This window comes from Paenibacillus sp. FSL H8-0457, from assembly GCF_038051935.1.
GTDB lineage: Bacteria > Bacillota > Bacilli > Paenibacillales > Paenibacillaceae > Paenibacillus_AQ > Paenibacillus_AQ lautus_A.
On sequence record NZ_CP150293.1, the window covers coordinates 6,304,946 to 6,362,616 of the forward strand.

A 57,671-nucleotide genomic window follows, 5' to 3' on the forward strand; every position below is an offset into this window, starting at 1 on the left:
GCTGCTTGAGGAACGCGTTCAGCTCGCTCACGATGGCGTGGTGATCGTCGCGATTACCATCAACCGGGAAACGCGCAAGCTGCTCTCCGGACCGGAGCTGATTACCCGCGGGTTCGTGTATATGCAGGACTCCAAGCCGCTTCTGCGCCGGGCCGAAGCGATGCTCCGCAAACAGCTGAACAAAGCCGGCGAACAGCGGGAATACAATCGTGCTGCCTGGGAGCAGATGACCAACAACACGCTCAACCGCTATTTCAAGCGGGAGCTTGGCAGAAGCCCGTACATTATGCCTTCCATCATGGAGGTATAATGCTTCGATCTCGCTGACGCTTGACGCTGTACACTAAAATAAGGGTGGACCCAAAGTCATTGAACCTTGGGATCCACCCTTTTTTAGTCATATTAGAAAGCATGAATTTCGAAGCCTATCGCCCTTCCTGTAAATCAAGCCATAAAGCACGGGCCTGCTTTAGTCTGCAAGCTCCAGGCCTTTCGTTTCCTTGCCAAGCACCAGTACCCCCAGCGCCCCGATCAGGATGGTTACGAAAAACATCACGAAAATGATTTCGATGCGGGTACCATTCTGCTTCAGCACGCCGACGAGCAGCGGCGCGATCACGCCGCCGATCCGACCGAACGATGTGGCAAGCCCGACCCCCGTTGAACGAACCTTCGTCGGATAAAGCTCCGGACTGTACGCATACAAGCCTCCCCATGCTCCCAGATTGAAGAAGGACAAGGATATGCCTGCGGCGAGCAGCGAGCCTTCCGTATTGGCGTAGCCAAACCAAATTGCGCTCAGCGCCGTAAGCACCAAATAAGTAACCAACACGAACTTACGTCCGAACTTCTCGATAAAATACGCCGCCGTGAAATACCCCGGCAATTGGGCAAGCGTCATAATCAGCACGTACTGGAAGCTTCGAACCAAGCTGAATCCTTTATCGACCATGACGGTGGGAAGCCACAGGAACATCCCGTAATATGAAAATACGACCGTAAACCACAATATCCACAGCATAATGCTCGTACGCCGATGTTCGACCGACCAGACCGAGGCCACACGCTGCCCGAAGGTCAGCTTCCGGACGGCCTTGGCCTTCTGCTCGATATACCTTGGCGAATCCTCGATGGCTCGCCGCAGGTAGAGAGCATAGAACGCGGGCAAAGCCCCGATGACAAAGGCTGTCCGCCAGCCGTAATCCGGAATGACGAAGTAAGCAATAAGCGCGGATAGTATCCAGCCTGCCGCCCAAAAGCTTTCCAGCAGCACCACCGCTCTTCCCCGTTCATGAACGGGCATGCTTTCGGATACCAGCGTTGAAGCTACCGGAAGCTCTCCGCCAAGTCCGAATCCGGCGATAAAGCGCATCAAGCACAGCATGACAAAACCGGTAGCCAGAGCGGAAAGCCCGCTCGCTATCGAGAATATGAGCAGTGTCCACAGCAGAATATTTTTCCGTCCATATTTATCCGCCAGAAATCCGGCCATGGCCGCGCCGAATACCATTCCGATCGATGTGGTGCTTGTCAGAATGCCGACCTGCTGCGAGCTTAGCGACCATTCTGCTGCCAACGCCGCAACAACAAACGAAATCATGCCGACATCCATCGCATCGAACATCCAGCTGGCACCCGCGCTGAACAGCAGCTTGCGCCGTTTGGGCTCTTTTAACAATTGCATGTTGCCCATTTTAACCGCCCCCTCTCCTATATCTTTCTATAATGTAGAGCGAACCATACGTCCGGTCAAGCTAGATTATGCTTAGCGGTAACATGACCGTTATGGTCGTTCCCTCCTGAAGCTTGCTGGTCACATACACCTGCCCTCTGTGATCCTCGATCATTTTTTTGCTGATCATGAACCCTAAGCCGTTGCCCTTCTCCTTCGTTGTGAAGAACGGTTCCCCGAGACGGGATAGGATCGATTCCGGGATTCCGCATCCGTTATCCGTGAAATGGATGGCCACGGTCTCGTCGCTACCTCTCTCCAGTCGTATGGTCAACTCGCCGCCGTCCGGCATCGATTCCACCGCATTTTTTATAAAGTTGATGAAGACCTGCTTCAGATGGTTCACGTCACCGTCCACATTGGCCTCTTGCTCTCCAAAATCGGTTATGATCTCTACGTTATGTATAATCGCCTGCGTATTTAATAACGTAATCACTTGTTCCAGCAGCTGCCGGATATCGGCACGCTCGAATTTCACGCTTTGCGGCTTCGCCAAGAACAGAAGCTCACTGACGATCAGTTCGATCCTTTCAATCTCCGAAGAGATAATATCGAAATATTCATCCTTCCGTCCGGCGCCGGAGCGAATCAGCTGCACGAACCCTTTGATGGACGTCATCGGGTTTCGGATTTCATGGGCGATTCCTGCGGCAAGCTGCCCGGCCATGGACAGCTTGTCGGACTGGATCAGCCGCTTCTCTTCCTGATCGGCCGCTCTCTTCATGTCGGTGATATCCGTCAAATGCGCTACATAGCCCAGCGCCCTTCCCTCTCTGCTGCGGGCTGTGCTAAGCCTGCACGATACCCACCTGATATCTCCCTGTTTATGTATCAATCTCTTTTCCATTTGCAAGGAAGAGATCCGGCCCGTTTTAAATTTTTCCATCATTTCCCTGTCCTTATTTACGTCCTCCGGATAAACCCAATCGTTATAGGGATGATGCAGACATTCGTCCTCCTCATATCCGAGCATCGTGCAAGCGGCCGGATTGATTCGGATAATGCTCCCCTCTGAATCGATGAATACCGTTCCTATCGGCGCAACTTCTATCGCCTGAACCATAAAATCATAGCTGAGACATTCACTATTCATCATCGTTTGGAGATCCTCCTGTCTTTCATTGTTCAAATCGGTTTTACCTAATTTCTAGATATGGGATTGCTTCTCCTTTAGCCTATATGGAATATAAATAAAACAATCCAAAGGATAATTCGGACATGAAGCGAATATATTGGATATGAGGTTTCTAATATTTGGTGTCTATCCCAGCGCTATTCTAGTGAAATTGAGAGAAAATGGTTTTTTTTGACTTGAACGCCATGGCTTTTTCGTTTATTGTGAAAGAAAGCAAGTCATTTACAATTGCTAGTCGTTAGGATCGTTAACAAAGGAGTTTGCGAGTATGTACACGGAACAAGATATTTGGATTGTGCTTACAGGCACGGGCACCTGGTTCAGCAGAATGATCCAATATTTCACGAAGGCCCCACTTAACCATGCATCCATAGCGTTTGATTCCGAGTTACGCGAAGTGTACAGCTTTGGGCGAAAGAAGGCGAACAATCCGTTTGACGGCGGTTTGGTTCGCGAGAACCTGCGTGACCCTTTCTTCTACACTTCGGAGTGCGCGGTATATCGCTTCCGCGTCAGTAATGAAGACTATCAGCGCATGCACAATCTTGTCAAAGAGATGATGCGTGATCAGGACCGCTACAAATATAATCTGCTAGGGCTGCTGGGTATATTGTTTCGGATTCATATCGATCGTGATGATGCTTTTTTCTGCTCCCACTTTGTCGCGACGGTGCTGGAGCAAGCAGGCCTGCGGCCTGTGAACAAGCCTTGTCATCTTGTAACGCCGGAAGATTTCTCCCACTCCCCCCAGTTGAATGAAGTCTATCGCGGGCCTCTCCACGGTTATCTTGCTCAAGATATGCCAGCCCCGTTGTCCCCGTCGCCGACGTTTGTTCCTGTGACCACGAAAGGCCGAGGCAAGTTCTTCAGAATCGGAAAAACGGGTTAATACCGAGAATATGTAGCTATGATATAAATATGTTTCTCTGATACCTTGGAAAAAAGCAGCCGGGCTCGCACCCGGCTGCTTTTTTTAAATAAGTTTTTTGGGGTCCCCGCAAAGTATTTGGAATAAGCATCGAAGCATAGGCTCCACTTTGTGGGGTTATTTTATATGTTCCTCGCGGGGGTTAACCCCCGGCGTCATTCTCTAGCGTTAGGCCGATGGAGTCTGATCCGACGCCTGCTCCAGAACCGCCTTCTCCACCACGACAGGACCGGATTCAGCCAGCTTTTGCTGCTCCATTTTCTTGCGCTTGCGTTTGCGGTTGAAGTACACGCCGATCAACAGAAGCGGAACGGCGATCAGCGCAATATATAACGATACATCCTTAACCATGCCCTCCGCGGCGTTACCGTACAGATAGAACAGGGTACCCACCACATAAAACTTGGTAGCCCGGCCAAGCGCGGCATATGCCAACAGTCTCCATAGCGGGAATTTCAAACATCCCGACAGAATCGTAAACACTTTAAAGGGAACCGGCGTAAAGGAGCCGATCAGTATGGCGGCTTCGCCGTTTTTTTGAAACATGTTCGTTGCAGCGTCAATCCACTCTTTTTTCAGTATCTTGTATAATACCGACTTCCCAAGCAGCTTTCCGATCAAATAGCCCAGCGGCGTCCCCAGCAAGCATCCGATAAAACCATACGTTGCCAGCCACAGTGCATTCTGCGGGTGCATGATGCTAAGCGAAACCTGCAGAAAAAAGGCGGGAACCGGAAAAATGACAGCATCCGCAAACGAATGAATAAACAATCCCCATGGACCAAACTTCATCAAAAAATCCAAAATGTCCTGAAACATGTCTCAACCCCTAAACATTTTCTTCCTGTTTCTATCAGACCCTTTATAAAGTATAGCACATAATTATACTGGAAAGGACCTAGGCCGCTTGATCCCTGCCGAAAAAACGCGCAGAACGAAGCATGCCTTTGCACCTATATACTATATGCAGCAGGTTCGACTAACAACAAAAAAACCTTTCTTCCAGGAAGAAAGGTTTTCGGTCGCTCCTCGCAAGCCGAATTTCAAACATGAATAAGCTTGCAAAGAAATGCATCTTGTTTAATTTGCAGATAAACTGCGGTGTGCGGAATGCCTTGTCGGACCTACGAATTCATTCAGCGGGAAGCCGTTCGAAATCGCCTGGGTAATGAAGGCTTTCGCTTGCTGTACCGACTCGCGAACGCTCAAGCCCTTGGCAAGATTGGCCGTGATGGAAGCGGATGACGTGCAGCCCGCACCGTGGGTGTACTTGGTAATGATGGCGTCGGCCTCGAACCATTCGAAGCTGTTTCCGTCATAGAGCAGATCCATGGCTTTACCTTCGCGGATTTTGCCTCTGTCTTTAATCAGCACGTTCTTTGCGCCGCGCTCGTGAATGATGGCGGCAGCCTCCTGCATTTGATCCAGGGACGTGATCGGACCGGATTTGGCCAGCTGAGACGCCTCGAACAGATTTGGCGTTACCAAATCGGCGCGCGGGAGAAGGAATTCCAGCATCGCTTCCGTATTTTCGGGCTGCAGCACTTCATCCGTGCCTTTGCAGACCATCACCGGATCGATGACGATCCGTTTCAGATCATAGCGGTCGATATACTGGGAAACGAGCTCGATGATCTCTACGGATCCAAGCATGCCGGTCTTCATGGCATCGATGCCGATGCCCTCGAGCACGGTTTTCAGCTGCGTTTCAACGATATCCAAAGCTACCGGGAAAACCTGGTGATCCCATGTTTTTGGTTCCATGCAGACAATCGTGGTCAGTGCGGTCATTCCGTATACGTCAAATTCCTGAAAGGTTTTCAGATCGGCCTGGATGCCAGCGCCGCCGCTTGTATCCGAGCCGGCTACGGTTAATGCTTTTCGTATCGTCATGTTCCATGTTCCCTTCGCTTGTAAAATGATTACTCTATTATAAGAAAAACTGGGATTGACGTCTATTCGCAGATGTCGAATCCTTCTTTAGCGGTTGTTTTTCTTGCGAGATCAAGTCGATTGAGCTTCGATGCCTTCTCTTCCTGATCTCTAAAGAAAAACTGGGATTGACGTCTATTCGTAGATGTCGAAATTTGCTTGATCACGCATCACTCCGCCTGCGGATTGTTCTTCCGATCGCTGTTGCCCCCAAATTTCCTTTGAACCACGATATCTATCGTTGGAATTCGGGGGCAAAGGCGACCACTCCGTTTCTACAGAACAATTCCGCCTGCTTCGTTGGAGTTTATCTTTAAAACCCTTTAAAACAAAATCAATTTAACGTGATTCGTAGATGTCGAATCCTTCATGGTAACGCATCACTTCGCCTGCGGATTGTTACTCTGATCGCTGTTGCCCCAGATTCCTTTGAACCACGATATCAATCGTTGGAATTCGGGGGCAAAGGCGACCACTCCGTTTCTACAGAACAATTCCGCCTGCTTCGTTGGAGTTTATCTTTACAACCCTTTAAGACAAATTCAATTTAGCGTGATTCGTTGATGTTGAATTTTGCATGGTAACGCATCACTCCGCCTGCGGATTATTCTTCCGATCGCTGTTGCCCCCAAATTTCCTTTGAACCACGATATCTATCGTTGGAATTCGGGGGCAAAGGCGACCACTACCGTTTCTACAGAACAATTCCGCCTGCTTCGTTGGAGTTTATCTTTATAATCCTTAAAGACAAATTCAATTTAGCATGATTCGCTGATGTTGAATTTTGCATGGTCACGCATCACTCGCCTGCGGATTATTCTTCCGATCGCTGTTGCCCCCAGATTCCTTTGAACCACGATATCTATCGTTGGAATTCGGGGCAAAGGCGAACGCTTCTCTTCTACAGAACAATTTCGCCTGCTTCGTTGGAGTTTATCTTTTATATACCTTAAAGACAAATTCAATTTAACGTGATTCGCTGATGTTGAACTCTGCTTGATAACGCATCACTCCGCCTGCGGATTGTTACTCTGATCGCTGTTGCCCCCAGATTCCTTTGAACCACGATATCTATCGTTGGAATTCGGGGCAAAGGCGAACGCTTCTCTTCTACAGAACAATTTCGCCTGCTTCGTTGGAGTTTATCTTTTATATACCTTAAAGACAAATTCAGTTTAGCGTGATTCGCTGATGTTGAATTTTGCTTGATATAGCATCACTCCGCCTGCGGATTATTCTTCCGATCGCTGTTGCCCCCAGATTCCTTTGAACCACGATATCTATCGTTGGAATTCGGGGGCAAAGGCGACCACTCCGTTTCTACAGAACAATTCCGCCTGCTTCGTTGGAGTTTATCTTTATAACCCTTAAAGACAAATTCAATTTAGCGTGATTCGTTGATGTTGAATTTTGCATGGTCACGCATCACTTCGCCTGCGGATTGTTCTTCCGATCGCTGTTGCCCCCAGATTCCTTTGAACGACAATATCAATCATTGGAATCCGGGGGCAAAGGCGAACGCTTCGCTTCTACAGAATAATTCCGCCTGCTTCGTCGGAGTCCTTTGTCTAGGCTCACACTATGGAGTCACCACTTATTGTTCCGTCAGGATCACCGGGCCATCCTTCGTGATGGCGAGCGTGTGCTCATACTGCGCGGACCATTTCCCGTCCACGGTTCTGGCGGTCCATCCGTCCGAATCGATCTTGCATTGATATGTTCCCAGGTTCAGCATCGGTTCGATGGTGATGACCATGCCCTCTTTAAGCCGAGTCCCGCGGTTGGGTGGCCCGTAATGCGGAACCTGCGGCTCCTCATGCATATTTTCGCCGATGGCGTGCCCCACGAAGTGACGGACAACCGATAAATTCTGCGCTTCCGCATAGGATTGAATCGCATGGGAAATATCGCCGATCCGGTTGCCGATCACCGCTTGCTCAATTCCGAGGTACAGAGCTTTCTTCGTCACGTCCAGCAGATGCTGCGCTTCCTCGGAGACGTTTCCGACCGGATAGGACCAAGCCGAGTCGGCGAGCCAGCCATCATACTTCACCACCATATCAATGGTAACGATATCCCCGTCCTTCAGCGGCTCATGGCTCGGGAAACCATGGCAGATCACGTCGTTGACCGACGCGCAGGTCGCAAAAGGATAACCATGATATCCCTTCTGCTCCGGCGTCGCGCCGCGCTCCGCCAGGAACCGTTCGACAAACTGATCAATCTCCAGCGTCGTTACGCCCGGCTTGATCATGTTGGCGATCTGACGATGGCATTCGGCGAGAATATCGCCGGCTTTATTCATCTTGGCGATTTGTTCTTGTGTTTTGAGGATTATCAATCCTGCTCACTCCTTTTCATGGCTGTTATCTCCTACTCAAATCAAAAAGCCTTAGCTGACCGAAGGAGCTTCAGGACAGGCATCTGCGTCCTCCTCACTCCCCGGCCAATAAGGCTGATTCACAATCACAAGGTGTATCTGTTTTCTTGTCTTGGTTCCAAAAAAAGAAAAGCTGATAGCGCCCCACATGATCTTATTCTACTCTTAAGCCAAGGTAACCTCAATGATTTCCGTTAGGAATTTCTGCCTTTCGGTCAAATGCGGACAGGTACGGATGCCGCGGCATAACCGTTTTGCATTCTCGGAGGCATCTTTAACTCGGCGGTAACCCAGAAAGTCATATGACTCTCAATGACCATGAACAAAATCAGGGCGGGCAGCATTTTATCCAATTTTAAGCTTCATTTATCCAATGACAATCGTTTCTCCTCATATCTATATATTAAAGGTTGCGCAGAAACGATAATTTTACACGCGAGATCACGATTCCTTTCTTTTTCCTATGTTCATTATATCAAAAGGGGCCGTTGCTTTAGCTTTCCACTTGTTTCCGTTCCTTCTGGGTCATATCGCTCTTCTCCTTGGATAAGAACCAGCCGAGGACCGCGATCAGGATCAATACGCCCCAGAATATGAGCTTCCAGCCGGCGCTCTTGGGAAACGTCTTCTCTAATACAGCGATATCCGGGTGCGCGAGCGTATAGACGGCCAGCTTGATTCCTACCCATCCCACGATCAGGAATGCAGCCGTTTCCAAGCCGGGCCTTCTTACGAGCAGCCTGCCGAAATACGATGCCGCGAACCGCATGATCACCAAGCCGATAATTCCGCCTGCCAGGATAACCAGGAATTGTCCGCCGTCCATGCCTCCGATATTCGGAAGGCCGGTTTCGGGCAGCGTCAAGGCGAGGGCTACGGCAGCCAAAATCGCATCGACCGCAAACGCAATATCCGCAAGCTCTACCTTTAACACGGTAACCCAGAATTTTTCTTGCTTCATTTCCGCTTCCTTCAGATGTTTCTTCTTCTTCACAAAGAACTGCTTCACCATATGATTGATACTGATATACAGCAGGTAGAAGGCTCCAATCGCCTGTACGTACCAGACATCCGCCAGAAAAGAGATAATGAAGAGGGATGCGAAACGGAACACAAACGCACCGGCCAATCCGTAAAATAACGCCTTCTTCCTCTTGTCCTCCGGCAAATGTTTAACCATGATGGACATCACCAGGGCATTATCGGCTGCGAGAATCCCCTCGAGTCCAATCAACACCAGCAGCACCCACCCATATTCGAGCAACAGTCCCATTTCCAAACGCATCTCTCCTTCATGTATAGGATGATCCGATTTACGTTTCAAAGGCGTATAAAACAAAAAACCTTTATCCCGAAAATCGGCGATAAAGGTATCTACCCAGAAATAGGCTGTAGGAATAAGCACCTTTACCGAATCGGCAAAGGTCTCGCAAACAACTTTCGTTGCCAACAAAGCCGGAGACACGTACGTGTCACGAATTGACGACTTTGCTGCGACTGCTACTCCCCTTTACTTGAATACATGAATTATAGCATGGCCGTTTACCCACCGCCAATAGACTTTCAAAAATTTTACATTCACTTTACATTTCTTTTTTTCTTCCTCCAAAAATAGAGCCATAGTCCAGCTGCCATCAGCACTGCGACAACCCCCCACAGGAAAGGCCACTGCATAAATGTCTGATCTGCAGCCTCACCTTCACTTGGAAGCATTCCCTCAGCAAGCGTATCAGACCCCGTTTCGCCCGGTGGAGGCGCAGCTTTCGGAGGATATCCGGCCCCTAGCTCGGATAGCTCCTTGCCGGCGGCGGTGAGCGGCTTCGTTCCGTCACAAAGCCCTGTTGTCAGCCGGCCCGACTCTGCGGACGCGAACACCAGATATTCGCTGCCTACGGCAAACTGGTCATAACCGCAGCTGGCCGATGACATGGCCGTGGTAAGCTCCGTTACGGGGTTCAGCTCGCCTTTCCATATTTCCGTTACCTCTAACGTAACATGAACCGGATCAGCCGAGGACATGACCTGCTTCCGCGGCGGGCCCGCGATCTGAGTCACCTTGCCTGCGAATATCGCTGCGCTCCGTTCCAGGCTTTCCGCAACCTCAGGCGGTCCGGCACATGAGCAAGCAAATACGTCGGATGGTTGTATCGTATACAGGCTGACGAGCAAGAGCAAACAGCTAAGCATGATCATAACCTTGGATTTTCTCATCATGGGTCACCTCAATCCTTAGACGGCCCTTCCCCCTAAAATGTTCCAACTCTATCCATAAATGCGCCGATCCACTCCAAAAATGAGGGAGGGATAACGGCGCATTTCGGCTGCCGATCTAAGGAAGCACCCCCGCAAGAAGCTGCCAACGTCATGAACTACTTGCTGGCGATGATCAGGTAGTGACGATTCGTGGGATACCGGATTCCGTCAACCTGCAGCCCTGCTTGCTCCAACATAGCCTTTAGCACCTGCGGGTCAACCCGGTTCGGCCTCGGAACCCGCTTCTCGGACGGGTCTTCCTGCCATTCCAGACACAAGCAGCGCCCGCCTGGCCGTAACACTCTTGCGATTTGGGAGATCGACTCCTCCAGCTGGTCGGTGATGTGAAGGATCAAGGACGCGATGACTCGATCAACGGTTTCATCCTGGAAAGGAAGCTGTTCCAACACGCCTTCCATCACCTTCACATTCGTGATTCCTTGTTCCTGTGCACGCCCGCGCATCATGTCGAGCATGGCTGGCTCGGTATCCAGCGCGTAAACGGTGCCTGTCGTTAATGAGGCTGCCGGTATGGAAAAATAGCCGGTGCCCGCCCCGATATCCAGCACATCCACCTCGCCATTCACCTGAAGCATCTTAAGCAGCGAAGAAGCCGGCAGCTCTTTTTTCCTTTCCGGACTTTCCAATCGCTCGATGAGTGACGGATCAAAACTCTCTTTCATGTTATCGCTCTCCTCCTCGATGAATCGCATTTCATGGCATGTTGCAATATGTATTTGTATCAAATGTGAAAAGGAATTCTCCCTGTGGGTCTACCATACCTTTGATTGGGAACGATGTAAACCGGTTCGTTGGTCTATAACGATTACCGCCGATCCCCTTCCGCTTGGCATGCCTTAGACAGCCTCTTGATTCTACGCGAACTGTACGAAAGAACCATGCAAGAGATTGGAATAGGATCTGCGGCCATAATAAGGAGATGAACCAGAAAAGGGCATTTCCCTGATCATGATGACCATGGAAATGCCCCGATTGTTCGTTACTCGCCCTTATCCTCAATCCATACCTGCCCTGCCAGAAAATCGGCAAGATGAACGGCCTCGATGCCGCGTTGTTTCCCGGCACGCTCGATGCCCCACTTCATCTGCAGCAGGCAGCCCGGATTCGAGGTCACGATTACCTCGGCCTCTGTTGCCTCCACATGCTCCATCTTATGATCGAGCAGCGTTGTCGACATTTCCGTCTGGGTCAGATTGTAAATGCCTGCAGACCCGCAGCATACCTCTGCCCCCTGAAGCTCGCACATGTCTACGCCCGGAAGCTGCTGCATCAGCTGGCGAGGCTCTCCTTGCACCCGCATGACGTTGCGCAGATGGCAAGAATCCTGGTAGGTGACCTTGACGGTCTTATTCGCGCTTTCCGCTTGAATCGGCGTAAGCGGCCGTCCCGGGCTGCTCAGCAGCTCCGAGATGTCCTTTACCTGTTCTGCGAAACGAACGGCCGATTGCTGAAGCCGCTCATCCTGTTCGGCATGCATCAGATGATCGTATTCCTTCAGCAGGGCGCCGCAGCCCCCCGCATTGCTTGCAATGTAATCCACGTTCGCTTCCCCAAAAGCCCATATATTCTGGCCGGCCAGCTGTTTGGCATCGTCCATTTCACCGGCATGGGCATGCAGCGCACCGCAGCATACCTGCTCCTCCGGAATGACAATCTCGAACCCGGCCTGACGCAGCAGCCGCACGGTGTTCACGTTCGTAGAAGCAAACATGACATCCATAATGCAGCCCCGGAACATGCCGACCCGGCCGACCTTGGCCCCGGACGCGGGGATCACCATAAGCTTGGAACCGCTCCCTGTCGTCTCGCGGCGGTAGGGCAAGCCGGCCTTGCCCCACAGTTCTTCCAGACCATCGCCCGTTACGTCAGGCAGCGCCTTTTCCAGCTGCTGGAGATGGTCGGGAAACAGCTTCATGGCCCCGGAGCTGCGCGCAAACTTCTGCAGCCCGGATTTCTGATAGAACGAAAGCGTCTTGCCGATCAGCTTCAGTCTTCCGCGATGCGGGAAAATCCCTTGCAGGAACGTCTTGCGGACGACTCGTACCGGCAGCGAATAAGGCTTCTCCGCCGCAATGGCCGCCCGGGTCTGCTCGATCAATTGGCCGTATTTCACGTCGGACGGACATGCCGGCTCGCATGCCCTGCACCCCAGACAGAGATCCATTTGGCTCCGAAAGCTCTCATCCGGTTCCATCAAACCATCAACAACCGCTTTCATGAGGGCGATCCGCCCGCGTGGGGAGGCAGCCTCGAGCCCAGTTTCGATGAATGTCGGACATGCGGTCTGACAGAACCCACAGCGCATACAGTTCGTCAATTGATCCTCGTCCAGCGTCAGCTTCAGCGATTGTGCAAGCTTCTCATGGGTTGAATTCATGCGCGATCGCCTCCTCTCACGATGTTTCGATCTTCCGATCCTGATCCTGATCCGAAGCTGAGTCCCGCCCTGCTTGCTCCGTCCGCTCCTGGAATACGATGCGCTTTCGGGTTTCCGCAAACAGCTTGCCCGGATTCATGATCTGGTGCGGGTCGATTGCATCCTTGATGGATTTCATCATCCGGATGCCGGCTTCCCCCACCTTCCATTCCAGGTAAGGCGCCTTCACGATACCGACGCCATGCTCGCCGGTAATCGTGCCGCCCATGGCAATCGCCGCCTCAAAGATTTCGGCGAATGCCTCTTCCACGCGATGAATTTCTTCCGGGTCGCGGGCATCCGTCATCGCGGTCGGATGCAGATTGCCGTCCCCGGCATGGCCAAACGTGCAGATCTGCACATCGTATTTCTGGGCAATGCGCTGAACTTCAAGCACCATGTCCGCAATCTTCGAACGCGGAACCGTTGCGTCCTCCAAGATCGTGGTCGGCCGCAGACGGGACAGCGCAGCGAGCGCGCTCCGTCTCGCCTCCATCACCTTCGCCCCTTCTTCCGGGGTCTTGGCGATATTCAGCTGCACCGCGCCGGAAGCAAGACATATCTCCTCCAGCTTCTTCAGATCCCGCTCCACATCCTCCACGCTGCCGTCCTGCTCGATCGCCAGCATCGCTTTGGCGTGAACCGGGAGCCCGATTTTGGCAAAATCCTCAACCACCTGAAGAGTCGGCTGATCCATGAACTCCAAGGTGCACGGGAATATATGATTGGCTATAATGTTGGATACCGTTCGAGCCGCCGCTTGAAGGTCATCATATACGGCGACCATGGCCTTTCTGTATGAAGGCTTCGGAATTAGCTTCACCGTGGCTTCCGTCAGTATGGCTAACGTTCCGCCCGATCCCACCAATAATCGGGTCAAATCATACCCGGCGGCATCCTTCACCAGCTTGCCGCCCGTGCGCAGGATACTGCCGTCCGGCAATACGGCCTCCAGGCCGAGTACGTAATCCTTGGTCGTTCCATACTTCAATCCGCGCAGCCCGCCGGCTCCCAAGGCAATATTGCCGCCCATCGTGCAGATGATCATGCTGCTCGGATCCGGAGGATAGAACAGCCCCGTCCGCTCGACCGCCAGATGAAACTGCTTTGTATTCAGACCCGTCTGGAAGGTCGCGGTTAGATTATCCGCATCGATCTCCAGCAGCTTGTTCATACGGGTCATGACCACGATCAGACCGCCCTGAAGCGGAATGGTGCCGCCGCACAGATTGCTGCCCGCTCCCCGCGTAATAACGGGTATCCGGTGCTTCGAGCAAATTTTGACGATGTCGGAGACCTCCTGCGTGCTTCCAGGAAAGATAACTCCGTCCGGCATCGCTTGATACAGCGGCGTAGCATCATAACTGTATGAGACGAGACTTTCCGGATCATCCTTGAACCACTTCCCGCCAACCACGGCGGCCAGCTGCTCGCGAATGACAGTTTCCAGCATGTTGTTTCTCCCCCTCCCCTATACGGGTTTGACTACTAAGATAATCCCTTTACTTACCACCAAATCGCTGCCTAACATTATCTATGTGCCATCGCCTGGCACTTCCGTTTACTGGCTTTAGTGAATGGTCTATGGCAGTGCCAGCTTCCCCATAACGGTCGGCTTGCGCGCACCGGTTGCCACTGGCAAATGGTTAGGAACGCCGAGCATGAAATCATTGCCCAGCAGCGCAAAAATCACGGCTTCCTTGGCATCGTCATCGAAGCCCAGCGCCTTGGAGGTCATGACCTTCTGCTCCGGCAGCAGCTCCCCTAACATCGAGAGCAGCGTCTTGTTATGGGCCCCTCCACCGGTTACGATCACCTCATCCATTCTGTGGTGAGGAAACACATAGTTCACATAGCTATCGGCAATGGAATGTGCGGTAAACGCCGTTGCCGTGGCCATCGTATCCTCATCCGAGAGGCTCCTGAGCCTGGCTTGCTCCAGAAACGAAACCGCGTAATTGTGGCCAAACAATTCCCTGCCCGTTGATTTCGGCGGCTCTGCTTGAAAATAGGGATGCGCCAGCATCTCCCTTAACAAATCCTGATCCGGGTTGCCTCGGGCAGCCCATTGTCCGCTGTCGTCATACGAAAGCTGCCCTCCGGATAGCATATGAGCTATTGCATCCATGATCATATTGCCGGGTCCGGTATCAAAGGCCAGCACATCCGAAGGATCCGCCCCTGCGGGCAGCGCCGTACAATTGCCGATCCCGCCGATGTTCTGCAGCAGCCTCCCCCGCTCCGGATGCCGAAACAGGATCAAGTCTCCGTAAGGCGCAAACGGCGCCCCTTGGCCCCCAACCGCCATATCCGCGGGCCGGAAGTCTCCTACCGTAAGTTTGCCGGTGCGCTTGGCGATAACGGAAATATCGCCGATCTGCAAAGTCGAAGCGACGGAATACGGATCCCCTTGCTCCGGTACGGGCTGATGCCAAATCGTTTGTCCATGGGAGCTTACCAAATCCACTTCATCTATGCGCATGCCGGCATCGGCAACCGCTTCCAGGACTGCGGCTCCAAACTGATACCCCAAGTATGCATTCATGCTGCAGACAGCAGCGCTGTTCGAATTCTCCTCACTGCACAAATCGCGCAGCCGCTGACGGAGCTCCGGTTCGTAAGGCTTGCTATAGTAATGCAGCAGTTCAACCGATGCATCGAAGCCGCTTCCCTGTATGCCGACGATGGCCGCATCAATGCCGTCCAGCGAAGTACCGGACATCAGGCCGACCACAATGGCCGGCCTGCCCTCCTTCCATGGCGAGAACATCATATTTTACGCCTCCCCGTACAGCAGATACGGAGCCCGCATCGTTCTCCACTGCTCCGCGTCCTTGCCCCACTCCGCAACCAGACGCTGGAGTCCGGCTTCTTCGTGGATGTGCCGGCGGACATCCTCGCTTCCCGTCAGCAAATCAATGAAGTACCGGCTTCGTCCTTCCGGCGGGCTAAGCCACTGGAACTGATCCGGGTACATCCGGCTGACAAGATGCAGCAGCACAAGCCCTGTGCGCACAGCCTCTACTTCTGCCGGATGGGTCACAAACAGCATGACCCCGCCGCAGCCTTCGCCCTGATGCTTCGAGAAGGTAGGGGTCATATACATGGAATGGGCATGGACGCCGGGCAGTCCGTATGCGTTGAACGCCTGGGCCAGCTCCTCCCCGTTGACCCATGGAGCGCCGATCCATTCAAACGGCCGGGTCGTCCCCCGACCTTCCGAAAGATTGGTCCCTTCGAAGAAACAGGTCCCGCTGTACAGCCGCACCGTATCCATCGTGGGAATGTTCGGCGAAGGCAACACCCACGGCAAGCCCGTGTCGGTATATTCCATGCCGCGCGTCCAGCCTTCCAGCCCAATGACATCCAGATCGCAGCCGGTTCCCCGCATGTCATTGGCCATGCGCGCGAATTCGCCGATGGTCATCCCGGTGTTAATCGGAATGTGCCATCCGCCCACCATGGATTCATATCCCGGCTTAAGGAAACCTCCTTCGCAGCGCTCGCCGCCCAGCGGATTCGGTCGATCCAGGACAAGCAGGCTCTTGCCATGTTCGGCGCATGCCTCCATAACATACAGCAGCGTCGTCATATACGTATAAAAGCGCACGCCAAGATCTTGAATGTCGAAGATGACCGTGTCCACGTTCTTCAGCATGTCAGCATCCGGCTTGCGCCGCGAACCGTACAGACTGTACACCGGCACGCCGAATACCGGATCCACTTCGTCATCCACGTGCTTGCCTGCCTGCAGCTGGCCGCGCAGTCCGTGCTCACAGGCGAACAAAGCCGTCAGTTCCGACTCTGGCAAGCCTGCAACCACCTCGATAGATGAACGAAAATCCGACGTGAGCCCCGTCGGATTCGTAATGACGCCAAGGCGACGACCCGTGATTTTCTCGTGCTTGATGCCCGACAGCACATCAATGCCGCTTCGCACATTGACTTTTATCATATGCTCACACCTCTCGCTTCGGAGGCTACCACACCGTCTTCCGCCGGCTTGGCCTCTTCCGGATTCAGTACATTATACGTAACCTTATGCTGGTATATGGCCCACATGCCGTTAAATAAGAATCCAAAGCCAACAACTGTGACGAGCAGCGGAATGGCGACGCAGAAGGCTTGGAAGCACGCGCCCAGCGTATAGGCCGGAAACTTCAAGAACAGCTTGACGCTGTGCGCCATGGCCTTGAAGATCCCCATCCCTTCCTGAAGGACAAGCTGAAAGGTGTAGAATTGGGAGATGAGCGCCATGATGACAAAATAGGTTTGGAACACGCCGATCGCAAGATAACCGATTCCCTCTTTGCCCCCGTAATACCACCAGGTGGACCACAAAATCAGCGCCATCACCACGAAGAAGAAGCCCATGACTACGGCAGGTCCGAGTCCCTTGATCGCGCCTTGGAACACATCTTTAAGCCTCGACTTTCCTCTCTCCGTCTTGCGGTGATACGCATAGCAAACCCCATAGAAGAGCGGCATGTACAGGACCGGCAGCAGCAGCAGCGCTACCATCAGCGGCACGAACATGACCACCGTCACGAGCACCAGCGAGGTAATCATGCTGTATAAGGCCACCGCCGTAATCTCACGGTAAATCTCAACCCCGGTCTTCTTCAACACATCATTCAGCTTGCGCATAGCTTTCCTCTCCTCTTCGTCGTTGTTTACCAATCGATACGCTGCTCCGTCTCAGGATCGAAGAAATGCACTTTATCGAAATTGAAAATGAAGGTTTTGTCCATGCCCGGATAACCCGTCGTTTCCGGATGAACCTTCGCGGTCACGGTCCGGTTGCCTACGCGGAAGTACACCAGATTCTCCGAGCCGAGATGTTCAACGACCTGAACCTTCGTGGAATACTTGTAATTCAGATTGGTTGTGCCTGGCATATCCTCGCCGGTAATATGCTCGGGGCGAATCCCCAGAATCAGATGCCTGTTGTCGTATTTGCTTAGGGCACCTGCCATCGAATCCGGAATGGTGAATGTCCCGCCTTCCATCCGGAGAACATTTCCTTCCTTCTGCACGTCGATGAAGTTCATTGGCGGGGATCCGATAAAGCCGGCTACGAACATATTCTGCGGATTCGCATACAGCTCGGTCGGTGAGGCGATCTGCTGGATAATGCCGTTATTCATTACAACGATACGCTCACCGAGGGTCATCGCTTCAACCTGATCATGCGTGACGTATACGATGGTAGCTTCCAGGCGCTTGTGCAGCTCGGACAGCTCTACCCGCATTTGCACGCGAAGCTTCGCATCCAGGTTCGACAGCGGCTCGTCAAACAGGAACACCTGCGGGTCGCGCACGATCGCCCGCCCTACCGCAACACGCTGACGCTGTCCGCCGGACAGCTCGCGCGGCTTCCGGTCGATCATCGACTCCAGGCCGAGTATGGAGGCTGCCTGCGATACCTTTTGCTCGATGTAAGCCTTGGGCTTCTTCAGGTTCTTCAAACCGAAGGAGAGGTTCTCGCGGATCGTCATATGCGGATACAGCGCATAATCCTGGAACACCATGGCGATGTCGCGGTCTTTCGGATGCAGATTGTTGACCACCCGGTCGCCGATGATGATGTCGCCGGACGTTTGACGTTCAAGCCCCGCAATCATGCGCAGCGAGGTGGTTTTGCCGCAGCCGGACGGACCGACGAATACCACGAACTCTTTATCATTGATCACAAAGTCCGACCCCGCTACAGCGGTAAACGTCCCTTTGTTGTCGTCTACAAATTCTTTTCGTATATTTCGGAATTCTACGCGTGCCATAACTTTGCCTCCTTCTAGCCTTTAACGGCTCCAATGGTGATGCCTTGCAGGAAATAGCGCTGAAGCGAGAAGAACAGGATCATCATCGGCAGTGCCGCGACGGTTGCTCCAGCCATAAGTGCGCCGAAATCGGTCGTGTCCGCATAGACGAAGGAAGCAAGACCGACCTGAATCGTCCTCATTTCCGTCGAGTTAGTCACGAGGAAGGGCCAGAAGAAATCATTCCATGATGCAACGAACGTGAATATCGCAAGCACGGCAAGACCCGGCTTCGCCATCGGAAGAATGACCTTCCAGAAGATGCCGAATTCGCCGCAAGCATCGATGCGCGCCGCATGTATCAAAGAGGTAGGCAGCGATGACATGTACTGCTTCATCAAGAAAATGTTGCCCACGCTTACGATTCCGGGAAGAAGAATCGCCGTGTATGTATTCCCGAGATCAAATACGTCGATCATCAAAATGTAAAGCGGAATCAGCGTCACCTGCGCCGGGATCATCATCGTGCTGAGCAAAATCCAGAATACCGCTTTGTTCCCCGGAAACTTCAGCTTCGCAAAAGCATACCCTGCGAGCGAAGCCAGGAATACGTTGGTCACCGTTAGGATGGATGAGATCAATAAGGAGTTAAAGAGCCACCTCATGACGTCGGTTTTGCCAAAAAAACGCTCGTACGGGGCTACGGAGAATACCTCCGGTATCATTTTCGGGATAAACGATGCCGCTGACTTGGTGTCCTGCACAGAGCCGATCAGCATCCAGTACATCGGAATGATCGTCAGAACGCTCCATACCACCAGGATGACCGAGGCCACAATCAGCATGATCACTTTTGATCTTGATTTCATAGGTGCACCCCCTTAGCTTCAAAAATAGGCCTTAGTACTCCACGTCGGACGAGAAGTATTTGAATTGAATGATGGAAATGACAATAATCAAGGCAGCCAGGACAAAAGATTGCGCCGCCGCAAGTCCGAATTCATAGAAATTGAACGCCGTGCTGTAAATCAGATAGGCGATGGTTGTCGTCGCGAAGTTCGGTCCGCCCTGCGTCATCAGGTACACCGAGATGAACACCTGGAAAGACGTAATGACGCCCGTCACCAGCAGATACAGGGTGGTTGGTTTCATCAGCGGCCACGTAATGCGCCAGAATTTGGACCAACCGCTGGCATGGTCGATGTCCGCAGCTTCATAGAGCGATTTCGGAATCCCGCCCATGGCGGCCAAATAGAGAATAATGCCCGCGCCATGCGAACCGAGCCAGTTCATCAGAATGAGCGAAAAGAGCGCCGTGTTCGATTTGCCGAGCCATATGACCGGATCGAATCCGAACAAACCGATGAAACGGTTCAGCAGCCCGGCTTGGGTCGGATCGTAGATCGCGAGCCATACCACCGAAATGGTGACCCCGGAGGCAACGGCCGGCAAATACATCGTAGCCTTGAAGAAGGTCTGCCATTTATTTTTCATCTGAAAAATAAAAAAGGATAATGCATACGTAATGACAATGTTGACCGGAACGGTACCGATCGTGAAGATGACCGTATTCCTCATGGATTTCCAGAACACTTCATCCTGTACCATCCGTGTGTAGTTGTCTGCTCCAATCCATTCGGAGCCCATCACGCTGTATTCCTGAAAACTCATCAGAAAAGCGGAGGCGACAGGGTAGAGCGTGAATATCAAAAACAACAGTACGGGAGCCAGAATGAATAAATACGCCCATCCATATTCTCGTATGTACCCCTTCATGGGGGGACGTGATGGCCGGGCTTGCGCCGGGGCAGTCTGCATTTGATTTCCTCCTTTGCGCACAGGTGAAGTATTTTCATGAAGCCTTATTGAGCCTGGAGCAATTGGTTTAAAAAGGGAGTGCCCCGATCGTTCCTGCTAAGGACAACGGGACACCCCCTTATAACTTCAATTACTGTCCTAAAATTTGTTTGCCTTTGTCCTTGAAGTCTTGTGCGATCTGCTCCGGCGTCTTCTCGCCCGAGAACAGCGCTTGAATGTTCGGCTTCACCACTTGCTCCTTGAATTTCTTCTGGTTGCCCGAAGCATCCGCATCGAGATTCAAAGTCACCGGAATTTCCTTGAAGTTCGCGAAAATTTCCGCTGCTTTAATAGTAGATTCCGTACCGAGCCCTTTGCCTTCATAAAACTCCGCTTGGGATTTACGAACGAAAGGCAGCACCAGTTCATTCGCGGAATTACCGGCTTTCGCGCCGCTCAGTCCTTCCATGATCAGGAACGTGTTCTTTGCATGCTCTTCGCCTTTATCCTTCTTCTGTTTGAACGCTACATAGCCTTCGCCAAACATGGAGGTCTTGCGCTCAGCCCCGTCATTATGCGGAACCGGAAGCAGGACGAAGTCGATTTTCGCGCCTTGGACCGTACCGCTGTCAATATCCTTCGCGCGGTTCTGCAGCATCACGTCATAGTAAGGGATCGCCTTGGACACGATCGCGGCTTCCTCGGCATAGAACAGGTCCATCCGTTTCGCCGGCGTAATCGCGGCAGTCTCGGCAGGCAGATGGCCGGCTTTCATAAGATCGGACACGAATGTCATCGTATCCAGGATCCGCTCGTCATTCCATTGGAATTCGCCTTTGTCGTTCAGAACGTCAGGCATGCCGTTGCTGCGCGTCAGCATTTCCATGAAGTCCAGGGAAGTACCGTCCGTCACCAGCGCATACTGCGTATTGCCGTTCGGAAGTTTCTTGGTCAGCTTCTCGGCAGCAGCCTTGAACTCGGTCCAAGTCCAGCCGTTCTCTTGAATAGCCTTCCAGTCGATGCCTGCTTCTTCGAGAATCTTCTTGTTGCCGCCCCAAGCCCAGAGGGATTGGTACAGCGGGAGACCATACTGCTTGCCCTGGATTTGGCCCAGCTCAAGCGTTCCCGGCAGGTAGTCGTTCTTGATTTCATCCGTAATATAAGGGGTCAGTTCCAGTGCCAGGCCCGTATCCACATAAGCTCCATCCACCGCGTGGAAGTATAGGTCAGGCGGGTTGCCGGCATTCAAGGCGACGTCGAACTTCTTCGGGCCTTCAGCCCAGGAGAGCACTTCGGTTTGTACGGTAATATGCGGATATTTCTCCTTCAAATCCGCCACATGCTCTTTCAATTCATCTTCGTATTTACCATGTACCGGATAAGTCCAGACAACGACCGTGTCCTGCTTCGGCGCAGCTTCGCCGTTTCCTTCCGAAGCCGTTCCGCTTCCGCCTTCCGGTGCCTTCGCTCCGCCGGAACCGCCGCAAGCCGCGGTAAACACGAGCATCAAAGAAGCCAACAATGTAAGCCAACCTTTTTTCTTCATGTACTACTCCCCTTATCATTTATATATTTGTGGTTTCGCTATGAACTACAACCGCTTGATCGCTCGCCGGCTTTCATCCAGGTATTTCACTGAATTCTCGTAATTCCGGCTGGCGACGCCAAGATATAAAATATCGATAAGATTAAGCTGCGTAATACGAGAGGACATCGCGCCACTGCGAATCTCGTTCTCCGTCGAGGAGGTGTACAAAGGGATGTCGACCGATCGGCTCAAGGTAGAGTCGCCGTACTTGGTTATGCCAATCGTCTTGCATCCCTTCTCCTTGGCAATGGCTGCTGCGCGGATCACCTCGTCCGTTTCACCGGAATAGGAAATGCATACGGCCGCATCTTCCGGAGTCAGCAGCACCGCCGAGGTGAGCTGAACATGAGGGTCCGGAAAAGATATGCATACCTTATTGATCCGCAAAAATTTCTGCTGGGCATCCATCCCGATCAGATTGGAAGCCCCTACCCCAAACATGAAAATGCGCTTCGACTGATCGAGGGCCAGAACGGCCTCTTCCACCATCCCTTCCTCCATAATCTTCATCGTATCCCGAATCGATTGAATGTTATTGTTCGAGACGTTCTGTATAATTGCAGAAATGCTGTCATTGGGCCGGATATCCTGATATCCGGTGGCTAATGGCTCCTGCAAGTCTCCGGCTACCTTCAGCTTCAGATCCTGATAGCCTTTGAATCCCATCGTTTTGCACAGGCGCACAATGGCTGCCTGACTGGAGCCGCTTCGGACAGCAAGATCCGCCACCGACATTTGTATCATCTCTGCCGGCTCCTGCAAAATGAAGGCTGCAACCTTGCGCTCGGACGGATTTAATGAATCATACACCTCGCGCAATCGAACCAATCCGCCGTTCATTTCTTGCCCCCCTTTTCAAATCATCCTCTGACGGTCACTATTATGTGATGTTAATTTACACATCTTGAATGAAAGCATGACTGGTATCGCTTTCACTATCAGTGGATTGAGTTTATTATAAATTGTATGAAATTATATTTCAATACATAATTCATGATTTAAAATTTTATTTTACAACACTTGGTTTTTCTCCTATACTGGATATAGAAAGCGAAGTGGTTCAATATGGAAATTTTTATCGGTGTCGATGGTGGCGGTACAAAGACCGAAGCAACCGCTATCAATAGCGCTGGAGCAGTGTTGTCCCGTTTTACCGGAGGTTCCACCAATCCTTACATTGTAACATTCGATAAAGCGATGGAGGAACTCCAAACCGTGTTGGATGAGCTCATGGCCCCTCTTTTTAAAAAGTCGTTTTTATTAACATCAATATGTCTTGGTATGTCAGGTATAAGTTCGGTAGAGGAACGGCAGCGTGTACAAACTCACCTGCGTTCCTACTTCCGGCAGCGGCAGCTCTCGCTGCGTATTTACATGCGTTCGGAAGCCGAAATTTCATTGATGGCGGTACTGGGGCGTCAGCATGGAATACTCGCAATCTCAGGAACAGGCTCCAATACCTACGGCATCACCCAATCGGGAGACATCCACCGCGTCGGTGGTTGGGGTCATCTTCTCGGAGATGAAGGCAGCGGTTATCAGATCGGACTTCAGACTCTGAAATCCGTGATCAAGAGCCATGAAGGCATAACGCCCCCCACCCTCATGAGCAGCCTGATCGTTGCAGCCTACCCGATCCGGCATATTACCGACCTCAAATCTTACATTTACCAGCCCGCTATAACGAAACAGGATATCGCTTCCTTCGCCCGCTGCTGCATCGAGGCAGCCGACGCCGGCGATGAAACGGCACTACGCATTATCAGGCAGCAGGCCGAAGAGCTGGCCGATACCACTTGCGCGCTCATTCGACAGAACGCCGAATTCGCCGAGAGCGAGCTTGTGGGAATCGGCTCGATTTTCAAGCATTCACGTTGGTTCCGGGAGACGTACACCAGCCTCATGCTTACACGTTACCCCCTGCTCCGTTTCCCTGAAGGAAACCGTGAGCGAACGCCCGCGCAGGGCGGGGCCCTGTTGGCCTGCAAGCTATTTACTGACGGCGTCTCTGACTTGCTGTAGCTTCCACATCATCAGTGCCCGTCCATATTCCAAGGCAAAAAAGGAGACCTGTCTCATGACGAATATTCTAAGTCAATTGACAACCGAACAGCCTCACGAAAATACCCAGAACATTGATCAGTTGAGCTCGGAACAAATCATGATCCTCATCAACAATGAGGATAGCCTGATCACCGATGCGATTCGCGAACTCATTCCTCTGATAGCCAGGGCGGCCGATCACGTCGTCGAAGCTTTCCAGAAGGGCGGCAGATTGTTTTACATCGGTGCGGGGACCAGCGGTCGCATCGGGATTCTGGACGCATCCGAGTGCCCGCCTACCTATGGAACGGACCCGTCCATGGTGCAGGGGTTGATTGCCGGCGGCTTCAAGGCCGTCAAAGAGGCCATCGAAGGCGCTGAGGATAGCGAAGAGCTTGGCGAGCAGGATATCAATGAAAACGGTATCAACGAGAAGGACGTCGTTCTTGGCATCGCTGCAAGCGGACGCACGCCGTATGTCCTTGGCGCCATGAGACGCGCCAAGGAAAGAGGGGCCGTTGTTATCGGTCTGTGCAACAATTACGAATCGCCGATGCACCAGTATGCCGAATTCGTGATCGAGGCCGTCGTGGGTCCCGAGGTCATCATGGGCTCCACGCGCATGAAGGCCGGCACCTCTCAGAAGCTGATTCTGAACATGCTGACGACAACCGCCATGATTCGGATCGGCAAGGTGTACAAAAACTTGATGGTTGACCTCAACCCGTCGAACAATAAGCTGGTCCATCGCGCCAAGCGCATCATCACCCTGGCAACGGGAGCATCGGAGGAGGCCGTGGAGAAGGCCTACCATGAAGCCGGCGCCCATGTCAAAACCGCGATCGTGATGCTGCTTGCCAACGTCAGTGCCGCGGAAGCCTCCAAGCTTCTTGACGGTACCAGCGGGTTTGTGCGCAGCGCGATCGATATGAAAACAACGAAATAACATAACGTGTGCTTATGTGCGAACTATGGCACCCATCGTGAAATGTTAAACGGGATATCCTAGGTCCGGTCGATCTGGAGGATATCCCGTTTATTTGTTTGCCAGCCTTGGACCCTTATGTACGGATAGACGTCACCTTATTGATGGGCCGACGGGTTTCATCGTTCATGGATGCCCGTTCTGCCCCATCGGATCGTTCGCTTCAGCCCCTCGCGAAACCTGGACTTCTTGTAAAAAACCGTGGGTTCATCACTCCTTGCCCGATGCCCAGCCGACCTGTTGTTCGCTCCATTCCCACAGGCGCGCAGCCAGCTTCGGATCCCTTGCCTTCTCGGTCGTTTTGGCCGGTTTGCATTTGACGTAATATTCCCCTGTTACATGCTCCACTTCAGGGCTTGACGCCAAATAAATCGCTGTCCGGGCTCCTTCGAGCGGGGTTAAGAAGAACGGACGAAGCAGCTTGTGGACGGCTTTGCCGAAGCCTGTATCCCGGTTCACGCCGATGCTGGTGCTAACGGCGCCGGGATGAAGCGCATTAACCGTTATCCTTGTCGGCTGCAGCCTGCGGGCCAGCTCTTTGGTGAATAAGATGTTAGCCAGTTTGGACTGCGCGTAACCCTTGGCCACATTGAATCCCTTCCCAAGATTTGGATCATCGAAGTGGATGCTGCCCACCTTGTGCGCTCCGGAGGAAACGTTTACGACCCTCCCCTGCCGGGCACGCTGAAGGGGCTCCAGCAACTCGTTCGTTAGCAAAAAATGCCCCAGATGGTTGACTCCGATCATCGCTTCGAATCCGTCCTTCGTCAGTTCCCGCTGAATGGTGACCACGCCGGCGTTATTCACCAGAACATCAAGATGCTCGTATTTGGCCTTATATTCGGAAGCAAATGCCCTAATGCTGTCAAAAGACCCCAAATCCAGCGACATCAGCTCAATGTTCGAGCTGCCGCTCTCCTGCTGCGCCTGCCGAAGAGCCGCTTCGCCCCTGGCTTGACTACGGCAGGCCATAATCACGTGCGCTCCGCTTTTTGCCAGCTCCGACGTCGTTGCCAGGCCCATGCCGGAGTTGGCTCCTGTTACGATGACGATCTTTCCTGTCATGTCATTCATCCCGCTGACCTCCTGTTCGTATCCTTCTACCATTGTAATAAAAAAAACGTCTATCGACGTACTTTCTCAGAAGACAGACCGCATTTAGCGGGAGTTTTTCTTGCGAGATAAGGATGGTAAGCCTCCGAAGTTTATACTTTCTTATCTCTAAAAAAAAGTCCCGCCACCAACATCGATCTGGAGACGAGACTTCAATTACGTACTGAAGAAAGCTTATGCCAGGCTTATACGCCTCAAGCACCGCCGTTCATGGCGAGTATGATCGCAGCCAGTCCGAAGCACAGGTTCAGCAGGCACAGGAATACCAGCGTCTGCTTCTGGTTGAGCCCTGTAGCCAGCAAACGATAATGGGCCTGGGAAGCATCGGCCTGATAGATCGGCTTGGATTGAAGCATTCTGCGGATGACCACGATGATATTATCGAAGATCGGCACGCCCAGCGCAAAGATGGGAACGAACAAGGACGCCAGGGTTGCACCCTTAAACGCGCCGTCCAGAGCAATGATCCCAAGGATGAACCCGAGGAAGGTAGCGCCGGCATCCCCCATGAACACTCTGGCCGGCGGCTTGTTGTACCTTAAATATCCCAGCGCGGCTCCTACGAGTATGACGGCGAGCAAGGCGGATTCGCCTCGGCCCATCGTAATCGCGACAACAAACAGCGTACCTCCGGATATGGCGGATAGCCCTCCTGCCAGACCATCGATGCCGTCCGAGAAGTTAATAACCGTCGTAACGCCGAAGATCCACAGAATCGTTAAGATCAGCTGCAGCCATTCCGGCAAGTTAATATAGTGACCCGTAAACGGATTGTTGAATCCTTCGAACGCGATGCCGTAGCTGTATACAACGACGGCTGCGCTGACCTGTACAATGAGCTTCGGCAGCGAAGCCAGCTCCTTGCCCTGGGACTTATACCAATCGTCCACGAGGCCGATCCCAAGAATCAACGCGCTACCGATAAAGATACCTACCACTTCCCTTGAGATGGTACCTGTAAGCGCAAAATAAGTGATGAAAAATCCGATGAATATGGCGACTCCCGCCGTCAGCGGTATCGGCTCGCGGTGTATTTTCCGCTCGCTGTCCGGCCTTGGCTTGTCCACAAAATCAATCTTGATCGCAAGTTTGCGAAATGGCGGAATCAATACCAACACCAGCACCATGGATATGACAAACGCTGCAAAATAGAGCATGGTTTCCTCCCAATGAATGATGAATAATGGAGAACATTGCAATCTAAGTATATGACTTATAGCGAATCCTATCAACCTATCAAAAAGAAAAAGACCGCCGCATCCGTAGAATTTCTACTTAGCAGCAGCCCTTTTCGGACTCATCGGTTAAGACTCCTTCTTCACCGCAAGCCCAATGATCATAACGATAAGTGCCAGCAAAGCAATCAACTGATCGATGGTCATGGCCAAAAGCCTCCTTGAATGGCAGGATGGCTCTTGCCGGACTACGCATCTCCCTCTCCCGTTAAATGCCTTACGTTTTCCCCATTACCATCCTATGAGGGTTCATCCCCCGTTTATGACGATGACCGCCAAAAAACCTGCCCCGTTCAGATAACTTTCGAGGGCAGGTTTGCATATCGCGCAGGCACGGGGGAAGAGGCAGCGCACGAGGTACGAGGCACTCAATCCAAACAGCGTACGAGGCACTCATGCCAAACAGCGTCAGGTTATGGCTCGCTTCGGATCGTCATTCACCTTATTCCGTCACGATGTCATAGATCAATACAGGCGCATCCGCATGATCAGCGATTCGAATGCTTTCATACAGCTTCTGCTTCACGTCGTCCACGTTCTCGCGGTTGGCATGGATCGTGACAAGGGAATCGCCCTTCTTCACGGTATCGCCGACCTTCTTGTTCAGCATCAGGCCTACCGCCAAATCAATTTCGGATTCCTTCGTCGCGCGGCCGGCCCCGAGCAGCATCGCTGCCGTACCGATCTCATCCGCTACCAGCTCGGCGACAACGCCGTCCTGCTGTGCGGGAAGCTCAATGAGATACTGTGCCTTCGGCAGACGGTCCGGATGATCCACCACGGACGGATCTCCGCCCTGGTTCTGGATGAATTCCTTGAACTTCTCCAGTGCCTTGCCGTTGCGAATCACCTCTTTTAGCTTCTCTTCGGCATCTTCAAGCGAGTCCGCCTTCTGGGCCAGGTACACCATCTGTCTGCCCAGCGCCAGGCACAGCTCTTCCAGATCCTTCGGACCCTCGCCGCGAAGCGCATCGATCGCTTCCTGCACTTCCAGCGAGTTGCCGATCGCGGCCCCAAGCGGTTGGCTCATATCGGAAATGACCGCCATCGTTTTGCGGCCGACGTTGTTGCCGATGCTGACCATGGCGTGTGCCAGTTCCTTGGCATCCTCCACCGTTTTCATGAACGCGCCTGCGCCGGTTTTAACGTCCAGCACAATCGCATCCGAGCCGGCGGCAATCTTCTTGCTCATGATCGAGCTTGCAATCAGTGGAATGGAATTGACGGTGGCCGTCACATCCCGGAGCGCGTACAGTTTTTTGTCCGCCGGCGTGAGGTTCCCGGTTTGGCCGATGACGGCGATTTTATGTTGATTCACAAGGTTCACAAATTCGTCTTTGCTGATCTCCACATGGAAGCCTTCGATGGATTCCAGCTTGTCGATCGTTCCTCCGGTATGGCCTAGGCCGCGTCCCGACATCTTCGCTACCGGAATATCCAGAGCCGCTACGAGCGGAGCCAGCACCAGCGTCGTCGTGTCCCCTACGCCCCCGGTGGAATGCTTATCGACCTTGATTCCCTCAATTGCGGACAGATCAATCGTTTCGCCGGAGTTTACCATCGCCATCGTCAAGTCCGCCCGCTCCCGGTCGGACATGTCCTGGAAATAAATCGCCATGTTCATGGCGCTCACCTGATAGTCGGGAATATCTCCCTTGGTATATCCGTCGATAAAGAAATTGATCTCTTCTGTTGTCAGTTCCTTGCCGTCGCGTTTCTTCGCAATTAAATCAACCATTCTCATCGTACATTCTCCTCACTGTTTGCGATGATTGTATTCCTTCCACGGGAATCACTACAAATACGGACTGTTCTTCCGATCGCCGCTGCCCCCAGATTCCTTGATTATTGGAATCCGTGGGCAAAGGTGACGGGGTCGCTTCTCCAAAACAATTCCGCCTTCTGCGCTCAGGGCAGTTTCTTTACAATGAAATCGCCGTATCCAGCGCGACTTCCATCATCTCGTTAAACGTCGTTTGCCGCTCCTCGGAAGAAGTCTCTTCCCCTGTGAGCAAGTGATCGCTAACGGTCAGGATCGTCAGGGCATTCACGCCGAATCGTGCCGCGATCGTGTAGAGCGCCGTCGTCTCCATTTCCACGCCGAGCACGCCGTGCTGCATCAGCTTCTCCACGACGGATTTGTCCTCGCGGTAGAACACATCGGACGTGAACACGTTGCCGACATGCATCTTCAGGCCTTTCTCCTTGCCTCGCTCATACGCGCCGAGCAGCAGCGGGAAGCTGGCAATCGGGGAGAAGTCATAACCGTTGAAGTGGTGACGGTTCATGCCGGAATCCGAGCAAGCCGCCTGGGCCAGAATGACGTCGCGCACCTGGACGTGCTCCTGCATCGCGCCGCAGGTTCCGACGCGGAACAGGTTTTTGACGCCATATTCCCGAATGAGTTCATTAACATAAATCCCGATGGAAGGCACGCCCATGCCCGAACCCTGAACGGAAATGCGTTTTCCTTTATAGGTTCCCGTAAATCCAAGCATCCCCCGCACTTCGTTGTAGCAGGTCACGTCCTCCAAATACGTCTCGGCAATGAATTTAGCCCGCAGCGGGTCGCCTGGCAGCAGAATCGACTCCGCGATATCTCCCGGTTTCGCTCCAATATGTGTACTCATGTCCCATTCCTCCACTTGTTCGATTATTTCAAGTCATTCAAAAAGCTGGTTCCGTGCTCCGGCAGCTTCACGCCGAAGTTGTCGGCAACCGTGGCGCCGATGTCGGCAAAGGTCTTGCGAAGCGGCAGTTCCTTGCCTTCCGCAAAGCGAGGGGAATATACAAGCAGCGGCACGTATTCCCGCGTATGGTCCGTGCCCTTGTAAGTAGGATCATTCCCGTGGTCTGCCGTGATGATCAGGAGATCGTTCTCCGTCATTCTTTCGAACACCTCCGGCAGGCGCCGATCGTAATCCTCCAGCGCTTGGCCGTATCCTTTCGGGTCGCGGCGGTGTCCGTACACGGCATCGAAATCCACGAGATTCAAGAAGCTCAGCCCTTTAAAGGATTCATCCAGGGTTTGCACCATTTTGTCCATGCCGTCCATGTTCGATACGGTTCTGACTGCCTTCGTAATGCCTTCCCCGTCATAAATATCGGAGATTTTACCGAGGGCGATGACGTCAAGACCGGCATCCTTCATCTCGTTCATCGTCGTACGTCCGAAAGGCTTCAAGGCATAGTCATGCCGATTCGCCGTACGCTTGAAGCTCCCTGCCTCGCCAATAAAAGGACGGGCAATGATCCGGCCGAGCATATAAGGATCTTCCAGCGTAATTTCGCGGCAGAACTCGCAGATTTCGTACAGCTCCTTGAGAGGAACCACATCTTCATGTGCAGCGATTTGAAGCACGGAATCGGCAGAGGTATAGATGATCAAGGCCCCAGTTTTTACATGCTCTTCGCCAAGCTCTTCGATAATCTCCGTTCCGCTGGCCGGCTTGTTGCCGATGACCTTCCGTCCGGTTTTCTCTTCGATGCGCTGAATCAGCTCGTCAGGGAACCCGTCCGGGAATACGCGAAATGGCGTATCGATATACAAGCCCATGATTTCCCAATGGCCTGTCATGGTGTCTTTGCCATTCGAAGCTTCCTGCATCTTCGTATAGTAAGCCCGAGGTTGATCCGTTGCAGGGACGCCCTCGATCTCCCGGATGTTGGACAGCCCGAGCGCTGCCATGTTCGGCATGTTCAGCCCGCCGCATTCGCGGGCGATATGCCCCAGCGTGTCGGAGCCGATATCGTCGAAATCAGCCGCATCCGGTGCTTCCCCGATGCCCACGGAGTCCAATACGATCAAGTGAATTCGGTCAAAACGTTCCATATTCATTGCTCCCCCTCATATATGAGTTTTTCAATCAAACTATCCATAAGGCTCGCTTGTAGTAGTTCGTTTCCTGCCAGGCTTACAGGAACAGTCCGGTAATCGTAGCCGACAGCACGCTCACCAGCGTCGCGCCGTACAGCAGCTTTAGGCCGAAGCGGGCCACCACGTTCCCCTGCTTCTCGTTCAGGCCTTTGACCGCGCCGGCAATGATGCCGATGGAGGAGAAGTTGGCGAAGGACACCAGGAATACCGATACGATACCTACGGTTCGTTCGGACATATTCGTGAAGTTGGCCAGATCAAGCATCGCGACGAACTCATTCGATACCAGCTTGGTAGCCATGATGCTGCCTGCATCCACCGCCTCTTTCCAAGGCACGCCCATCACAAAAGCGAATGGAGCAAAGATGTAACCTAACAGCTCCTGGAAGGTGATTCCGAAAATCATATCAAAAATGCCGTTGATCATTGCGATCAAAGCAACGAAGCCGAGGAGCATCGCCGCAACGGTAATCGCGACCTTGAAACCATCCATGATGTATTCGCCCAGCATTTCGAAGAAGGATTGCTTCTCCTCCTCCTGCACCTCCAGAATATCCTCTTCCTTCTCCACCTTGTAGGGATTGACGATGGAAGCAATGATAAATCCGCCAAACAGGTTCAATACAAGCGCGGTCACCACATACCGCGGCTCGATCATGGTCATGTATGCGCCGACGATCGACATCGATACCGTGGACATCGCGGAAGCGCAGAGCGTATACATGCGGTGCTTCGGAATTAAGGCGATCTGTTTTTTGACCGAGATAAACACCTCGGATTGCCCCAGGATCGCGGAAGCTACCGCATTGTAAGACTCCAGCTTACCCATGCCGTTGACTTTACTCAAGACGAGGCCGATATATCTTACGATAAACGGCAGTACCTTAATATATTGAAGTATACCAATCAACGCGGAAATAAACACGATTGGCAGCAGGACATTCAAGAAGAACGGACCTGCACCTTCATTGGCAATGCCGCCAAATACAAACTCGATTCCGGCTCCGGCATAGCCAAGCAGCGCTTCAAACGTGCTGGCTATCCCTTTAACAAGATACTCGCCGATGCTTGTGTTCAGCAGAACGAATCCAAGGATCAGCTGCAGCACAATCATGACGACCAGCGGGCGATAACGAATGTTGCGCTTATCATTGCTGATAAGGAACGCAAGACCGAATACGACCAGCAAACCTAGTATGGCGATTAGAAATTTCATCGTCGATGTTCCCCCATAGGTGAATTTTTTTGATAGATGGCATGGCTACCGAATCATTGAAAACCTTATACTCCAATAAACGATTTAGTAGGAAGAGCTGGATTGGCCGCCCTCCATAATTTTCACGCCGGAGCTGGCTCCGATACGCGTTGCGCCCGCTTCAATCATGCGATCCATGTCTTCCTTGCTGCGCACGCCGCCGGAAGCCTTAACGCCCGTGTTCTCACCGACCGTCTTGCGCATCAAGGCGACATCCTCCGGAGTAGCTCCGCCCGTGGAGAATCCTGTGGAGGTTTTGACAAAATCGGCTCCGGCTTTCACGGACAGCTGGCACGCACGCACCTTTTCTTCTTCTGTCAGAAGGCTTGTCTCAATGATGACCTTGACCAGGGCTTTGCCCTTGGCTGCATCCACGACAGCCTGAATATCTTGCTGCACCAGCTCATCGTTCCGGTCTTTCAGCGCCCCGATGTTGATGACCATATCAACCTCCGTAGCCCCGTTAGCGATGGCATCCTTCGCTTCAAAAGCTTTTACGGCCGTCGTGTTAGCTCCCAGCGGGAAGCCGATAACGGTGCATACTTTGACGCTCGTGCCCGCAAGCTGCTCAGCACAGTAGGATACCCAAGTCGGGTTCACGCAAACCGAAGCAAATCCGTACTTTTTGGCCTCATCCGTAATTTTCGTGATCTCGGCCTGGGTTGCATCCGCCTTCAACAGCGTGTGGTCGATCATTCCTGCTATATTCATCTGGTTAAAACACTCCTTATATTGTTTTATGCAATCTTGTAAAAGCGCTATCATAACGCTCAATCCTTTAGACGGGACCATCATATCATAGCCTTGAACATATGTAAAACATATATTGAAAATATGTTCATTCCGATTTATGGCAATGATATTTATCATTGTTTGCTGAAGAACTATTCATCATTCAGGAATAATCTAACAATTCACGCCGTTTACTATGCTCTATACCCTGTCAGCGTAAACATAAACAGAGAATCGGCCTCCCATGCGGCTTGGGGAAGCTGATTTCCAATACGCAATAATACGCAAAAAAAACACCCCATCCAGACAGAGGAAGCTGATTGCCGCTTCGACCTTTCGGAACGAGGTGCCGTAAAACTGCACAATATGTTGGACATTTCATGGAAGCAAGGCTTGCGCCGTAAACTGGTCCGTTACCAGGATGTTTGCATACTTGCCGATCAGCGCAGCTCGGATGGCCTCCACCTTGCGCTGCCCGCCTGCCACGAGAATCGATTTCTCCTTGTGGCGCAAATCGTCCAAATCTATGCCCACCGTACGCTTGTTAATATCCTCGCTGCACACCCTGCCCTCCGCATCGAAAAACCGGGAGCAAATATCTCCCGCGCCGATCCGCTGGAGCAGCTTCTGTTCTTCCTTGCTCAGATAACCGAGCCGGAACAGCAGCGCGTCTTCATGAACGGTACCCACCGTAAACATGGCGATATTGGCTTGTTTGCCTAATTGGATGATCCGCTGGATATGCCGGTCCCTCTCCACCATTTCCTTCAGCTCCGTGGTGTCGAAGATGACCGGCAGCGGCAAATATCTCGCCATCGTGTGGTACGCCTCGGCGAACAGATTGACGATCTCGGCGGCATACGTGTTCACATGCGAATGGCTGACGCCGCCTTTCAACTGCACGACCTCGACGCCCCGAACGGGCTTCTGCTGCAGCTGAAGCGCCACGGCATGCATGGTCGTTCCCCAGGTAACGCCGATGATATCCGCATCCTGGACCGTTTCATGCAGGTAATCGGCTGCCTTTTTGCTGATATGCTTCTGGATTTCGCGGTATTCGTTGACGGGAGAATAACTCACCAGCACGTGTTCCAAACCGTAAGCCTTCTTCACCCTTTCGGCCAAAGCGCCCAGGTCCTCGAGAGGGTCCACGATGCTGATCTGCACATACCCCTGCTCCTTGGCGTGCTGAAGAAGCCTGGAGACCGTAGGGCGGGAAACGCCGAGTCTCGTGGCGATATCCTGCTGGCTGTAATCCGACATATAGTACAATCTTGCCGCCTCAATGCTGAGGCGCTGTTTATCCTGATCCATGATCCAACCCACTTTTATTATGTCGTAATCGAATTGGGTCCATTATACATCGTTATGCTGCGGATTTCGATAGCCGCATTAATTCCATGAATGTCAGCGTGCTTATGGACAGAACCATTAAACATCGGTTGATTTTGCGGGATGCCGCTCCTCTTGATCGATGGGTTTCTTTTTTTCAAGGAGAACGAGCAATGCCGGCATCAAAAAGCCGCGAATGATAAACGTATCCATAAGAATGCCCACCGCCACGATAAATCCGAATACGAACAGCACCGCGACCGGCTGCGTCATTAAAACCGCAAAGGTAGCAGCAAGAATAATACCGGCGGATGAAATGACTCCGCCTGTGCTCGCAACCGAAATTTCTACCGCTTTGGCAAGCGGGTATTTCCTGCGCTCTTCCAGAAATCTGGAGATCAGAATGATGTTATAATCGATGCCTAGTGCGACCAGGAATACAAAGGAATAGATCGGAACCCGGTTGCTGATGGAGTCGATACCGAACAGCATCTGCGTAAGAAACATCCCTAGACCAAGTGCTGCCAGAAAGGACACCAGGATCGTCCCGACCATGTAAAGGGGGATACGGACCGATTGCGTCATCACGATAAGGAGAATCAGAATCATGATCGTCTCAAGGATCACAATGACCACCAGATCCCGGTTATTGACCAAACGATCATCCACTTGGGATGCCGTTTCCCCGGCAAAGTACAGCTTGCCCTCCATCCCGCTTTGCTTAACCAACTCCTCCGCGCGGTCACGAATATCGCTCAACGCATCCATCGAGCGGGTATCGTAAGGACTCTCGTCGAACGTAAGGCTGTACCGCACAGCGTCACCAGAATCCGTCATTCCGTTCATCCGAATGTTTGCGACAAGCGGTTGCCCCTCCAGAATAGCCATCAGTTCCCGGATGTCGTCCTCTTTCATTGGACCTGCAGATTCGAACAATACCGTGGTAGGAGCTAAATCGCCTTTATCGAACCCACTCTCCAACGCCTCATAGCCTACTCTCGATGACATGTCCTCTGGAAAGGATTTGATGTTGTCAAAGGAGTAGTTCAAATTGAATAGATTGCTAATCGATAATAGTAAAATGATGCCCACAAGAATAACGGATTGTAAAGGTCTCTTGACTACCAAGCGACCGATACTACCCCAGGCGGAGCTTTGCGCTACTGTCGGATCGCCGACTTTCGGAATTTTTGGCCAGAATGATCTTCTTCCGAACAAGGTAAACAACGCAGGAATCAGTGTCACGGACGCCAGCATGATAACAACCATAGCCGTCCCGAAAATCGGAGCGAAATTCCGATATTCTCCGTAGTTCGCGAAAAAGAGGATCAGCATGGCAGCCAGCACGGTACCGCCCGAGAAAAATACGGGCAGGCCAACTTCTCTCATCGCTGACTTCATCGCTTCATATTTGTTGTCGCAGCGTTTCAGTTCCTCCCTGAACCGGGAAAACACAAACAGCGAATAATCGATGACGGCCGCGAACAACAGTATCATCATAATGGACAAAGATTGATTGTTTAGGAGAAGCCCCGCTTTCCCCAATAGCCCAAGCGATTGGTTGACCACTTCATAAACAAAAGCGACGGCCAGCAGCGGAATGAAGGCCAGCAAGGGCGAGCGGTAAATCACGATCAGGAGGACCAGCACCAGTCCCACCGTTGAAAGAAGGAGAACCACATCCGCTCTTGAGAACAGATCCAGCGAATCAGCCGAGATTCCGGCAGGTCCCGTAACGTACACAGCCAGCCCCGAGCTGTGCTCAACCTCATCCTTGATCTGGTTAAGGATATCCCTAAGCTCCTTGGATTCCAAAGAAGAGACAAACTGCATAGGGATAGCTACTGTCTTCCTATCCTTCGAGTAAAGGCTTTCCCATGCCTGCGGCGGCAGTTTATCCAGCGGAACAGACTCTTGTATGGCCTCTTGATGGTTATGCTCGATCCCTTCCATCATCTTTTGGATTTCTGCTTGATCAATCTCTCCTTGTTTAGATTGAAAGACGAATACGGCCGGCATGCTGTCTTCGTCCGGGAAATATTCACCAAGTTTATCTTTGGCAATTACAGACGGCATGTCTTTAGGAAGCGAGTCTATTCGAGTGACCTCGTATTCTTTGGCGCCTGGAGCAAGGGCACCCAGCAGCATTGCGGCAGCAAACCAAATGATCAGGGTAACCCACATCCCTTGTCTTGTCGCCACGCGGTCGGTTAGCCAGTTTAACCATGACTTCACGGGTAATCTTCCTCCTTCACATCAATCTGAGGGCCGTAATCAGAACGACCCCGAGGGCGAGTACAGCCGAACTGATAATCGTTGTCCGATAATACCCAAGTAACGAAGACTTTTTGTCAACATTAACGGCTTTAGATATTTTGCGGCTCAACACGCTGAGGACGATAATGCTGAGCAGCACAATCATCGAACCTGCCATCTCCATCAAAGACAAGTAGAACGGAAGATTGCCCCTTTCAAATTGACTGATCATGTAAGATCCGCTGAGTACAATCATAATGGAGCTGGGAAGAATGACCCGGTTAACGATTTTGCGGATTTGATCGCCCGTTCGAAGTGCGTCCCCCTTCTTGATCATGCCTGTCAACAGTAAACCAAAGCTAAAAAAAGCCCCTATCCACAAAATAATTCCTGCAATGTGGATAAAATAAGAAAGCTCATACATTAGGAAACCCTCACTTTCATCGAGTAGTGGTATTTAGCTGCAAGTGACACATGTGTCACTTTGGAGATAGAATTGCTTCTATTCCCGCGTTGAAGACAATGACTCCAATATGACATAAGTGTCACTTTTATGAGCGTCATGGAAATCATGCTTCCTTGTGTCACATGGACAGTATCCCGCAAAGTGACACAAGTGTCAATTAATTATTTTTGTAGATTCCGTGACAAATCATCAGCTGAATAGCATCCAACCACTCTGTTTTGGGGAGGCCCTCATGATTGGGGATATTGATCGTTTGGAATATCATCCCCAGGACCAACTGATCCGGAAGCCCGGGATTCAGCAGATCTTCGTCCCGCCCCTGCTTAATAAAACCCTGAAATCGTCCATACATCTCCATATGGAGTTTCTCCAGCAGTTCTTTATTCGATCTGACCTTATCGCCCGCTTCGGCCGGTATCTGTTGATTCATACCAAGTATCTGGTGGATGTTGCTATGTTTATGGATGATGTTCAGCAGTTCCCTTAGTTGCTTCTCAAAGCCCTCAGATTTCTCAAAATCCCCCAGATCCTTCAAAAATCGACGCATTTCATATACCATATAGTCCATAATAAATTCTTCTTTATTCTCGTAGTATTTATAAATCGTTCCCCTGGCTACCTTCAACCGGTCCGCCAGCATGCCGAACGTGAACCCTTCATATCCATGCCGCAGCAGCAGGTCCTTCCCCGTTTGAAACAATAACTGCGTTGAAAATTTCCGTTCCCGTGCCATCTGCTCACCTCTTACGAATAAACGACTCTTTAGCTAAGGATAGCTAAAGAGCCCGTAAGGTGCAACCACCATCTGTTGCGACAGGTCCTAACACGTCAAATCGCGAAGAAAGCACGATTCCTTCCGGCAACTTGATGTTAACTCAGGTATCGGGCTCGATCGCCAAATAAGCGCTGACCAAATTTGCACGCAAATAAAAAACGAAGCAGCCGTCAGGACACGCTGCTTCGTTATGAAGGTAAACTTCCCACGAATTCATCAAAAGCTTAGAGCCTATACCGGCTGTACGTATTCGAGCGGAGATACCCGGCCATAGGACGCCTTCGCACCTTGAATCGGTGCCGCCCAAGCCACGGCATTGGCAATCACCTGCTGAATTTCAGGCTGGTGATAGGTAGGGAACGCTTCATGACCCGGTCTGAAATAGAAGAGCTTGCCGCGTCCGCGCTTGTAGCAGCAGCCGCTGCGGAACACCTCGCCGCCTTCGAACCAGGAGACAAACACCAGCTCATCCGGCGCCGGAATCTCAAAACGCTCCCCGTACATTTCCTCCTGCGGAATCTCGATATACTCACCGAGCCCGCTGACGATCGGATGGCCGGGATCGATGACCCACAACCGTTCCTTCTCGCCGTCGTCGCGCCATTTCAGTGCGCCGGTGTTCGTGCCGAGAAGGCGCTGGAAAATCTTCGAGCCGTGGCCGGAATGCAGCACGATGATCCCCATGCCGTCCAATACGCGCTGGCGCACTTTTTCCACGATATCATCCCGTACTTCACTATGCGCCACATGCCCCCACCAGATCAGAACGTCCGTTGAAGCGAGCACGTCGTCCGTCAATCCGTGTTCCGGATCATCCAGCACGGCCGTGCGTACGACGAACTGTGCATCTTTCCCCAGAAAATCGGCAATCGTCCGGTGAATGCCTTCGGGATAAATCTTAGCGATCTGTTCATTATGTCTTTCGTGCCGGTATTCGTTCCATACCGTTACATTGATATTAGCCAAGGATGGCGGCCTCCTTTAAATTGAAATCCAAAGACCTCTTATACATTCAACCCAAGTATAGGCTGTGTTACAATGAACGGGAATGTGTGAAAGTTACTCTTTTTGTACAAAAACGACTTCGCGTTTTTTAAGGAGAGAGGGTGGAACTCGTGCTATCGATGAACGCTGACTATGTGCCTAGAATCAAACTGATGGGCTTCGTCTCCTATAAGAACCCCTGGATTCATTTCAAACGGAACACCCACGAGCATATTCTGTATTTCGTGAAGAGCGGCGAGCTTCATATGCGGGAGAACGGCGTATCCCATGTGCTCCGAAAAGGCGACATGCTGGTGCTTGAGCCGCATCTGGACCATGAGGGAACCCAGAAGCATCCCTGCGACTACTACTATATTCATTTTGAGCATCCCGATATTCAGCAGGCGCCCGAACGTCCCTTGTCCCTGCTGGCCAAGCAGTGGATCATGAGCGAGAATCAGCCGGCAGGCAAGGATGACGGCAGGCCGCTGTACTTTCCGAAGACCTGCACGTTAACCCAAAGAAAAAGTCTTCATCACATGTACCATGCCCTCAGTGAAATGCTGCAGCTTTACAGAAGAAAGCACTTTAACCGCAGTTTGACCGCGCTCAAATTCATGGAAATGCTGATCGAGCTGTCCCGCGAAAGCCTGTTCGATGAACTGGAGAAGAACAGCCCGCACACCAAATCCTATATGAAAGTGCATGCGCTGCTCGACTACATCCACGAACATTATGCCGAGAAAATCATCAGCTCGGATATCGAACAGCGCTTCGAATGCAACTATGACTATATCAATCGGGTGTTTGCCAAGCTCACGGGCCATACGATCATGCGATACGTGAATCAGGTCCGGATCAATCATGCCAAAGAGTTAATCGAGGCCACCCATCTCAGCTTCGGGGAGATCGGATATCTGACCGGCCTGGATGATCCCTTTTATTTCAGCAAAGTGTTCAAAAAATACGTCGGCATGTCGCCGAACCAATACTATAAGCAGGTTCGCGACAAGGAATAAGGCGGGGGACCGGGGGCCAGCGTCCGGCATCATGGTTGGCGTATCGTGGATAAGTCATAGCGAACGTTCCGGCGCCCCTCCTTCCTTGGGGATAACCCGCCGCCCCTCCAAGTTAATAGGAAGTTATCCTTGCACTTCTCCACATTTGTTCACAAACGCTGGATAACTCCCCTGGAATCAGGGAGCAAAATGCAGCTTGCGCTGAAAGAATGAGGATGATGTTCATAACTCTGTGTATAAACGAAATTATGACTAGGTTATGCACAGTTCATGCTTACTCCATCCGTTTTATAGAATGCAATTATCCACATCCGGAGATTTGGATTTTTTCGCATATTCCGGGACAGGATCATTCTTTTATTTGCGCCCGTAGTCTGCCTTAATCTCTCCCCAGCTCTTCGTTTGCCATTTTAGCACCTTGTTCTCGTATGTATTGGTTCGAAGCCAGTGCTCGGCCCGGTCCACGAGATCCCATATCTCTTTGGTTGACGCGTCGCGCGGCAGCGTGGAGACCACCTTCTTCTGCTTCAGCCATTTGAGCGCATTCATGGAATCGCTGTACACCGTTTTGGTGCTGCCGATTTTCTTCAAATAAGCAAGCGCATGGACGATCGCCAGGAACTCGCCGAGATTGTTCGTTCCCTTCTGGATCGGCCCGCACGAGAACAGAATATCCCCCGTCTGCGTATCCACGCCTTTATATTCCACCGGTCCCGGGTTTCCCCGCGTTCCCACATCCACGGAGATGCTGTCATAATCAATCTCCCCCGGATCCTCGGCCGCGGAGCTGCTGCTGCGCTTAAAGCTCTTGCTCTTGGATCCCGAGCTGCTTGATCCGCTTCCGGACTGCCCCCAGTAATTTTTATACCCTGCCGCATAGGCCTGTTCCGCTTCGCTTCGGGATTCGAACGCCTTGAATTTCGCACCTGTAAATTGGTTCACCTGCTGCTGGCATTCGCCCCAGCTTGTATAAATTCCGGGTACTTTGCCTACCCAGACTACGTAATATTTTTGCTTTGCCATCATAAACCTCCATCCTGAACTAACCTCTCTAGCGTACTATATCACATCCTCCGAAACCAACAAAAAAAGCGCCATCGTCTCCGATCCGCTTTCGATGTTTGACCTTATTCAATTGTTCCTGTTTCGTCGGCTTCACTCTCACATGCTGTGACAGCGCGCCGTAATCCTCGTTGGTCTTTCTCATCGAGACGGCTGACCATATGCCGGCGCGTTCCGCTTTGCGGAGCGCTTTTTGCGTTTTGGTACGGGCCATGAGGCTCACACTCCTTCTATTATAGAACTCCCTATATTGTACGGCAAAATCGAAGGGAATGGAACCGGAGCCGCCGGGACTCCGCCACCCATTTGACCCCCGTTTATTCCCATCCCTCAAACGTGAGGATTTTATCCCGGTATTGTACGTCCACTCCCTCATGCGTCCGGTATTTCAGTGCATCCAGCTTCGCTTCGGCGTCCATCTCCGTCTCATCGCTGCCGATTGTGACCTTATCCTGTTCTACGGCGGTGATGACCCAGGAACCCTCCGTTTTATCCAGGGAATACCTGCGGTTCATTTGAGTCAGCGTTTTTCCTTTCAGTTCCCTGGATTCCGATGCATATACAAACACCTCCCCACTTTGATCACTCTCATAAGGGTCCGAAATGCGAATCGAGGCTTTCTCTTCGTTCATTCCCAAAGATTTGACCAGCCCCCGCATATGCTCCTTATGCTTCTCGTACTCTTCGGCGGACATCTCTATCATGTCGCTTGCACGATATTCCTTCTCGTTATATCCAAAAATAATCCGGTCGCTCATAGCCTGCATGTAAGACTCACTGACAATCCCGCCCACCTCGGCCAAATACTCCGGATAATCCATTTGAAAATGCTGCAGCTTATATTCCGCCGTCTCTAGCTTCTCGACCTGGTTCACGATCTGCTCCCGTTCGTTCTCCGACAAGCCCGAGCCGCCGCAAGCGGACATTCCCGCAACCGATAATACGATTAACCCTAATAGTAGTAGTTTTTTCATGTTCTGGCCCATCCTTAAATCCTCTCCCTCCTGTAAACCTATGATATAATACGGAATCATTGGAGAATAGATCCAATTATGATAGGAGAGTGTACCGATGAAACTGGAGCGGCTCATATCCATGATTTACATGCTGCTGAACAATGAGATTCTGTCCGCGTCAGCCTTGGCAGAGAAATATAACGTGTCCCAGCGAACCATCTACCGCGACATCGATGCCATCTGCGCCGCCGGCATTCCGGTCGTATCCTATCAAGGGGTCAACGGCGGATACGGCATTATGGAGCAATACAAGATGGATAAAAGCCTGCTCGGTTCCTACGATGTCAGCGCCCTGATCACCATCCTGCACAGCATGTCTACGGTGTTCGAGGATGAACGGGCCCTGGATACGATTCAGCGCCTGCAGACCATTGACCGTTCCGCCAACTCCGCTTCGCAGGGATTGTCCATGGATATCGGGAGCTGGCGGTCGTACAACGAAATCCTTCGTCTTCTTCGCCGCGCCATTACGGACAGGCATGTGATCTCCTTTCAATACATAAGCGCCAAGAATGAACGCATTTATCGAAAAGTCGAGCCCCTGCGACTTATGTATAAATTCGGATCCTGGTACTTGTACGGCTTCTGCAGAACGAGGAACGATTACCGCGAATTCCGGATCTCGAGAATGTCGGAGCTGTCCCCCTCCGCCGAGCCCTTTATGCGCCAGCACTCCGAGGAGCATACGCACGGACCTCAGCTTCAAGAGCAACATCCATATGGGCGGAGCGTACGGCATAACTGGGAATCATCGCCCGATGCCATAGAGGTCGTGCTTCACGTGTCCCCCGGAGCCCTGGCCAAAGCCATGGATCAATTCTATGACGTACAGCGGGAATTTCATGAAGACGGCTCCCTCCGTCTCACGTTCAAGGTCAATGATCCGGATTCCTGGTGGTTCTGGTCTACCCTGCTGAGCTTTGGCGAGGAGATCGAGATTGTGGAGCCGGCCGACTTAAGGATCCGCATGCAAGCCAAATTAGAAAAAATGCTGCAAGTGTACGCAAAAGTATGACAGTCCGCTGTCATACTTTTTTATTTACAATGTTCCCAAGAAGGAAGATAACACGAAGCCAAAGGGGACGATCTTAATGAACTATCCTGTAAAAATGTATGAATACCATGTATGGGCCAACCAGGCCATATTCAACCGTCTTCTGGAACTTCCGGGCGAATTGTACAATCGGACCATCACGAGTATCTTTCCGACCGTATCGGAAGCGTTGATTCATATCTACACGGTGGATCTCGGCTGGATGAACATTTTGTCCGGGAAGGACATGAGCTCTGCATTGGCTGAGGCCTACCAGCTTCGGGAAGAGCTTGAAGCGATTTCGCTGGAAGACCTGAACCTGCGGTTTATCGAATTGTCGGATCGATACGCTGCGTTTCTCCGCCAGCAGCCTGACCTGGAGCGGATGATCCGATTGGATAATCCTTATGCCGGCATCCGGGATACCCGCCTGTCCGAGATCATGCTGCATGTCGTGAACCACGGCACTTACCATCGTGGAAATATTGCCGCCATGCTGCGCCAGCTCGGAAGCTCCTCCGCGATGACCGATTACGCTTTTTTTTGGTACCAGAATGAACCGGAGCCCGTCTTCGCCTAATGGCGCTCAGAATAGCGGTGAAAGTCCAGGACCTCTGAAATTCCATGCCGGTCTCAGCCCGACAAAAACCAAAAGCCTGCTTCAGGAACCCGGTTCCGAAGCAGGCTTTCTATCCTACATCCCGTTTATACGCTTGTCACAATTTGCGACCTTCCGTCAATCGTACCCAGAAGCCGCCTTTGAAGCTTTTCGGTTCATGGGAGATAATGAACGCTTGCGGCGACATTTTGGAAAGTGACTCCATCAGCCGCCGCTCATTCTTCCGTTTCACGAGCACTTGAAGCACCAGCCGCTTGCCATCCTTGCCGTCCGCTTCCCAAGCGGTCACGCCGTATCCCTTCTCCCGGAGGTTCATGGCCAGGTTCGTCTCAACGGAATTGACGATCACCTGCACCACGATGTATCCGAGTGCCAGATACTCCTCAATTCGGCTGCCGGCATACACGCCCAGGCCAAAGCCCAGGCAGTAGGCCGCCATATTAAAGGGATTGTCCAGATTTTGCAGGACGAGATTGAGACCGAGCAAGTACACGAATACCTCCAGCATGGCCAGAAGGGAAGCTATCCCTCTCCTCCCTTTGATCATCAGAATCAGCCGCAGCGAAAAAATCGAGACATAGACCACATTGATGCCGATGATGGAGCCGATCAGCGACAGCGAGATCATAGAGAATCACGGGTGGCGATATACTCCGGTCTTGGCTTCTGGCCCGAATACGGCTGCTTGACCTTGTTCTCCACGCTGTTATAGACCATGAATATATTGCTGCGCGGCATCGGGGTGATGTTGCTGTTCGAGCCGTGCATAATGTTGCAGTCAAAAATCACGATCGAACCCGCCTTGCCGACCGGCGTGTCGATCCCGCCCTCCTTCACCATCCGCGTCAGGCTGTCATGATCCGGAACGCCGTACTCCTGCTTGCGCAGAGAATCCTTGAAATGATTCTCCGGCGTTTGGCCAATGCAGGCCACGAATTCCTTATGTGACCCAGGCACAACCATAAGCGGCCCGTTATAAGGGTAGTTATCCTCCAGCGCAATGGAGCAGCTCAAGGCTCTCATTCGGGGCATGCCGTCCTCAACATGCCACGTTTCGAAATCGGAGTGCCAATAGAACTCCTTGCCCGTGAAGCCCGGCTTGTAATTAATCCGCGATTGATGGATATACGTCTCGCTTCCCAAGAGATATTCCATGATCGCCAGGAGCCTCGGATGTCGGGAGAGCTGCTTGAATACTTCATGGCTCTCATGAACCGCAAATACCGACCGAACTTCGTGCCCGTCCGGCTCCCGGATCACCTCGTCCTTCTCCGAGTCCCGCGCCGTTATCTGCAGCCTGCGGGCCTCCTCCTGATATCGCGATAGCTCCTCCCGATCAAAGAAGCCTTCCAGAAATAAATATCCGTTGCGCTCGTAGAAGCCGGATTGCTCCTGCGTTAACGCAGCATCCGGCGTCCATTCAGAATGTACGACAGGATCCTGTCTCTTTAGGATCCGGGGCTCCGGGTGCAATCTTGAAGGATAAACGTCCAGTTCTTTTTCCTGAAGGGCCGACGCATGATTTTTACTCATCGCATATCATCTCCTTAGTCCGTAATGGGGGCAAGCAGCGGGTAGGTTCCTTCCTCATCGTGAACTTCCGCGCCGGTTAGCGGCGGATTGAATACGCAGACCATCCGCATCTGCGAACGTGCTCTCAAATAATGCTTCTCGTGTCCGTCCAGCGCATACATCATGCCAGGGGTGATGGGATAGGTCTCGCCGCCGACAACCTCGATTTCTCCCTCCCCCTCGATGCAGTACACGGCCTCGACGTGGTTTTTGTACCAGATCAGCGTCTCCGTTCCGGCCTTGATCAGGGTGTCATTAAGAGAGAAGCCCATGCCGTCTTTTGTCAACAGAAGCCTTCTCGAATTCCATGTCGTTGTATCGATGTCGTCTTTCGTATCCACGATTTCTTCCAAATGTTTAACGATCATGACAACCTCTCCTCTGCAGCTAATTGTTTCATGCTATTCTCAAAAATCCCCAATCCCTCTGCCAGCGTGTTCATTTCAATGGTCAGGGGCGGCATCAGCTTGGCAACTTCGCTATGCGGTCCTGACGTTTCCATAATCAGTCCTTGTTCAAAGGCGATTTCGGATAGTCTTCCTGCGTGCTCCGGCTTATCAAAGGCTACCCCCTGGATCATGCCCCTGCCGCGGATTTCGCCCTTAAGCCGGGGATAATCCCTCACGACGTCTTCGAGCGATTGGCGAATCCGATGTTCGCGAATGCCGATATCGAGCTGAAAATCCTCCGTCTTCCAATAACTCAGCGCTTCGGCAGCGGCAACGAATCCGAGATTGTTGCCCCGGAAGGTGCCGTTATGCTCTCCCGGCTCCCAGATGTCGATCTCCGGCTTGATCAGCGTGATGGCCATCGGCAAGCCGAAGCCGCCGATCGATTTCGAGAGGCACACGATGTCCGGCTCGATGCCCGCATCATCGAAGCTGAAGAACGAACCGGTTCTGCCGCAGCCCATCTGGATATCGTCCAGAATGAGCAGCATCCCCTTATCCTTGCAGATGCGCGCCAGCTTCTGCAGCCATTGGCGGCTGGCGGCGTTCAATCCGCCTTCCCCCTGAACCGCCTCGACGATGACCGCTGCCGGCAGCGGAATGCCGCTTCCCGGATCATCCAGAAGCTTCTCCATATATGCCATCGTATCCACGTCGCTGCCAAAGTAACCGTCATACGGCATAAATACCGAGTGGCTCAGATCCACGCCGGCGCCCTGGCGCTTGAAGGCATTGCCGGTCACCGCCAGCGATCCCAGCGACATGCCGTGAAAGGCATTCGTGAAACACAGAACGGTGCTGCGCCCCGTCACTTTTCTGGCGATTTTGAGCGCGGCCTCCACGGCATTGGTGCCGGTCGGTCCGGGAAACATCATCTTGTGATCCCACCCGCGAGGCTTCAGAATAATCTCCTGAAAGCGGGTCAGAAACGTTTCCTTCGCTCCCGTAGCCATGTCCAGGCTGTGCGTAACGCCGTCCTGCAGGATGTAGTCGACCAGCTTTTCGCGAATCCTCTCATTGTTGTGCCCGTAATTCAAGGCGCCGGCGCCGGCAAAAAAATCAATGTATTCATTGCCCTGCGTATCCCACAGCTTGGCATTCCGGGCTTTGTCAAAGACCGTCTGAAAGCTCCGGCAATAACTTCTCACTTCGGATTCCAGCTTGTTAAACACGGTAAGCTTCGGTTTCTCCATGACTTGGTTGTCCATAGTTCCCTCCATTTGTTTAAATGTCATTGAAAAAGGGGCCAATCACGAATAACGGCTCGTCTTCATGTGTCGTACCATCCGGAAACATCTCTGCTCCATAACCCACCGTTACGGTGCTCGGAATGGATTTCTCCTCGGCATAACCGAGAAACAATCGGCGTGATGCCATATTGCTGGGCGATACCGTCGTTTCAATGAAACGGACGCCATGACAGGCCTTCTGGTTCATGAGGCCGGTAAGCATCGCCTTCGCGATCCCCTGCCTCCGGTGCGTGCTTGCAACCGCCACCTGCCATACAAAGAGCGTCTCCGGATTGCGCGGAGAACGGAAAGCGGAGATAAAACCGACGATGTCTCCTTCATGCTCCGCAATCATGCAGGTATCGTTGAAGTAATCCCCTAGCAGCATGTAGCAATAAGGCGAGTTCAGATCAAGCGATCCGGTATCGCGTATGAGCGCCCATACCCGGGTGCCGTCCCGCGCCTCCGGTCTTCGGTAAACCACTTCGGTTCCGGTATCCACAGCCATCTGCATAAACACCTCTTTCCAGCACTAATTTCCGTTCGAGCGGAACCGCTGCAGAAAACTCTGCAGCCGCTCGCTCTTCGGATGATCGAATATTTCCTCGGGTGTTCCTTGTTCAACGATCCTGCCGTCGGCTCCGAAGATGACCCGATCCGCGATTTCCTTCGCAAAATCCATCTCGTGCGTAATCAGCATCATGGCCATTTCGCCTTCTTCGGCGATTTCCCGGATCACCTCCAGCACCTCGCCGACCAGCTCAGGATCCAGCGCCGAGGTTACCTCGTCAAACACCATCACCTTCGGCCGCATGACCAGCGCTCTAGCGATGGCGACGCGCTGCTTCTGGCCTCCCGACAAATTGGACGGGTGCATCTTCAGCTTATCGGCCAAACCGACCTTGCCCAGCATCGAGACGGCCCGCTCCTCCGCTTCCTCCTTGGACAACCCCAGCACCTTGCGCGGGGCTTCCGTCACGTTGCGAAGCACATTCATGTGCGGGAACAGATTGAAATGCTGGAAGACCATGCCGACGTTGCACCGCATCCGATGCAGATGCTTCTCGTTTGCCCGGACCAGCTTGCCCTTCTCCTCCATATGCCAGAGCAGCTCGCCATCAACCTCGATGATCCCCTCGGTCGGTTCCTCCAGCGTCATCAGCATCCGGCCCATCGTCGTTTTGCCAGATCCGCTCGGACCGATCACGGCCACCTTTTCTCCCGGCTGCATCTCCAAATCGATGCCCTTCAGCACCTGCAGGTCGCCATACGACTTGGTCACGCCCGCAAATTTCACGATCGGCTGTGAACCCGTAACGGGATTTCTTTCCCGCTCCGGCTTCTTCGCCTCTTCAGCCTGCTCATCGATTACAACGGCATTCAATAGACTCCCTCCTTATTTTCCACGCTGCAAATTCAAACGCTTCTCCAGCCTTTGCACCAGCAACGACGCGATATAACTGATGATCAGGAACAGAATCCCGACCAGCGTGTACGGTTCGAAAGCGCGAAATGATTGCGACACGATATTTTTGGCTGTCAGCATCATCTCGACCAGCGTAATGGCGCATAGAATCGGCGTTTCCTTAAACATGACAATCAAATAATTCCCCAGCACCGGGATGATCGGCGGCACCGCTTGCGGCAGTATAATGCTCCGCCAGGTCTGGGATTTCGTGTAGTTCAGTGCGGTTGCAGCTTCCCACTGTCCTTTCGGCACCCCTTCAATCCCGGAACGGTACACCTCCGACAGATACGTGCTGTAATGCAGCCCCAGGCCGATGACCCCCGCATAGAAGGCCGGAATCGAAATGCCAGTCAGCAGCGGCAAGCTGTAATACAGGAAAAACACCTGTACCAGCAAGGGGGTATTGCGAATAAATTCTATGATTCCTTTGGTGATGAGCGACAAGGGCTTAAATTTGCTCCGCGCGGCAAAGGCAAGCAGCAGTCCGATAATCAATGCCACCACAAAAGCACAGAGCGTGACCCATACCGTCATTTTTAATGCGCTCAGAAGCTGCGGCAGTATTTCAAACACATATTTCCAATCCCACATACGCTACAGCCTCCCCGCGGTCAGTTTGCGCTCCAGCAGTCGAACCGCCATCGAGACGAGCGTCGCAATGACAAAATACATGAGGAGCAGCAGCACCAGAATCTCGGTGGTCCAGGAGATGTAATTGTTGCGGAGCACCATCGCCTGATACGTTAAATCCGCCATCGTGATGAAATAAACGAGCGAGGTGGATTTGATGAGTTCCACAAGCTGATTCCCGAACGGGGGAAGCATTCGCAGGGATGCTTGGGGCAGTATAACGTTCCACAGCCTCTGCCAAGGCTTCATATTAAGCGCCACGGCAGCTTCCCACTGTCCTTTCGGAACGGCCAGCACCGCGCTGCGAACAATCTCGGAGCCGTATGCGCCGAAGTTAAGTCCGATCGCGAGAATCGCCGCCAGCATTTTCGGAAGCTCGATGCCGATGAACGGAAGGGCAAAATACAACCAGAAGAGCTGCACCAGCAAGGAGGTTCCCCGAAAGATTTCGACGTACACGGCCGTCGCCGTGCGGACGATCCAGAGCTTCGACAGCCGGCACAATCCGGCTGCAAAGGACATCGCGATAGCCAGGATGGCTGAAAAGAACGCGACGATAATCGTGATCTCTGCTCCTTTGAGCAGCGTCGGAAGAAAATCGATCCAAGAATTCGGCATGCTATTCCCCGCAGAGCGCAGCGGCCGTCATCTCACCCGGGAGCTCTTCTTCCGTGAACCCGAACTCTTGCAAAATTTCCAGCAGCTCGCCCGACTCCTTCATCTTCTCAAGCTCGGCATTATAAGCCTCCTGGAACTCGGTATCCGCTTGGCGGAAAGCCGTAGCCCCGTAACCGCGAACGCTTTCGCCGTCGATGACCGGCTGCTCGAAATCAGCCACGCGTTCGATGCTGTCGTCGCTGGCTGAATCCAGCATCGCCTGCAGGGACGGCCCCGTCATGGTAATCGCCTGCACCCGATCGGCCTGGAGGGCGCTAATCGCCGAAGCCTGGTCAGGGACCTGTACGATCCGGTCCGCAGGAATGCCCGACTTCTCCATGTAGCCGATTTCGACCGCACCGGTCATGACGGCCACCTTGGCCTGCTCATTCTTGGCAATGTCCTCATAGCTTCCAAGTTCCATCGGATTCCCTTGCTTTACCGCAAGGGCTTCCCCGATGCTGTACTCCGGGTTCGCGAACAGGACGGCAGAGCATCGGTCCGGATTAATGAACATGCCTGCCGTGATCAGATCAAACCGATCGGCCTGCAATCCGGCGACCAGCGAACCAAATTCCGTTAGCTCCCCTCTCATCTCCTTGATGCCAAGACGCTCCAGAATAACGCGGGCAATCTCAACCGCTTCGCCCGTGAGCTCCCCATTGGCTTCTTTGTAGGCATACGGCTTCTCGTTCGCAAACCCTACGGTGATATATCCCTGCTCAATGGCTCGATCCAGCGTACTTCCTTTGTCGCCGCAAGCCGCGAGCAATACCACCATCATCACGGACAACACCAGCACAACCACTTTCTTCAAAACCTTCCACAACCTTTCGTAATAGCTTTTCACTTTCTTAAAAAAACGGCATGACGAAATTATCCGTGTTAGCACATGTGTTAACTTGGATATATAGACGTTCAGATACCCGTGCATGGGACGAGGCTTCAGGGAAGATGATTCATCCGCTTCCTTGCACGCTTTGACCCAATGCCGTCTGATCGATTCAATTCGTTCCACATTTGCAGACGTTGCCCCTCCTCTGTAATTGAATGCAAAAAGACCACCAAACAGGGGATCTAGACATAGCTCCGCCAGCAGGGGGTCAAAAAATAGAGAAAAGGCCCCTATAGAGAATAAAGGGCCTTTTGTATGAACATCCATTATGTATGCAAGACCCATCCACTGCTGACGAGGTTAGCTGACGGACTCGGGTAAGATGGTACCCTACACTCGTGAATTCCAAGTGACTCGCCCCTGGTGAAACTGGTTCCCCCGCTTTCCGGAATATGTATGCCGGAAACTAAGCGTGTGTTCATGATAAAGGGAAGCTCAGGAAAAGTCAAACCCCTTTAACCGCTTTTTCTGGAAATTCAGAAGTAAAAAACACCGTTTTTGCAACGAGGATATTGAGCCTTTTGAACACCTTGTTTAAGGCTGTCCATACACCGGATTGGTCATGGAATCCATGCTCCATTTTCCGCTATATAGCAGGCATTTGACGGGTCTTGCGGAAATCGTTCATGCCATATATGTTTTATGCCATGAATGAGCCCCGGATCAGGAAGTCTGCCCGTATGAAATACGGGACCGAAAAAAAATTTTTGAAACACTCCATAAATAAGTCTGATAACAACGCCTGGAATGACTTAAAAAAAAGCCCCGATGCTTAGCATCAGGGCTTTTCTTGTCATACTGCGGTATAGCCGCCATCCACCAGCAGGCTCGTGCCCGTAATGAAGGAGGCCTCTTCACTGGCGAGGAACAACACGGCTTTGGCCACTTCTTCCGGCTGTCCCAAACGGCCCATCGGATGAAGGCCGACCAGGTGCTGCGTGATCGCTTCCGTTCTTCCCTTGATCAGCGGCGTATCGATATATCCCGGACACACGGCATTGATTCGGATTCCTTTGGAGGCATAGTCTGCGCTGAGCGACTGGGTTAATAGCTTGACGCCTCCCTTGGCCGAAGCATAGGCGGTTACTCCTGCTTTTCCGACATGGCTATGGATCGAGCCGCAGTTTACGATTGCCCCTCCGGTTCCTTGGGACAGCATTTGCTGAATAACATATTTATCGCACAGGAAGACCCCTGTCAGATTAATATCAATCGTTCTCTGCCAGTTATCCATCGTTAACTGATCGGCAGGAGCATCATGGGCAATGCCTGCATTGGCAAACAATACATCGACACGGCCAAAATGCTGCACCGTCTGATTCACCATATTCGCGACTTCCTGCTCTTGGGTTACATCCGTTTTGACGAACAGCGCTTCAAAGCCGGCTCCTCTCAATTCGTCGGAAACCGCTTGTCCCTGGTCGGAATAATCCGCGATAACGACCTTGGCTCCCTCTTTTGCAAAAAGTCTGACTGCCGCTTCGCCAATCCCGCTGGCGCCCCCCGTCACGATGACAACCTTGGAATCAAATTTCATGCGTTGATCACTCCTATGTTGTAAATTCATCAACCGGCTATCCATTCATGTAGAATAGGCAAATACCGACCATGATATTCCAATACCCCGTTTCCTAATGAATGACCAGCAACCTATCGAAGAAAAAGAATGTTCGCTAAAAATAGTCGCAAAGCAATAACCCTATTCAAGCTCAAGCCCAGTCAGACCGGACGCTCAATCGTAAACATCTCTCCCAGGGTCGAATAGATATTTCCTGCCATGCGGCTCACAGGTTTCAACTTCGATGCGTCAATCCGGCCATGCTCGTAGAGCTCCTCGGACACGTGAAATCGGACGACGCGGGCAATCAATAGATCAGCGGCAGGCAGCTGATCCGCGCCATCCAACGTGACGACCTGCTCCAGCACGCATTCCATGCGGATCTTGGATTCCAGAACGCCGGGAACCTTAACAACGTCACTAACGACCGGGGTTAAACGGGTTCGGTCAAGCTCACTTTCGTTCGGAGGCAGATTCGCCGCCGTTTCGTTCACGGCTGCAACGGTATCTTCATCCACGATGTGGATGACAAGCTCGCCGCTCTGCATGGCATTTCTCGCCGTGTCCTTAGGTGCACTGTTCTTTCGCTGAACGGAAACCGACAGCAAAGGGGGATTGCTCGACACAATGGAAAAGTAACTGAACGGCGCCGCATTCAGCACGCCATCCGCCGATAATGTCGTAACGAAAGCGACCGGACGCGGAACGACGCTTCCAATCAGCAGCTTGTATGTGTCCCGTTCGCTTTGGGTATTCGGGTCAATGGATATCACTTGGGTTGCCCCTCTCCTGTATGTTTGACTTGTATAGGCTCCAACCCCTGCTCGATTCGGGCACGCTCCGGTTCGAACCAGGCAGGAAGCTTTAATTGTTCCCCCAGCGAGTGCAGGTCTTCGTCCACCGTAAATCCGGGCGGATCGGTTGCGATCTCAAACAGGATCCCCCCACGTTCCCTGAAATATAACGCTTTGAAATAGTTACGGTTCCTGATATCCGTAGGGCGAAATCCCTGCTCCTTCACCCATTCATGCCATTTGCCGTGCTCCTCATCATTTTGGGCCCGCCATGCGATATGATGGGTCGTTCCGGCACCTCCGGCTCCCAAAGGAATATCCCGCATCGGCAGATCAATCACGTTGCCGAAGGGGCCCGCAGCTTGAAACCGGGCATAATTGACGTCCTCTCCAATGTAGGTCAGTCCCATGACGTTCTCCAGCGCCTTCTTCGTTTCCTCCCATTTGCTGCTGAACAGAACCGCGCCGCCGAATCCCTTAATGGCTGTATCCGGAGTTATATCGTCCACGGACCAGCTGTTATTCGGACCGCCTTCCCGCTCCACCAACTCTAGCGAAAGCCCGTCCCGATCGGAGAATTGAAGATATTGTTCGTTAAACCGGAAAGCCTTCATGACGGGAACGCCAAAGCTCCGCAGCCGCTGTTCCCAATAAGGCAGGGCCCCTACAGGAACGGCAAAGGTCGTATATCCTGCCTGTCCTCCTCCACGCAGCCCTCTTCGCGAAGCGGAGGAAGGGAAGAAAGTGATGATCGTTCCGGGTTGTCCTCCCTCATCCCCGAAATACAGATGATATACCTCGGGCGCATCGTAATTCACGGTCTTCTTTACCATTCTGAGTCCTAGCACGCCTGTATAAAAACCAACGTTCTTCTGCGGATCCTGCGCATAAGCGGTAATATGATGAATGCCTGCCGTATATAATGTCATATCCCATCTCTCCCTCACCGTTTCGTGTCGAAACCCTTTATTTCCGTTCATGATCCGTTTTGCATGATGGATGAGCCATAAACCATAAATAATTAAATAATCTTTAAATTTAATATCTTTATTTTAAGATTATATAATTTTCTTATCGTTGTCAAGCTCCTGTGCACCCCAAATATATAAAAAGCCGCCAAGAACGATTCCTCGCTCTTGGGCGGCTTTAATATGCGGCTAAAAGCCGTCTCCCTATCCCACGGCTTAAGCCTTTTTCCATTTCTCCTTAAAGAACAGCTGGTACACTCTGGTTACGATAATTTTAATGATCATATAGATCGGTACGATCAGCAGAATTCCGATAATCCCGCCAAGATCCTGCCCTACCAGCACCAGGATAATGATGGTAATGGGATGGATCGCCAGCTGTTTGCCGAAGATATACGGACCAATCAGGTTATCCTGAATCTGCTGGGCCGCCAGAATGACGACAAGGGACCAGATCGCGGTTCCCGGGGACTGAATAAAGCCGATAATCACGATCGGGATCGCGGATAGAATGGCGCCGATAAACGGTATGAAATTCGCGATGACCGCCACGACCGTCAACAACAGCGCATAAGGCAGGCCGATAATCAGGAATCCGATATACATCAAAACCCCCAGCGCCAAATTGACGAGAACCCGGCCTACGATAAAGCCTTTGAGTGCATTGTTGATTTCATCCAGCACCGAGGCTCCCTCGCCCTTGAATCGGTCAGGCAAAAAGCTGACCACCATCTTCCCGAATTTCCCGCCTTCCTTCAGCATGTAATACAGGAGAATCGGGAACGTAAACAATACGATGGCAAAATTCGACACGAACGAGAACAGATTCATAATATAATTCGTCAGGAACGTGAAGCCTTGATTCAAATAATCGGTGAGCTGTGTAAGCGGGTTGGCGTTCTCCGGAAAAATATCCTGGAAAAAGCCGTTATTCTCCAATTCCTGAAGCTGCTCGCCAAGCTTGGCAAACAAGGCTGGAGCGTTCTGTACGAGAGCCACGATCTGATCGCGCAGCGATGGCCATACGCCCAGGATAAAGCCGGTAAGGATGCCCGCGAACACGACATACAGGAGCAGGATGGCCAGCGAGCGATTTAGCTTGCGTTTTTCGAGGAGATCAACCAGCGGTCTGAGCAGGTAATAGAAGAATCCCGACAGCATCAACGGCACGAGGATGATGGAGAAGAACGAAAGTACGGGTCTGAATATAAAATCCACCAGCGATCCCAAATAAATGATGGTCAGCACCAGGATCACGGCAAGACACAATTTGAAAAACTTGTTCATTTTCAGCAAAAAGCATGCCCCTTCTCCTATTTTTTCACCATCGTATCATGACAACGAGTACGGATTCAAATGGCTCCTTCTATATTCGTTACAAGAGGCCTTATCCTAGCCGCCAACGTTTTAGGACCTTTCGGTTTCACTCCATGCCGCCGATATATACTTCTTCTAACGCCTCACGTATAATATGAAGGATTGCTAGGGCAAGGCTATAGTGTAGGAGGATATCATAAACATGCATGTTACATCCATCATTCTTGGTCTGATCATCGTTCTGAATATCGTGTTCTCCATGTTCGTGGTTTTCAGGGAACGGCGGGATGCCGGCTCCACCTGGGCATGGCTGCTGGTGCTATCCTTTATCCCGATTCTGGGCTTTGTGCTGTACTTGCTGTTCGCCCAGAATTTAAGAAGAATCCGTCTCTTTCATTGGGACGATCTGCAAAAAACCGGCATCGAGAAAGTATTGCTGTCCCAAATGGAAGGGATGAACAACGGCGAATACCCGTTTACCAATCAAGCGGCGGCGGACAACAGCGATTTGATCCATATGCATATCAATGAGAACCAGGCGATCCTTACGGACGACAACCATGTTGAAATTTTTACGGATGGACGCAGGAAGTTTGAACGGTTGTTTCAGGATATCGAGGAAGCCAAAGACTATATACATATTCAGTACTACATTATCCGCCGCGACGAGCTTGGCAAGAAGCTAATCTCCCTGTTGACCCAAAAGGCTAATGAAGGCGTGAAGGTCCGTGTTCTATACGATGAGCTGGGATCGCGTCAACTAACCAAAGGCTTCTTCAAGGCATTCCGCGAAGCCGGCGGAGAAGCCGAGGCCTTCTTCCCGTCCAAGCTGCGCTTCATTAACCTGCGGCTGAATTACCGGAATCACCGAAAGCTGGCGATCATCGACGGCAATATCGGGTATGTCGGCGGTTTCAACGTCGGGGACGAGTACCTGGGCCTCAACTCCAGGTTCGGGTATTGGCGGGATACGCATCTGCGCATCCAAGGCGAGGCCGTTTATGCGATGCAGGTTCGCTTCATTCTGGACTGGAATCAGGCTTCGCATCATAACGATATCACTTACGAATCGAATCTGTTTCCCAAGATCAATTCGCCCGGCAATGTCGGGATTCAGATTGTTACCAGCGGTCCGGATTCCCGATATGAACACATCAAGAACGGTTATATCAAAATGATTTCGTCCGCCAAGAAATCGATTCATATTCAGACGCCTTATTTTATCCCGGACGCCAGCCTCCTGGATGCACTGCGTATTGCGGCGCTTTCCGGCGTAGAGGTGCATCTGATGATTCCGGATAAACCGGATCATCCCTTCGTGTATTGGGCTACCTTATCTTATATCGGGGAAATGCTGGGTACCGGGGCTAATGTGTATCTCTACAATAATGGCTTTATTCATGCCAAGACGATCATCATCGATGAGAAGATTTCATCCGTGGGCACGGCGAATATCGACGTTCGAAGCTTCAAGCTGAATTTCGAAGTGAACGCATTCCTGTACGATGAGCATATATCGAAACAGTTGACCCACATCTTCCACCAGGATCTGCGGGTATCCAGCCAGCTTACGATGAAGCAGTATCTGGAGCGTTCACGGTGGATCAAGTTCAAGGAGTCCATCTCCCGCCTGTTGTCGCCTATTCTATAGGACAACCCCGAGACGCTGCCGTATCATTTAGCAATCCAGAAGAAATGTGAGGGCCAGAGACCATTTATACTAAAACCAAGGAAAACGAATCGATCATATTAAAACCTGGGAAGGATGTTGAACGTGGCTAAACTGACACCGTATATTTTCTCTGAGGATGCAAAAGCGCAGGCTGAATTTTATACCCAAGCACTGGGAGGGGAAATCTTATCCGTGCAAACCCATGGCGAGGTTCCCGGAACCAAGGAAGAATTGAAAGACAAGGTCATGCATCTGAGTCTGGTAGCCGGAGGAATCCCGATCTTTATGTCGGACTCGATCTTCCAAACCCTGGAGCGTGGGAACGGAATTCATCTAAGCCTGTCGTTTGAGAGCGATGCCGAAGCCCATGAAGCTTTTGACCGCTTGGCCGAGGGCGGCAAGGTGATTGATGCGCTGAAGACTCAATTCTGGGGAGCGCTGTTCGGGGTGCTGGAAGACAAGTTCGGCGTGTTATGGCAGGTCACGACGGAAGTCCAAGCCAATTAATCTTAGAAAAGGCCCTTCAAGTTTGGCTTGAAGGGCCTTTTTTGCGTTCAGTCCTTATTCTCTAATCGATCGCTGACCTCGTATAGACGCAGGGATAATTCATCCCCTTGGGCATTGCCTAAAATATCGCCGTATCGACTACGCAGATTGTTCCAGCACTCGTGTATTACTTTCTCAAGAGCCTTTCCTTTATCGGTCGTATAGATCAGCGA

The 57,671-nt window shown here is 52.0% G+C and carries 57 protein-coding genes and 1 riboswitch (2 of these 58 running past the window's edge); of the genes, 9 read left to right on the forward strand and 48 right to left on the reverse strand.

What is annotated here, in order from left to right; all coding sequences use genetic code 11:
* Nucleotides 1-310, forward strand: partial view of a ribonuclease J gene (locus MHI43_RS28450; protein ID WP_015737537.1) — the end only. It extends 1,409 nt beyond the left edge of the window; the window shows 310 of its 1,719 coding nt (coding positions 1,410-1,719); its start codon lies off the left edge, out of view; it ends in the stop codon at nucleotides 308-310.
* A 159-nt stretch (nucleotides 311-469) separates the two neighbouring features.
* On the opposite strand, the gene MHI43_RS28455 is transcribed toward MHI43_RS28450, so the two are convergent.
* Together MHI43_RS28455 and MHI43_RS28460 are read right to left on the reverse strand one after the other, a co-directional pair.
* Entirely contained in the window at nucleotides 470-1,693 is a 1,224-nt protein-coding gene (locus MHI43_RS28455; RefSeq protein ID WP_015737538.1) for an MFS transporter, read from the reverse strand.
* A gap of 61 nt (nucleotides 1,694-1,754) precedes the next feature.
* Nucleotides 1,755-2,828, reverse strand: coding sequence for an ATP-binding protein (locus MHI43_RS28460; protein WP_015737539.1), 1,074 nt, complete (start codon nucleotides 2,826-2,828; stop codon nucleotides 1,755-1,757).
* A gap of 307 nt (nucleotides 2,829-3,135) precedes the next feature.
* Between MHI43_RS28460 and MHI43_RS28465 the strand changes: the two genes are divergently transcribed.
* Complete coding sequence (locus MHI43_RS28465; protein ID WP_009590113.1) at nucleotides 3,136-3,756, forward strand: hypothetical protein; 621 nt, start codon at nucleotides 3,136-3,138, stop codon at nucleotides 3,754-3,756.
* 207 nt (nucleotides 3,757-3,963) lie between these two features.
* Here MHI43_RS28465 and MHI43_RS28470 read toward each other — a convergent pair whose 3' ends face one another.
* From MHI43_RS28470 to MHI43_RS28550, 17 genes are all read right to left on the reverse strand, one after another.
* Nucleotides 3,964-4,614, reverse strand: coding sequence for a VTT domain-containing protein (locus MHI43_RS28470; RefSeq protein ID WP_015737540.1), 651 nt, complete (start codon nucleotides 4,612-4,614; stop codon nucleotides 3,964-3,966).
* A gap of 261 nt (nucleotides 4,615-4,875) precedes the next feature.
* A complete protein-coding gene (pdxK, locus tag MHI43_RS28475) occupies nucleotides 4,876-5,688 on the reverse strand; it encodes a pyridoxine/pyridoxal/pyridoxamine kinase (RefSeq protein ID WP_015737541.1) in 813 nt (270 codons plus the stop codon).
* 1,633 nt (nucleotides 5,689-7,321) lie between these two features.
* Nucleotides 7,322-8,068, reverse strand: coding sequence for a type I methionyl aminopeptidase (gene map, locus MHI43_RS28480; RefSeq protein WP_015737542.1), 747 nt, complete (start codon nucleotides 8,066-8,068; stop codon nucleotides 7,322-7,324).
* A gap of 254 nt (nucleotides 8,069-8,322) precedes the next feature.
* A complete protein-coding gene (locus MHI43_RS28485) occupies nucleotides 8,323-8,460 on the reverse strand; it encodes a hypothetical protein (RefSeq protein ID WP_341283188.1) in 138 nt (45 codons plus the stop codon).
* Between the two features lie 140 nt (nucleotides 8,461-8,600).
* Nucleotides 8,601-9,386 carry a TerC family protein gene (locus tag MHI43_RS28490; protein ID WP_015737544.1) on the reverse strand — a complete coding sequence of 262 codons (786 nt, stop codon included), beginning with the start codon at nucleotides 9,384-9,386 and terminating at the stop codon, nucleotides 8,601-8,603.
* Nucleotides 9,387-9,685: 299 nt separating this feature from the next.
* The gene (locus MHI43_RS28495) at nucleotides 9,686-10,318 is read right to left on the reverse strand and encodes a hypothetical protein (protein ID WP_341283189.1); all 633 of its coding nucleotides are present in this window, start codon (nucleotides 10,316-10,318) and stop codon (nucleotides 9,686-9,688) included.
* A gap of 158 nt (nucleotides 10,319-10,476) precedes the next feature.
* Entirely contained in the window at nucleotides 10,477-11,043 is a 567-nt protein-coding gene (locus tag MHI43_RS28500; RefSeq protein WP_036663793.1) for a class I SAM-dependent methyltransferase, read from the reverse strand.
* Nucleotides 11,044-11,360: 317 nt separating this feature from the next.
* Nucleotides 11,361-12,758, reverse strand: coding sequence for a (Fe-S)-binding protein (locus MHI43_RS28505; protein ID WP_036663791.1), 1,398 nt, complete (start codon nucleotides 12,756-12,758; stop codon nucleotides 11,361-11,363).
* Nucleotides 12,759-12,774: 16 nt separating this feature from the next.
* Nucleotides 12,775-14,250 carry an FAD-linked oxidase C-terminal domain-containing protein gene (locus MHI43_RS28510; RefSeq protein WP_036663789.1) on the reverse strand — a complete coding sequence of 492 codons (1,476 nt, stop codon included), beginning with the start codon at nucleotides 14,248-14,250 and terminating at the stop codon, nucleotides 12,775-12,777.
* A gap of 129 nt (nucleotides 14,251-14,379) precedes the next feature.
* Complete coding sequence (locus tag MHI43_RS28515) at nucleotides 14,380-15,570, reverse strand: anhydro-N-acetylmuramic acid kinase (protein ID WP_036663786.1); 1,191 nt, start codon at nucleotides 15,568-15,570, stop codon at nucleotides 14,380-14,382.
* 3 nt (nucleotides 15,571-15,573) lie between these two features.
* Nucleotides 15,574-16,752, reverse strand: a complete 1,179-nt coding sequence (locus MHI43_RS28520) for a DUF1343 domain-containing protein (RefSeq protein WP_036663784.1) — start codon at nucleotides 16,750-16,752, stop codon at nucleotides 15,574-15,576.
* Nucleotides 16,749-17,444, reverse strand: coding sequence for a hypothetical protein (locus tag MHI43_RS28525; RefSeq protein ID WP_036663782.1), 696 nt, complete (start codon nucleotides 17,442-17,444; stop codon nucleotides 16,749-16,751). Before MHI43_RS28525 ends, MHI43_RS28520 begins: the two co-directional genes overlap by 4 nt.
* A gap of 26 nt (nucleotides 17,445-17,470) precedes the next feature.
* Entirely contained in the window at nucleotides 17,471-18,577 is a 1,107-nt protein-coding gene (gene ugpC / locus MHI43_RS28530) for a sn-glycerol-3-phosphate ABC transporter ATP-binding protein UgpC (protein WP_009590136.1), read from the reverse strand.
* Between the two features lie 14 nt (nucleotides 18,578-18,591).
* Entirely contained in the window at nucleotides 18,592-19,425 is an 834-nt protein-coding gene (locus MHI43_RS28535) for a carbohydrate ABC transporter permease (protein ID WP_009590118.1), read from the reverse strand.
* A 31-nt stretch (nucleotides 19,426-19,456) separates the two neighbouring features.
* Nucleotides 19,457-20,374 carry a sugar ABC transporter permease gene (locus tag MHI43_RS28540; protein ID WP_009590108.1) on the reverse strand — a complete coding sequence of 306 codons (918 nt, stop codon included), beginning with the start codon at nucleotides 20,372-20,374 and terminating at the stop codon, nucleotides 19,457-19,459.
* Nucleotides 20,375-20,504: 130 nt separating this feature from the next.
* The gene (locus MHI43_RS28545; protein ID WP_009590111.1) at nucleotides 20,505-21,899 is read right to left on the reverse strand and encodes an extracellular solute-binding protein; all 1,395 of its coding nucleotides are present in this window, start codon (nucleotides 21,897-21,899) and stop codon (nucleotides 20,505-20,507) included.
* Nucleotides 21,900-21,944: 45 nt separating this feature from the next.
* Nucleotides 21,945-22,781 (reverse strand): MurR/RpiR family transcriptional regulator, encoded by an 837-nt coding sequence (locus MHI43_RS28550; RefSeq protein WP_036663781.1) that lies wholly within the window; start codon nucleotides 22,779-22,781, stop codon nucleotides 21,945-21,947.
* A 225-nt stretch (nucleotides 22,782-23,006) separates the two neighbouring features.
* Here MHI43_RS28550 and MHI43_RS28555 point away from each other — a divergent pair, with 225 nt between their 5' ends.
* Together MHI43_RS28555 and murQ are read left to right on the forward strand one after the other, a co-directional pair.
* Complete coding sequence (locus MHI43_RS28555) at nucleotides 23,007-23,963, forward strand: BadF/BadG/BcrA/BcrD ATPase family protein (RefSeq protein ID WP_036663780.1); 957 nt, start codon at nucleotides 23,007-23,009, stop codon at nucleotides 23,961-23,963.
* Between the two features lie 55 nt (nucleotides 23,964-24,018).
* Nucleotides 24,019-24,930 carry an N-acetylmuramic acid 6-phosphate etherase gene (gene murQ, locus MHI43_RS28560; RefSeq protein WP_015737554.1) on the forward strand — a complete coding sequence of 304 codons (912 nt, stop codon included), beginning with the start codon at nucleotides 24,019-24,021 and terminating at the stop codon, nucleotides 24,928-24,930.
* A 249-nt stretch (nucleotides 24,931-25,179) separates the two neighbouring features.
* Here the strand turns inward: murQ and MHI43_RS28565 are convergent, their stop codons facing one another.
* The 12 genes from MHI43_RS28565 to MHI43_RS28620 form a co-directional block, all read right to left on the reverse strand.
* Nucleotides 25,180-26,043: an SDR family oxidoreductase gene (locus MHI43_RS28565; protein WP_186326555.1), complete on the reverse strand. Its 864-nt coding sequence runs from the start codon at nucleotides 26,041-26,043 to the stop codon at nucleotides 25,180-25,182.
* A 233-nt stretch (nucleotides 26,044-26,276) separates the two neighbouring features.
* Entirely contained in the window at nucleotides 26,277-27,239 is a 963-nt protein-coding gene (locus MHI43_RS28570) for an MraY family glycosyltransferase (protein WP_036663778.1), read from the reverse strand.
* A gap of 520 nt (nucleotides 27,240-27,759) precedes the next feature.
* On the reverse strand, nucleotides 27,760-29,061 hold the full coding sequence (locus tag MHI43_RS28575; RefSeq protein WP_015737557.1) for a pyrimidine-nucleoside phosphorylase: 1,302 nt from the start codon (nucleotides 29,059-29,061) through the stop codon (nucleotides 27,760-27,762).
* A 178-nt stretch (nucleotides 29,062-29,239) separates the two neighbouring features.
* Nucleotides 29,240-29,947, reverse strand: a complete 708-nt coding sequence (deoD, locus tag MHI43_RS28580; RefSeq protein ID WP_015737558.1) for a purine-nucleoside phosphorylase — start codon at nucleotides 29,945-29,947, stop codon at nucleotides 29,240-29,242.
* Between the two features lie 23 nt (nucleotides 29,948-29,970).
* Nucleotides 29,971-31,149, reverse strand: a complete 1,179-nt coding sequence (deoB, locus tag MHI43_RS28585) for a phosphopentomutase (protein ID WP_036663776.1) — start codon at nucleotides 31,147-31,149, stop codon at nucleotides 29,971-29,973.
* An 82-nt stretch (nucleotides 31,150-31,231) separates the two neighbouring features.
* Nucleotides 31,232-32,410: a NupC/NupG family nucleoside CNT transporter gene (locus tag MHI43_RS28590; RefSeq protein ID WP_015737560.1), complete on the reverse strand. Its 1,179-nt coding sequence runs from the start codon at nucleotides 32,408-32,410 to the stop codon at nucleotides 31,232-31,234.
* 84 nt (nucleotides 32,411-32,494) lie between these two features.
* The gene (deoC, locus tag MHI43_RS28595; protein WP_009589523.1) at nucleotides 32,495-33,160 is read right to left on the reverse strand and encodes a deoxyribose-phosphate aldolase; all 666 of its coding nucleotides are present in this window, start codon (nucleotides 33,158-33,160) and stop codon (nucleotides 32,495-32,497) included.
* 399 nt (nucleotides 33,161-33,559) lie between these two features.
* Complete coding sequence (locus MHI43_RS28600) at nucleotides 33,560-34,495, reverse strand: sugar-binding transcriptional regulator (protein ID WP_036663772.1); 936 nt, start codon at nucleotides 34,493-34,495, stop codon at nucleotides 33,560-33,562.
* A 117-nt stretch (nucleotides 34,496-34,612) separates the two neighbouring features.
* The gene (locus MHI43_RS28605; RefSeq protein WP_036663769.1) at nucleotides 34,613-36,748 is read right to left on the reverse strand and encodes an MMPL family transporter; all 2,136 of its coding nucleotides are present in this window, start codon (nucleotides 36,746-36,748) and stop codon (nucleotides 34,613-34,615) included.
* 16 nt (nucleotides 36,749-36,764) lie between these two features.
* On the reverse strand, nucleotides 36,765-37,193 hold the full coding sequence (locus MHI43_RS28610; protein ID WP_015737563.1) for a hypothetical protein: 429 nt from the start codon (nucleotides 37,191-37,193) through the stop codon (nucleotides 36,765-36,767).
* A gap of 199 nt (nucleotides 37,194-37,392) precedes the next feature.
* Nucleotides 37,393-37,968: a TetR/AcrR family transcriptional regulator gene (locus MHI43_RS28615; protein WP_015737564.1), complete on the reverse strand. Its 576-nt coding sequence runs from the start codon at nucleotides 37,966-37,968 to the stop codon at nucleotides 37,393-37,395.
* 273 nt (nucleotides 37,969-38,241) lie between these two features.
* Entirely contained in the window at nucleotides 38,242-38,976 is a 735-nt protein-coding gene (locus MHI43_RS28620; protein ID WP_015737565.1) for a trehalose utilization protein ThuA, read from the reverse strand.
* 158 nt (nucleotides 38,977-39,134) lie between these two features.
* Here MHI43_RS28620 and MHI43_RS28625 point away from each other — a divergent pair, with 158 nt between their 5' ends.
* The gene (locus MHI43_RS28625) at nucleotides 39,135-40,013 is read left to right on the forward strand and encodes an AraC family transcriptional regulator (protein WP_081746329.1); all 879 of its coding nucleotides are present in this window, start codon (nucleotides 39,135-39,137) and stop codon (nucleotides 40,011-40,013) included.
* Nucleotides 40,014-40,370: 357 nt separating this feature from the next.
* Here the strand turns inward: MHI43_RS28625 and MHI43_RS28630 are convergent, their stop codons facing one another.
* The 3 genes from MHI43_RS28630 to MHI43_RS28640 form a co-directional block, all read right to left on the reverse strand.
* On the reverse strand, nucleotides 40,371-41,036 hold the full coding sequence (locus tag MHI43_RS28630; protein ID WP_036663765.1) for a ribonuclease H family protein: 666 nt from the start codon (nucleotides 41,034-41,036) through the stop codon (nucleotides 40,371-40,373).
* A 28-nt stretch (nucleotides 41,037-41,064) separates the two neighbouring features.
* Nucleotides 41,065-41,289 carry a hypothetical protein gene (locus tag MHI43_RS28635; RefSeq protein WP_036663762.1) on the reverse strand — a complete coding sequence of 75 codons (225 nt, stop codon included), beginning with the start codon at nucleotides 41,287-41,289 and terminating at the stop codon, nucleotides 41,065-41,067.
* Nucleotides 41,290-41,392: 103 nt separating this feature from the next.
* Entirely contained in the window at nucleotides 41,393-42,049 is a 657-nt protein-coding gene (locus tag MHI43_RS28640) for a hypothetical protein (RefSeq protein ID WP_235201826.1), read from the reverse strand.
* Between the two features lie 97 nt (nucleotides 42,050-42,146).
* On the opposite strand from MHI43_RS28640, the gene MHI43_RS28645 reads away from it, so the two are divergent.
* The gene (locus MHI43_RS28645) at nucleotides 42,147-43,106 is read left to right on the forward strand and encodes a YafY family protein (protein WP_036663757.1); all 960 of its coding nucleotides are present in this window, start codon (nucleotides 42,147-42,149) and stop codon (nucleotides 43,104-43,106) included.
* A 76-nt stretch (nucleotides 43,107-43,182) separates the two neighbouring features.
* Nucleotides 43,183-43,704: a DinB family protein gene (locus MHI43_RS28650; RefSeq protein ID WP_036663754.1), complete on the forward strand. Its 522-nt coding sequence runs from the start codon at nucleotides 43,183-43,185 to the stop codon at nucleotides 43,702-43,704.
* A gap of 136 nt (nucleotides 43,705-43,840) precedes the next feature.
* Here MHI43_RS28650 and MHI43_RS28655 read toward each other — a convergent pair whose 3' ends face one another.
* The 13 genes from MHI43_RS28655 to MHI43_RS28715 all read right to left on the reverse strand — a co-directional run bounded on the left by MHI43_RS28655 (nucleotide 43,841) and on the right by MHI43_RS28715 (nucleotide 55,259).
* Nucleotides 43,841-44,371 carry a DUF2179 domain-containing protein gene (locus MHI43_RS28655; RefSeq protein ID WP_015737571.1) on the reverse strand — a complete coding sequence of 177 codons (531 nt, stop codon included), beginning with the start codon at nucleotides 44,369-44,371 and terminating at the stop codon, nucleotides 43,841-43,843.
* Entirely contained in the window at nucleotides 44,368-45,276 is a 909-nt protein-coding gene (gene thpD / locus MHI43_RS28660; RefSeq protein ID WP_036663752.1) for an ectoine hydroxylase, read from the reverse strand. Before thpD ends, MHI43_RS28655 begins: the two co-directional genes overlap by 4 nt.
* Nucleotides 45,277-45,290: 14 nt before the next feature.
* On the reverse strand, nucleotides 45,291-45,683 hold the full coding sequence (locus MHI43_RS28665) for an ectoine synthase (RefSeq protein WP_009589551.1): 393 nt from the start codon (nucleotides 45,681-45,683) through the stop codon (nucleotides 45,291-45,293).
* Nucleotides 45,680-46,972, reverse strand: coding sequence for a diaminobutyrate--2-oxoglutarate transaminase (ectB, locus tag MHI43_RS28670; RefSeq protein ID WP_036663749.1), 1,293 nt, complete (start codon nucleotides 46,970-46,972; stop codon nucleotides 45,680-45,682). Before ectB ends, MHI43_RS28665 begins: the two co-directional genes overlap by 4 nt.
* A 16-nt stretch (nucleotides 46,973-46,988) precedes the next feature.
* Nucleotides 46,989-47,501, reverse strand: coding sequence for a diaminobutyrate acetyltransferase (gene ectA, locus MHI43_RS28675; RefSeq protein WP_036663800.1), 513 nt, complete (start codon nucleotides 47,499-47,501; stop codon nucleotides 46,989-46,991).
* A gap of 24 nt (nucleotides 47,502-47,525) precedes the next feature.
* The gene (ehuA, locus tag MHI43_RS28680; RefSeq protein WP_015737575.1) at nucleotides 47,526-48,377 is read right to left on the reverse strand and encodes an ectoine/hydroxyectoine ABC transporter ATP-binding protein EhuA; all 852 of its coding nucleotides are present in this window, start codon (nucleotides 48,375-48,377) and stop codon (nucleotides 47,526-47,528) included.
* Between the two features lie 12 nt (nucleotides 48,378-48,389).
* On the reverse strand, nucleotides 48,390-49,052 hold the full coding sequence (gene ehuD / locus MHI43_RS28685) for an ectoine/hydroxyectoine ABC transporter permease subunit EhuD (RefSeq protein ID WP_009589563.1): 663 nt from the start codon (nucleotides 49,050-49,052) through the stop codon (nucleotides 48,390-48,392).
* A gap of 3 nt (nucleotides 49,053-49,055) precedes the next feature.
* Entirely contained in the window at nucleotides 49,056-49,709 is a 654-nt protein-coding gene (ehuC, locus tag MHI43_RS28690; protein ID WP_036663745.1) for an ectoine/hydroxyectoine ABC transporter permease subunit EhuC, read from the reverse strand.
* Nucleotide 49,710: 1 nt separating this feature from the next.
* Nucleotides 49,711-50,565: an ectoine/hydroxyectoine ABC transporter substrate-binding protein EhuB gene (ehuB, locus tag MHI43_RS28695; RefSeq protein ID WP_085981253.1), complete on the reverse strand. Its 855-nt coding sequence runs from the start codon at nucleotides 50,563-50,565 to the stop codon at nucleotides 49,711-49,713.
* 354 nt (nucleotides 50,566-50,919) lie between these two features.
* A riboswitch (cyclic di-AMP (ydaO/yuaA leader) is annotated at nucleotides 50,920-51,066 on the reverse strand.
* A 370-nt stretch (nucleotides 51,067-51,436) separates the two neighbouring features.
* The gene (locus tag MHI43_RS28700) at nucleotides 51,437-52,180 is read right to left on the reverse strand and encodes an SDR family NAD(P)-dependent oxidoreductase (RefSeq protein ID WP_036663742.1); all 744 of its coding nucleotides are present in this window, start codon (nucleotides 52,178-52,180) and stop codon (nucleotides 51,437-51,439) included.
* A gap of 182 nt (nucleotides 52,181-52,362) precedes the next feature.
* On the reverse strand, nucleotides 52,363-52,974 hold the full coding sequence (locus tag MHI43_RS28705; protein ID WP_036663739.1) for a flavin reductase family protein: 612 nt from the start codon (nucleotides 52,972-52,974) through the stop codon (nucleotides 52,363-52,365).
* Nucleotides 52,971-53,924: a ring-cleaving dioxygenase gene (locus MHI43_RS28710; protein WP_036663736.1), complete on the reverse strand. Its 954-nt coding sequence runs from the start codon at nucleotides 53,922-53,924 to the stop codon at nucleotides 52,971-52,973. Before MHI43_RS28710 ends, MHI43_RS28705 begins: the two co-directional genes overlap by 4 nt.
* A gap of 255 nt (nucleotides 53,925-54,179) precedes the next feature.
* Entirely contained in the window at nucleotides 54,180-55,259 is a 1,080-nt protein-coding gene (locus MHI43_RS28715) for an AI-2E family transporter (protein ID WP_015737582.1), read from the reverse strand.
* 223 nt (nucleotides 55,260-55,482) lie between these two features.
* On the opposite strand from MHI43_RS28715, the gene cls reads away from it, so the two are divergent.
* Complete coding sequence (cls, locus tag MHI43_RS28720; protein ID WP_015737583.1) at nucleotides 55,483-56,931, forward strand: cardiolipin synthase; 1,449 nt, start codon at nucleotides 55,483-55,485, stop codon at nucleotides 56,929-56,931.
* A 123-nt stretch (nucleotides 56,932-57,054) separates the two neighbouring features.
* The gene (locus tag MHI43_RS28725) at nucleotides 57,055-57,459 is read left to right on the forward strand and encodes a VOC family protein (protein WP_015737584.1); all 405 of its coding nucleotides are present in this window, start codon (nucleotides 57,055-57,057) and stop codon (nucleotides 57,457-57,459) included.
* A gap of 47 nt (nucleotides 57,460-57,506) precedes the next feature.
* Here MHI43_RS28725 and MHI43_RS28730 read toward each other — a convergent pair whose 3' ends face one another.
* Nucleotides 57,507-57,671, reverse strand: the 3' portion of a protein-coding gene (locus MHI43_RS28730) for a MarR family transcriptional regulator (RefSeq protein ID WP_015737585.1). It continues 264 nt past the right edge of the window; 165 of the gene's 429 nt are visible here — the last part of the coding sequence; its start codon lies off the right edge, out of view; the stop codon is at nucleotides 57,507-57,509.

Excerpts from the sequence above, each read along its gene's own strand:
- MHI43_RS28455 (WP_015737538.1), bottom strand. The coding sequence starts at position 1,693 with ATGGGCAACATGCAATTGTTAAAAGAGCCCAAACGGCGCAAGCTGCTG.
- MHI43_RS28460 (WP_015737539.1), bottom strand. The coding sequence starts at position 2,828 with ATGATGAATAGTGAATGTCTCAGCTATGATTTTATGGTTCAGGCGATA.
- MHI43_RS28465 (WP_009590113.1), top strand. The coding sequence starts at position 3,136 with ATGTACACGGAACAAGATATTTGGATTGTGCTTACAGGCACGGGCACC.
- MHI43_RS28470 (WP_015737540.1), bottom strand. The coding sequence starts at position 4,614 with ATGTTTCAGGACATTTTGGATTTTTTGATGAAGTTTGGTCCATGGGGA.
- pdxK (WP_015737541.1), bottom strand. The coding sequence starts at position 5,688 with ATGACGATACGAAAAGCATTAACCGTAGCCGGCTCGGATACAAGCGGC.
- MHI43_RS28495 (WP_341283189.1), bottom strand. The coding sequence starts at position 10,318 with ATGAGAAAATCCAAGGTTATGATCATGCTTAGCTGTTTGCTCTTGCTC.
- MHI43_RS28500 (WP_036663793.1), bottom strand. The coding sequence starts at position 11,043 with ATGAAAGAGAGTTTTGATCCGTCACTCATCGAGCGATTGGAAAGTCCG.
- MHI43_RS28505 (WP_036663791.1), bottom strand. The coding sequence starts at position 12,758 with ATGAATTCAACCCATGAGAAGCTTGCACAATCGCTGAAGCTGACGCTG.
- MHI43_RS28510 (WP_036663789.1), bottom strand. The coding sequence starts at position 14,250 with ATGCTGGAAACTGTCATTCGCGAGCAGCTGGCCGCCGTGGTTGGCGGG.
- MHI43_RS28515 (WP_036663786.1), bottom strand. The coding sequence starts at position 15,570 with ATGATGTTCTCGCCATGGAAGGAGGGCAGGCCGGCCATTGTGGTCGGC.
- MHI43_RS28520 (WP_036663784.1), bottom strand. The coding sequence starts at position 16,752 with ATGATAAAAGTCAATGTGCGAAGCGGCATTGATGTGCTGTCGGGCATC.
- MHI43_RS28525 (WP_036663782.1), bottom strand. The coding sequence starts at position 17,444 with ATGCGCAAGCTGAATGATGTGTTGAAGAAGACCGGGGTTGAGATTTAC.
- ugpC (WP_009590136.1), bottom strand. The coding sequence starts at position 18,577 with ATGGCACGCGTAGAATTCCGAAATATACGAAAAGAATTTGTAGACGAC.
- MHI43_RS28535 (WP_009590118.1), bottom strand. The coding sequence starts at position 19,425 with ATGAAATCAAGATCAAAAGTGATCATGCTGATTGTGGCCTCGGTCATC.
- MHI43_RS28540 (WP_009590108.1), bottom strand. The coding sequence starts at position 20,374 with ATGCAGACTGCCCCGGCGCAAGCCCGGCCATCACGTCCCCCCATGAAG.
- MHI43_RS28545 (WP_009590111.1), bottom strand. The coding sequence starts at position 21,899 with ATGAAGAAAAAAGGTTGGCTTACATTGTTGGCTTCTTTGATGCTCGTG.
- MHI43_RS28550 (WP_036663781.1), bottom strand. The coding sequence starts at position 22,781 with ATGAACGGCGGATTGGTTCGATTGCGCGAGGTGTATGATTCATTAAAT.
- MHI43_RS28555 (WP_036663780.1), top strand. The coding sequence starts at position 23,007 with ATGGAAATTTTTATCGGTGTCGATGGTGGCGGTACAAAGACCGAAGCA.
- murQ (WP_015737554.1), top strand. The coding sequence starts at position 24,019 with ATGACGAATATTCTAAGTCAATTGACAACCGAACAGCCTCACGAAAAT.
- MHI43_RS28565 (WP_186326555.1), bottom strand. The coding sequence starts at position 26,043 with ATGAATGACATGACAGGAAAGATCGTCATCGTAACAGGAGCCAACTCC.
- MHI43_RS28570 (WP_036663778.1), bottom strand. The coding sequence starts at position 27,239 with ATGCTCTATTTTGCAGCGTTTGTCATATCCATGGTGCTGGTGTTGGTA.
- MHI43_RS28575 (WP_015737557.1), bottom strand. The coding sequence starts at position 29,061 with ATGAGAATGGTTGATTTAATTGCGAAGAAACGCGACGGCAAGGAACTG.
- deoD (WP_015737558.1), bottom strand. The coding sequence starts at position 29,947 with ATGAGTACACATATTGGAGCGAAACCGGGAGATATCGCGGAGTCGATT.
- deoB (WP_036663776.1), bottom strand. The coding sequence starts at position 31,149 with ATGGAACGTTTTGACCGAATTCACTTGATCGTATTGGACTCCGTGGGC.
- MHI43_RS28590 (WP_015737560.1), bottom strand. The coding sequence starts at position 32,410 with ATGAAATTTCTAATCGCCATACTAGGTTTGCTGGTCGTATTCGGTCTT.
- deoC (WP_009589523.1), bottom strand. The coding sequence starts at position 33,160 with ATGAATATAGCAGGAATGATCGACCACACGCTGTTGAAGGCGGATGCA.
- MHI43_RS28600 (WP_036663772.1), bottom strand. The coding sequence starts at position 34,495 with ATGGATCAGGATAAACAGCGCCTCAGCATTGAGGCGGCAAGATTGTAC.
- MHI43_RS28610 (WP_015737563.1), bottom strand. The coding sequence starts at position 37,193 with ATGTATGAGCTTTCTTATTTTATCCACATTGCAGGAATTATTTTGTGG.
- MHI43_RS28615 (WP_015737564.1), bottom strand. The coding sequence starts at position 37,968 with ATGGCACGGGAACGGAAATTTTCAACGCAGTTATTGTTTCAAACGGGG.
- MHI43_RS28625 (WP_081746329.1), top strand. The coding sequence starts at position 39,135 with ATGAACGCTGACTATGTGCCTAGAATCAAACTGATGGGCTTCGTCTCC.
- MHI43_RS28630 (WP_036663765.1), bottom strand. The coding sequence starts at position 41,036 with ATGGCAAAGCAAAAATATTACGTAGTCTGGGTAGGCAAAGTACCCGGA.
- MHI43_RS28635 (WP_036663762.1), bottom strand. The coding sequence starts at position 41,289 with ATGGCCCGTACCAAAACGCAAAAAGCGCTCCGCAAAGCGGAACGCGCC.
- MHI43_RS28640 (WP_235201826.1), bottom strand. The coding sequence starts at position 42,049 with ATGAAAAAACTACTACTATTAGGGTTAATCGTATTATCGGTTGCGGGA.
- MHI43_RS28645 (WP_036663757.1), top strand. The coding sequence starts at position 42,147 with ATGAAACTGGAGCGGCTCATATCCATGATTTACATGCTGCTGAACAAT.
- MHI43_RS28650 (WP_036663754.1), top strand. The coding sequence starts at position 43,183 with ATGAACTATCCTGTAAAAATGTATGAATACCATGTATGGGCCAACCAG.
- MHI43_RS28655 (WP_015737571.1), bottom strand. The coding sequence starts at position 44,371 with ATGATCTCGCTGTCGCTGATCGGCTCCATCATCGGCATCAATGTGGTC.
- thpD (WP_036663752.1), bottom strand. The coding sequence starts at position 45,276 with ATGAGTAAAAATCATGCGTCGGCCCTTCAGGAAAAAGAACTGGACGTT.
- MHI43_RS28665 (WP_009589551.1), bottom strand. The coding sequence starts at position 45,683 with ATGATCGTTAAACATTTGGAAGAAATCGTGGATACGAAAGACGACATC.
- ectB (WP_036663749.1), bottom strand. The coding sequence starts at position 46,972 with ATGGACAACCAAGTCATGGAGAAACCGAAGCTTACCGTGTTTAACAAG.
- ectA (WP_036663800.1), bottom strand. The coding sequence starts at position 47,501 with ATGGCTGTGGATACCGGAACCGAAGTGGTTTACCGAAGACCGGAGGCG.
- ehuD (WP_009589563.1), bottom strand. The coding sequence starts at position 49,052 with ATGTGGGATTGGAAATATGTGTTTGAAATACTGCCGCAGCTTCTGAGC.
- ehuC (WP_036663745.1), bottom strand. The coding sequence starts at position 49,709 with ATGCCGAATTCTTGGATCGATTTTCTTCCGACGCTGCTCAAAGGAGCA.
- MHI43_RS28700 (WP_036663742.1), bottom strand. The coding sequence starts at position 52,180 with ATGAAATTTGATTCCAAGGTTGTCATCGTGACGGGGGGCGCCAGCGGG.
- MHI43_RS28710 (WP_036663736.1), bottom strand. The coding sequence starts at position 53,924 with ATGACATTATATACGGCAGGCATTCATCATATTACCGCTTATGCGCAG.
- cls (WP_015737583.1), top strand. The coding sequence starts at position 55,483 with ATGCATGTTACATCCATCATTCTTGGTCTGATCATCGTTCTGAATATC.